Origin of the sequence: Butyrivibrio sp. FCS014, from assembly GCF_000526935.1 — a bacterium.
Classification (GTDB): Bacteria; Bacillota; Clostridia; order Lachnospirales; family Lachnospiraceae; genus Butyrivibrio.
Window position 1 is genome coordinate 173,015 of sequence record NZ_JAHA01000007.1, and the last position, 55,469, is coordinate 228,483.

Genomic DNA, 55,469 nt, shown 5'->3' on the forward strand with positions numbered 1-55,469 from the left:
TGCTGGTCCTTGGAATCTCTCGCCACGACAGCCTCCTTACATCTGATATATAGATTTTATCAGACTTACAAGGCAATTAATATCGGTAAAAGTGCCAAAGTGATCTGAAAACCGGCATCTAATTAATCCGATATAAGGCGATTTCAGAATTATGCACAAAAACTGATACACAGACCTTAAGAGGCTCTAATGGCCTTAGGTTGCTCTATATCGATACCTGAGAGAAGCCAGTCGAACTCGCGCCAGGTCAGGTTGCGTACTTCATCCTTGTTTCTTGGCCAGCGGTATCGTCCCTGTTCGGCGGATAGTCTTTTGTAGAACAGTATGAATCCGTCCGGCTCCCAAAGAAGCATCTTGAACCTGTCAGCCCTTCTCCCACAGAAGAGATACAGAGCCCTGCTTCTTGGATCCATGTGGAGCTTGTCTTCGATTATGGCACAGAGGCCATCGATAGACTTTCTCATGTCAGTGTAGCCGCAGACAATGTAGATCTCATCTGCAGCTGTTATATCGCCGATCATACGAAGCTCCTTAAGGCTGAGAGAGTCCTGGTTACAAGATCCGGATCAGCTCCGTTGAAGAGAGAAATATGTACATCTCCAAGACTTATCTCTATCATATGTGAATTGTCAATGTGCGGTGCCGCCTCAGGAATGATCTTCTGTGGCGGCTGGATATCAGGAACGATATCCACTTTGACCACATCCTGTTTTGGAATGGCCAGGTCATATATATCATCAGAGCTGCGAGGAGGAATTGCATAAGAACATTTCCGCAGCCTTTTGATAGCAGTGTTTAATGAATGACGGCTGATACCATTTAATGCGCACCATTGAGCGTCCGATAAACCGCTTTTACGGCACTCCTGGACGAGCTTGAACCACTCATCTTTAGTACGATAATGCTTGGGATCTGACATAAGCTATCCTTTCCATGTGACACCAAAATGAAGTTCATAAGTTCAAGTGTTCACACTAAAATGTAGTTTATAGTTCAAATCCATTATGAGTGATTGAGGGACGCATTCACATCCGCCGGATTATTTCGCGCTTACTCTGTATCCGCTATTCCAGGATAGCGTGGGAGGTAGAGCACCCGCTTCATACGCGGAAGGTTATGGGATCCCTCGCAGAGCTCGGAGTCGTAAGCATGGCATCCCACGGATGCCTGCTACCCGTTCCTGGGACTATTATTTAATCATTTTGATAGAGCGATTTTCTAATTTATCAACCACGGGTTTATATACAATGGAATTAATCTCCAATACAATATATATGAGAAAAGGCATAAGTTTATTGATTACATGGTATAAGAAGCGAAATGAATATTGAAAAAACAGGAAAAACATGCATTGTTTGGTACAGGTAGATCAGACGATGTTGATAATGCAGGTATGAAGAAATGGGATGACATCTTGTCGGAAATGATATTTCTTTTGAATGAATCGAATGAGGATACCTGCACTAAGAAAAACAAATATGAAGAGGATTATCATAAGGCATATCAGGAATTTAGAGAAAAATATGGGAAGCATGGACAAAAACTAAGAACAGAGGATGAAATTGCCAGGGAGAAACAAGAGGGCTTGTACAGGTTGTATCATCCAGGAGATGTGCCTGAATATAAAGAGATAGAAGACCGATATTTTGAAGAAAGTAGGAAACTTGACCAATATAGAGACGAATGCAAGGACAGAGCTATTGATATGTTTAAAGAATGGTTTTGGGACCTTTGGGATTGATGAAAAGATTACATTCATAGTAGGCATAGAGGGAAAATATTTATGGATGAAGGATATGAAAAAATAATGGAGATCATTGAAATGAATAGATTTCGGCAGAGACTGGGACTATTGGATTACACAGCATGCTGGGAAGAACCTGACAGGGTAAAAGGACTTGACATTGAAGCTACAAAGAATAGGGTGTGCGATCTGATTAAAGCAAAGGGATTAAAAGACAAGACTATTGCTGATAAATTGGGTATTACTCCACAGGCAGTTAATAAATGGCGCCATAAAGGATCATTTTTTGTGATTGAAAACCTTTATGTTCTCAGCGGCCTCTTGGGTGTAAGTGTTGATAATCTTTTAGTCCCTGTGGCTGTAAAGAAATGGGAAGTTTTGATTGAGAAAAGATGAGAGATAAGAATAGAATACGGCCATTTTTAAACAGAATAGCAGAAGAATGGGAGAATCATCCGGATCTTAGATTCGGTCAATTTGTGATGGATGTGATTCCTGACCAGGATAAACTGTGGAATTGTGAAGAAAGCGAATTTTTAAGGCGTCTTGATGTTTTTGCCAATAGAGCAAGCGGCAATAAAGCAGGCACAGCAGATAATAATCGTCCTGTGATGACGAAGGATCTTAACACATTTGACAATACACCAAGAAAGATCAGATGCATAGGAAGGAAGCATGATTTTCTTGGCGATGGTAATTATTTTACTGAGGAAGAACTGGAGATTGGCAAGGAATATACTATAGTACCTCATGGCGGACGACATGATGGGATGTTCATTCACATAAAGGAGCATCCCAGGCACACAGGATACCCATATTATCTATTTGAAGAGCTTGAGCCCTATGATGAGGAAATCGGGAAGACTGCCGCGCTGCTTGGTCTTATGAAATCTCTTGACGAGGCGGAAGAATCCATAAGAGAAGGGAAACTATATTCCGAAGAAGAGGTGTGGCAGGAATTTGAAAAAGTAATAGAAGGTAAAGATGAAGCAAGGGATCCTGCAAGAATAGAAGTATGCCTAAAAGTTATTTCAAACGTATGGAAAAAGCATCCGGATATGAGGCTTGGACAAATCCTGCAGTACGCGCTGGGGGATTCTGATCTGTGGGATGTAAAGGATCTTGATATTAGTGAAGCACTGAAACAGATGGAATAATTGGAGATTTTTTGAAATGAGCAGAGTACTTGTGATTCCTGATGTGCATCTAAAGCCATGGATTTTTGATGTGGCTGATAGAGTTGATGAGAACAGCTACGACGACATCGTAATACTCGGGGACCTGGTAGATGACTGGGGGAAAGGAAATGATTTAGACGCATATAAAGAGACGCTGGATCGTGCTGCTGAATTTGGCAAAGAGCATGATCAGTCATTGTGGTGCTATGGTAATCACGATGTATCTTATCTTTGGGATGCCATGGAATCTGGATATTCTGTCCAGGCAAGGATAACTGCTATTGAAGGCATTACCAGACTGGAACGTGTTCTTGAAGAACGTTATAGATTTGTCCATAAAATTGATGATGTGTTATTCAGTCATGCCGGTCTTACGGAGAGTTTTGTCTTTCAGACGTGTGGATATCATATGAAAGAAATTGAAGATATCCTTGCAAAGATCAATCGGATGGGAAAACAGGAACTATGGAGAGATAGTTCGCCTATATGGGCAAGGCCTCAGGCTGACTTTTACAGGATGTTTAGGGATGATCTCTTGTATCAGGTAGTGGGTCATACACCCGTAGAGGAACCGCTAGATGCTTGTGGAGTGCTGACATTGGATCTTTTCTCGACTTACTCAAATGGGGATCCTTTCGGGAATCAGAAACTTTACATCGTTGATACTCTGACGAGGAAATTCGAAGAGGCAAAGTAGGGACTGATACGATGATATATTTTACTGCAGATATGCATTTTGGACATAGGGCAATAATAACAATGCAGAACAGACCATTTGAATCTGTTGAGGAAATGGATAAAGTTCTTATGCAGAATTATAATGCTGTTGTCCAAAAAGATGACACTGTATATATCCTTGGAGATATCTGTCATCATATGAAAATCGAAGACGCTGATAATTTGATAAAGAAGCTGAATGGAAAGAAATATCTTATTCGTGGTAACCATGATAAGAATTATGATCCGCGGCTTTTTGCAGATATTCAGGATTTTATGAAAATCTCTGTAGATGGGAACGCTTTTTCTTTAATGCATTATCCAATGTTATCTTGGCCTAAAAAGGGTAGCGGAGGTTACCATCTCCATGGACATATCCATGCACGTATGGAGTACAACGAGACTAATAGGTATGATGGACAGAGAAGATATGATGTTGGTGTAGATGCCAATAACTTTTTCCCGGTATCAGCTAAGCAGATTGTGAGTTTTTTTGAAGAACATAGTACTGACGAATTTTCTATATCTAGTAACACGTTAAATGTGATGGATGCTGCAATTTCTAATGTAAATGAAGGCAAAGTTTCAGAACGGATAGAAATTTGATGTTTCGTGATTTTGTAAAAAAGAGCTTTACATTTCATATTACAGGTGCTAATGTAGGTACATAGGAAGTGCCTGTCCTATTTATTTTGATGCAAACATCAATGTAAATATGCGGTCGCTTCCTTTTTTGTTAAACAGATTTAGTGATGAGATAGAAAGGCAAGGTAAAAAACTTTCAATGAAACAGATGATGATTTCTAATTTGACATGCACAACCGCGACAAAGGCGTATGGCTTTACAGCTGATACGTTTGTTATTAGTGCGCTCATTTCAGAATCATCAGAACCAACATGGGGAATAGAAAAATATATCAGGACAGATTGTAAAGTCCGATGTTAGAGGTTAATAGTGGCATCGGAATAAACTGTAGATTTTTGGATCTGTCCGTGTTGGATGGATCCTTTTTTAATACAAAAATACGTGGATGTGGTGCAATTGGCAGCATATCGGTCTTCCAAACCGAAGGTGCCGGATCATAACCGGTTATCCACTCTCAGAAGGAGAAGGCAGGCACTTTCTTACTTCTGGACAAACAAATAAATATAGCAGAAGGCCACAGGCACGGTCTTCTGCGCCATGGGCCGGAAGTCGCAATGGGGTGACGCTGGTTTTGCATACCAGAGACGGCGGGTTCGATTCCCGTGCGGTCCACTGAAACATCACGCCGGATAAGCATAGATAGCGATGCAGGTGACCTGTAATCATCAGAGGAGGGCGCACATCCTTCATCCGGCCTTTGCGGGGGAGTGGAACGGAATGACCATACAGGGCTCATATCCCAAGTGATAGCAGGTTCCCTGCGCAGTGCTCGGAGTCGCAAGCGTGGCATCCCCCGGATGCCTGCGACCTGTCCCCGCGACTACCACATTTTATCAACCACGAGTCGACTGACAATCAGCGTTCAGGGGAATATCATTTATTCATGTGGATTGTGCACCGTCACATTAATCCGGAGGTGGTGTGAAAACCAGATGGGGCCCACCTATCGGGCCTCGCCGTAACAGTCGGATATACAAAATAACAAAGGAAGGTAAGAAAGGATGAGAAAACTAGCATCAATACAGAAAATCAAGGCAGTCATGCCTATACCGGATGCGGATAGACTGGAACTTGTTCAGGTACTTGGATGGAAGTGCGTCGGTGGAAAAGATGAATTTCATGTAGGAGATATGGTGGTCTATTTCGAGATAGACTCTTTTCTGCCTGTATGTGATGAGTTCGAGTTTTTAAGAAAGAGTTCCTATAAGAACAATGAGTTCATGGGAGAAGGATTCAGGCTTAAGACCATGAAGTTCAGAGGAGAGATATCCCAAGGGCTATGTCTAGGAATAGATAAACTGTCAAAGCTTCAGGGAATGGCACTGGAGGAAGGAATGGATGTTACAGAGATCCTTGGCGTTCGTGAATGGGAAATGCCTGAGCGTGCAGGATCCGGAGGAACTATGATTGGAGATCGTCCGGGATATATCCCTAAGACTGATGAGACCAGAATACAGTCTGCACCTGAACTGCTAAACGAGTTCAAGGGGCTTCCATATTACATAACTACAAAGATGGATGGATCAAGCCATTCAATAGGTGTAAGGGACGGAGAAATCTCTTTTACCGGGCATAACTTCACTTATAAGGATGATGGAAAGTCTGCATTTGTTGAGCATGTAAAGGCCGCAGGAATACCTGAGAAGATGAAAGAGTATGCAGATGAGCAAGGGCTTAGCACGTTGGTTCTTCAGGGAGAATGGTGCGGTGAAGGAATTCAGAAGAACAGGCTTAAGTTAAAGAAACCGGAGTGGTTTGTGTTTACAGCAAAAATGGATGACAAGAGAACTGATCTGGCAACGCTAAGGGAAATCTGTGAATACGTTCACTGCCATATGGTCCCGGTGGAAGAAGAAGGAGAAGACCTTCTTGCAAAGTATCCTGACGAAGCAGCTCTTTTAGCAAGGGCAGAAGGAATTGGTTATAACGGAACTACCAGAGAAGGAATAGTAATCCGTCCCATAGAGCCGGTTCATTCATATACACTTAGCGGACCGTTGTCGATGAAGGTAATAAACAACAAGTATCTTATGAAGAATGATGAGTAATCATAGATGGAGGGAGCATGATATCTACATTGTATGAACCATTCAGGCACTGGTCAGAAAATGGATCGGTATATATCCTGTCTGATACTCACTTTGATGATGATGACTGTAAAATAATGGATCCCAATTGGATAGATCCTAATGAACAGGTCAGAATATTAAATTCTGTGATCATGAAAAATGATACATTTGTATGCCTTGGAGATGTTGGAAAGCCTGAGTATGTAAAACAGCTCAGGGTCAGAAAAAAGATCCTGCTTCTTGGCAATCATGACAGAAGAGGTGAGTATACAGGGGTGTTTGACGAGATATATGCCGGACCTCTTTTTATAGCTGATAAGATTCTTTTGTCGCATGAACCGGTATATGGTCTGCCGTGGTGTCTTAACATTCATGGCCACGATCATAGCAATATGGAAATGTACAAAGAAGGATGTAAACATCTCAATCTTGCAGCTAATGTATGTGGATACACACCGGTCAATCTGGGAAAGCTGATAAAAGATGGTATTTTGTCTGATATCGACAGTATACACAGAATCACAATTGACCATGCTGTTGAGAAGAAGGAAAAGAAATGGATTAATAAAGAGACACAGACATGAAGTCAAAACTATTAGAAGTTATAAAAAACAACCCGGATACCTGGGAAGAGAAACTGAATTCAAAACTTATACGCACAAACCATGACGGAGATCTGGTGTGCTTCAAGTATGCGTCAGAGGCAGATTTCTCTGATCCACTGGTATGCGAGGCAAGGGGAATAATAATTGACGTTGCCCAGCTTGTAGTGGTCTGCTGGCCGTTTGATAAGTTTTTTAATGTGCAGGAAAAGTACGCTGCAGATATTGATTGGAACAGTGCCAGGGTATTGGAAAAAATAGATGGATCCATGATCAAGCTGTTCTGGTACAAGGATGCATGGAGATTTTCAACAAGTTCTACCTGCGATGCTAAGGATGCAGCTATTCCAGGGTATAAGGAACTGACTTATGCGGACATAATTGCCCGTGCGGAAAACGTAAATGAGATTCATTTTGAAGAACTGAATAAAGACTATACCTATATTTTTGAGCTTGTTTCTCCGCTTACTCAGATTGTTGTCAGATATGAAATGACTGAGCTGTTCTTCTTGACCGCAAGAAATAATCTTACAGGAGAAGAGTTGGATACAGAGCTTCTGCAATTTAGGAGACCCAGTAGCTTTGCACTAAAATCTATGAATGAGTGTCTTGATGCTGCTCTTGCGCTAAATAAGGGCGACGAGATAGAGGATGAGGGCTTTGTTGTGGTTGATGGGAAGCATAACAGGGTCAAGATAAAATCCCCGTCATACGTCGCTATGCATAGAATATCCACGAACAAAGTGTTCACAGCAAAGAGAATGTCAGAACTTTTCTGCAATGGAGAGGATCTTTCAAAATTGGCAAAAGACTTCCCGGCTAATGCGCATATCATAAAGTATTATGACTGGCAGTTTGCTGAGATGAAGCATAAAACAGAAGACATGATGCTATATTCCAGACGACTTTACGAAGAATACGATCATGACAGGAAAGCAGTAGCAATGACCATAAAGGATTCACCATATGCCTGGGCTGGATTCAGAGCAATCGGTAACGATAAGGATATCACTGATATCATGGCAGTGCTTGCACCGGCAAATGTTGAAAAACTGATTGTGGAGTATCCTGAGATAAGTAAATAAGAAAATGAGAGGAAGGTTTAAATGGGACGAGATGAAAATGTAGCAATATTCCAGGATACGGATAAGATGTGCAGAGAAAACGATAGACTCAGAGAATCTATCAGACTGGCATTTGAGAATCAGAAGCTTATTCTGGAGGGAGATGCTGTACCTTCAATTGAAAATTATAAGTATGCCGAAGCGGCAAAGATAGTGGTCTCAAAGAAAAGGACTGTTGAAGCCGCAAGTGCATATAAGGGGATGAGGGTTGCTGTTCACAATTTTGCTTCAGCAACAAATCCGGGCGGTGGAGTAGTTAAGGGATCTACAGCCCAGGAAGAATGTCTGTGCAGATGCTCGACTTTGTACAGCATGCTTAATACCAAGGAGATGTGGAATGGATTTTATGCACCGCACAGGAATGCAGCTGATCCAATTCACAATGATGACATTATATATACTCCGGGAGTTGTAGTGTTTAAAACAGACACAGCAGCTCCTGTTGCCATGCCAGAAACTCAGTGGTATGAGGTTGACGTTATTACATGTGCTGCTCCTAATCTTAGGGACAACCCCAGCAATCCATATAATAAGAGCGATGGAACGAAAAAAGTGAAAATATCAGATAAAGATCTACTTGAGCTTCATGAAAAGAGGCTAAGGAGAATATTGGATGTTGCCGTGGCTAATGCTGATGAAGTAGTTATATTGGGGGCATTTGGATGTGGAGCATTTCAGAATAAACCGGAGGTTGTTGCCAGAGCTGCAGCAAATGTGATTAATGACTATCTGTATATGTTCAAAAATATAGAATTTGCTGTTTATTGCAGTCTTAAGGACAGTCGGAATTACGATGCATTTAAGCGAGAACTGGCTAGAATTGCCAATCAGAGATAAGGGGAACAAATAATGCATTCTACAATTTTTGTTTTGAATGATAATCCGATTTCGGAAAACGATGTCATTGACGATGACTATTTTTCAGTGAGTCAGATAGAGCGCCGGGGATATGATTATTGTGGTGTAACGAATCTTGAGTATGAAGCAAGGGACTATTTTTCTGGATATTACTCCGAATTTTTTCAGACAGAGATCATGAAAATGGAGTATGAGGATTATCCTGAAGACAACTTTGTGCAGTACAAGATGACCATTAAAAATCGTGAAAAATTCATGAAAGGCGTTTATAAAAGATATCGCAAGGCTTTAAAAGAATTCAGCAATGCTCTTACATTGGAAAAACTTTTGGATAGTGAAGACAGAGATATCCATTATTTGCTATATAAGCTGCAGTGTGTAATGGATGATACATGTGCTTTGCAATTCTACAGTGATTATGGAGATTTTGAGAGCCCTGAGCAGTTAATGCGTCGTTGTAAGGATGGAGATGTTTATTATATAGTTGCTGCTTTTGACTATCATTTTTGACAAAAACAAGAGAAAAACTTATGGCAAGGAAAATGAGGGGTTCCTAACAAAAGTTGCGGCAATCAGAGACGTGTTGTTGTGTCCTGAAATGGCGATTAGAATAAGCAAGGCGACTAATACATTAGCAGAAAGCTGGATGAATATGCAGCAGAAACTGTCATTGTGGATTGCACAGCAACACGAACCATCAAATGTAATTCCTTTTTCTTAGAATGCAGTAGATGAGGGATAATATCTATAGCTCTGGAAATTCCGCTAGCGTAAAGTTTTTGTAGGATTAATTGAAAAAGGGGATTTCCTTCGTGATATAGTTATTTACGGTGTCCAAGCCAAAATAACCAAACGGAGGAGTCCCCTTGTGTTAAATAGTATACAGCATTTTATTGAGAATGGAGTACCAAATCTTCAGAAGGCATCAAAAGATTTTTCAGAGGATCCGAGAGACTTTGCAGGTTTCATATACAAGGTCAGGAATGAAGCGCTTCAGATGGCGTTGGATTACATTTCTGAAACCCTTACAACCTGCAACCAGATATTAAAAGACAGTCCTGTGAGAAAGGAAAGATGGGAAGTGGTAAGGACTGACGAGAAGTCTCTTATCACCTCAATTGGAAAGGTTATGTTTTCCAAGACACTGTTTAAGAACAAGGTGACTGGAGAACGCAGATATCTACTGGATGACATGCTTTCATTTGACCCTCATGAAAGGATGTCAGAAGATGCCATAGCACAGCTCTTATCAGAGAGCGTTCAGACCTCTTATCGTAAAGGTGGACAAGCAGCAAGCATCCTTGATGAGGTCAGCAAAGAGACTGTAAAGGATAAGATACATGCTCTCGAGTTCCCCAAGGAACAGAAAAGAAGAGGCAGAAAACGCAAGGTTGAGTATCTGTATATAGAGGCTGATGAAGATCATGTGTCGCTTCAGTTCCAGAAGGAAAAGGGGGATCTCCAGGTCAACCAGTATGGAAGAAAACTCAATGGAATGATAAACAAGCTTATCTATGTTCATGAGGGCATTGAAAAGGATGCTCCCAAGAGTACAAGACATCACCTTGTTAATGCCCATTTCTTCTGTGGTTCTTATGAAGGCAAAGCAAACAGTGAACTCTGGGATGAAGTCTACACATATATTGACAACAACTATGACATAAGCAGCATAAAGAGGATATACCTAGGAGCAGATGGTGGAGCCTGGATTAAGGCTGGGGGAAAAAGGATAAGTGGCATCACATATGTGATGGACGAGTTCCACCTCAAAAAATACCTGATAAAGATGACAAACCATTTGATGGATAGTGCTGATGATGCCAGAAAGCTTCTCTGTGAAATGATCAAGGATGGAAGTAAGGAAGATTTCCTGTCTGTGGTAGATATGCTTGAATATCATGCCTCAAACGACAAGGAAATGAAACGTGTGCAAGAAGGCGCTGATTATATACTTGATAACTGGTCTGCAGCCAAGACAAGGCTTAGATACAGGAGGATTCCTGGATGTAGTACTGAAGGTCATGTCAGTCATGTCCTGTCAAAAAGAATGAGCATGACTCCAATGGGCTGGAGTCGAAAAGGCGCTGATAAGATGGCAAGACTCAGTGCCTATACATGGAACAAAAGGGATATGCTGGAACTTGTGCGTTACCAGAAGACAGTAATGCCTAAGGCTGCTGGGGCAGAAGAAGTAGAGACTGTAGTAGCGCATGTAAGAGAAAAACAGTATTCCCATCCGGCGTGGGGAAAGTATGTCGATAGCATACAGGTAGAGCTTAGTTCAGAGCTGAAGAAGTGGATGAGCATCGGAATGCATAACTACATCTGGAAACTGTTCTAAAAGGAAGCCAGAGGCTGACGCCTCTGCCTTTGAATAAAGTGCGCCAGAGCGCACACCTATCCTTGATCTGCTTGACTACAGACCAAGGATTAGAATGACAGCCTTGAACTGTCCTCCAACCAGGCGCTATAATGAGTAAGGTTTGAACATCTGAACTGATCACAGGGGCAATCTACCCTTTCGAATCCTACAGTAAATTTACGCCGTCGGAAATTCCAGGGCTATTTTATTTTTGTCTGAAACAAGGTATGATTATTCATAAGTTGTCTGAAAAAGATGTTTGGACAAGGGGAGTAATAGAGTTCTTTTGCGAGCGATAATTAGGAGAGATCAGGACACATGCTTATAGGAATCCTTTCAGATACACATGGACTATTAAGGCAAGAAGTTATCGATGGCTTTGAAGGAGTTGATGTGGCGGGGATAATACAGCGGATAAGCTGAGGGGGGACAGATGGAACTTAAACGAATAGGAATTGAGCAAAAGGAAGCAATAAAAAAGCTGTTTGTAAGTGTTTTTACAATCGAACCCTGGAACGATGACTGGTCTGATGAAAATCAGCTGGATTGTTATATAGATGATCTGATTGGACAGGGATATTCGCTTGCATATGGGTTATATGATGGTGATGAGCTCATCGGTATGTCCTTGGGCTACATAAAACACTGGTATAAAGGGACTGAATACTATATTGATGAACTATGTATAAGAACTGACAGGCAAGGCGCAGGAGCCGGTAACTTTTTCCTGTCAGAAATAGAAAAGGCAATTAAAGAGCTAGGGCTGAAGCAGATCTTTTTACAGACAGAAGCTCATGTTCCTGCTTATGAGTTCTATAAAAAGAACGGCTATACCGAATTAGAAGGGCACGTATCATTCGCCAAAGAGCTGTGATCCACAGAGATGGCTTGAATGGAAGAATGGCATAGGCGCATATTTTTCGGGGACTATCATTAGACACGAGGAGAACTAAGTATGAAAATGGGTAGCAGTAATGACAAAGACGCAGTACAGGAACAGTACGCGTCATCTAAAAGCCTTGATATCAGGCTGAATTTCCACAATATGTATTCAACCAACAGGATGGGCTTTGGTCCCTGGCTTGTATCAAATTATGAGATAACAGAAGGTATGAAGGTTCTTGAAATTGGCACTGGAACAGGTAGCATGTGGGTTGGACACGACGATCTCATAACAAAGTGCGATAAGATTGTTCTTTCTGACTTTTCTGAAGGCATGCTTGAGACTGCCAAGAAGAATGTAGGAGAGCGAGAGAATGTAGAGTATAAGCAGATTGATGTTCAGAACATCCCTTATGAAGATAGCTCTTTTGACATTGTAATTGCTAACATGATGCTCTATCACGTACCTGACATAAATAAAGCAGTTAGTGAGATCAGAAGAGTTCTTAAGGACGAAGGCGTGTTCTATAGCGCTACTTACGGCGAGCACAATTTTAACGATATCATTGCGGAGTGGTTTGGCTTAATTGGCGAAAACTACGATCCTAACCATCTTTTCACTCTTCAGAATGGAGGCGCAATTCTGGGAAAAGAGTTTGCGGATGTCGAGGTGCACCGATACCAGGATTCACTCCATATCACAAAAGTAGATGATCTTGTAGAGTATCTTCAGAGTCTTAAGGCTCTTCACGGAATTGGTACTATGGAAAAGGATAAGATGTTGTGTATGTTGGAGCCACATATGGAAGATGGTGTCATTGACCTGCAGAAGGAGTATGGCACTTTCATTGCACGTGGGAGAAAGGGTATCTGAAAATACCATTCTTTTCTGGAAGAAAGAAGCTTGCGACGATAATAAAACTTTGAATTCCGGTAAAACTTACTATCGTAGGAGTAAAAATGGGGTATAGGATTAGAATAGCAATTCCTCAAGATGAACAGAGAATTCGTGAATTGTTTACAGAGATGCTGCAGACAATTTATCATACAGAAGATGTGAAGGGCTACGAATCAGGCTATTTGAATCGTTATTGGACAAATGGCGAAGAACGGATACTGGTAGCAGAGGATGAATCTGTTGTGGCTTTTTTGTCAATAGAAGTTCATCATGAGCAAGAAGCAGATTATGCATATCTTGATGATTTGTCTGTTACAGAAAGGTATCGCAATATTGGAATCGGAAGTGCTTTAATCCACGAAGCAGAGGCCTATGCACAAGAAATTGGTATACAGCACATTCTATTTCATGTTGAAAAATCTAATACTGAAGCATTTCGTTTATATGAAAGGCTTGGCTATAAGATTTTTCGTGATGACGGCAACAGATATATGATGAAAAAAGATTGGATTCATATTGCGGAAGAACGCATTACCGTTGAGGAATATGTTGATTTTTTAAAGAGGACGGATTTGGGGTCACAATATCCAAAAGAGCGTTTTGAAGAACGAATCAGGAAGCTTGTCAAGAATGTTTCCATCAGCCTGATTGCGCGTAATGATAAAGGCCTAATTGTTGGGGTTTTGTTTGGGCTTACAGATTTCTGCTATTGGTTGTATGTGACAGACCTTGGGGTGGACAGGAATTATGAGAGACAAGGTATCGCAAGCAAGCTCATGAAGACTGCACATGAAATTGCCGGTGGAGAAAAGGATATAGCCATATATCTGATTGCCAATGAAGATGCTGTAGGTTTTTATGAGAAAATTGGTATGAAAAGGGCTGACGATGTAATGAAATACAACCACATAGAATGGACTGAATGGACAATATGAGTGGCTGGCAGATTTATCCGGATGAAACGCAGAAATGATGAAAAGGATATAAAAGGATGATAGTAGAGATTAAGAATTCAAAAGAAAAGCAGGCTATTTCTAGAAAAGTTCTGGAAGCTCTCACAGACTGGTTTGGAATAGAAGAGAGCAGAGAAGAATACATTTCAGGTAGCGCTGATTGGACTTTTTTTGCCGCGAAAGAAGATGATGAGGCTGTCGGATTCCTCTGTTTAAAAGAAACGGGAAAGGCTACTGTTGAACTGGCTGTCATGGGAGTTTTGAAAGAACATCACAGAAATGGTGTTGGCCGGCAACTGGTAGAAAGGGCGAAAGAAACTGCCAGATTGCAAGGATATGAGTTCATGCAGGTCAAGACTGTGAAGATGGGCGTGTATGAGGATTATGACAGGACAAATTTATTTTACATAAGCTGTGGATTCAAGGAGTTCGAAGTTTTACCGCTCCTTTGGGATGAGGCAAATCCCTGTCAGATCTATGTGATGTCACTGAAATGATATCCCGGAAGATAAAGAGGTTAGCAGATGGCATCAAGTAAAGATTATTTCCTGCATGATGACTATACAAGACGGTTTCGCAAGATGCTTACCATTGAACAGTTTCATGATAAAAAACTTGCAGCTGCATATATGAAGCAGTATGTGGATGATCCGCTTTCATATCAGGGGATGCTTTTTGGCCTGATGGTTTCATCGGGTGTATTACAGACCGAGAATGTTGAGATCATGACGTTACATTTTTACGCGCCGATCTACATGCTTCTGACCATATGCGATCGGGATCCAGAGCGTGAGAAAGAGGCACTTAAGACAATGGAAGCGCATGTTCGGCAGTTTAATAAACTGTACGCGAGAGATGAAAAAAACATGCAGAATAATAAGAGGAGATCGCCGAGGAGACCAAAATGAAGATCACAGTGATAAACGGAACCGAAAAACACGGTGTTACATACAGAATGAAGGAAATATTTTTAGAGCAGTTCAGAGACGATTCAAAGATCACGGAATATTATCTTCCCAAGGATGGTCCGGGTTTCTGCATAGGATGTACTGCGTGCTTCAGGAATGATCAGAAGCGTTGTAAGGATGCCGAGAAGGTGCAGAAGATTGAGAAATCCTTGCTTGAAGCGGATCTGCTTGTTTTTACATCACCCGCGTATGTTTTCCATACAACCGGCGCAATGAAGGCTATGCTTGACCATTTCGGTTACAGGTGGATGCCTCACCGTCCGGCGAAGGAAATGTTCGGGAAGCGAGCGGTGATAATCACACAGTGCCTGGGGGCCGGTGGAAGATCCACAGCAAAAGATATTAAGGACAGCCTTTCCTGGTGGGGCATTTCGGACATCAAAGTAGTAAGCTTCAAGCTGATGTCCGAAATTGACTGGGACAAGATCGAGGACAAGAGAAAAGCATCATTTCAAAAGAAGCTGAGCAGTGTCGCTCGAAAAATGCATGCCATAAATTATGATAAACCGGCTCATACAAATGTTATGGTGAAAACAAAGTTCTACATGGTAAGAATGCTGCAGACAAGCCTTGGTAAAAAGAATCCTGAGTACACCGATTTTAAGTATTGGAATGAGAACGGCTGGATCGGCAAAGTAAGACCATGGAAACAGATTAAAGATTAAAAACCTATTGACTCTTACGTTCCGTCATAGACTACGATGGGTTCATCAAGAGACAGGAGGACTATCAAAATGAAAACAGTAAAGGAACAAAGATTCTTGTTGCACTTCTTAAAAATGAGATACTTAGTAAGGGAAGACTTCCTTACTACGGAACATCCATAGGGCATATAGCCTCTCAGAAGGTTGCTCTTGGCGCAGGTTTTGTTCCTGCATGGGCTGAACTTGTGACAGACAAAATCGAGTAACAATAAAAAACATTTTAGTGGAGTATGCTAATGAGGAAGATGGCAAAGAAATGAGCATGGGAAGAAAAGTTTATGAAAAACTGAACGATATACCTATGGGGCATGCAAGAGGGCAGCTTACAAAAGGCTGCCTCGTTGTTGAAGGTGGGGCTTTCAGGGGATTATACAACCAGGGGGTTATGGATTTTTTCATGGAAAACGGCCTCAATTTTGAGTGTGTTATTGGAGTAAGCGCTGGTGCAATGGCAGGACTTAATTATGCTTCCGGGCAAATCGGAAGGTCTGCCAGATGTAATCTGGAATTCAGGCATGATTCTGACTATATTGGTGCTCAGGCCATGCTTCATGCCCACAGTCCGCTTAACATCGACTTTGCAATCCAGCCAAACGTAAAGCTGGATGCACTGGATGAAAACACATTTTATGATCCAAGACGAAGGTTCATTGCCGTTGCAACAGACTGTGATACCGGTAAAACCATGTACTTTGAAAAGGGTAAGTGCAGGGATATCTTAAAGGCCATAAAGGCATCTGCATCAATGCCGTATGTTTCACCGATGGTTGATGTTGACGGCCATAAGTGCCTGGATGGCGGATGCAGCTGCCATATCCCATATAAATGGGCCATGGAACAAGGATATGAAAACATAGTGGTCATCAAGACAAGAGAAAGAGGATACAGAAAAAAAGAATCCTCAACTTCAAACACAATGGCGCTCAGGTTTTATAAAGACAACCCTGTATTTGCAGAAAAACTTATGACCATGAACGCAGACTATAACAACGAATGTAATGCTATTGACCAGCTGGAGAAAGATGGACGCATATTTGTAATCGCACCTTCTGAGCCCGTAACTGTAAAAAGAGTAGAGGGCGACATGGATAAGCTGGGAAATCTCTACTGGTTGGGCTATAACGATGCAAAGAGAAATCTTTTTGCACTGACTAAATATCTTAAATGACATAAGGCTGGTAGAAACATGGATCAAAAGAACAATCTTCGCTTTGGAATAATCGTAGCGAACAAGTAGATTCACACATTTTTTATTTTAAAAATGTTATAATGAAGTTGCATGGGGATATTTTCTGTCTCCATGCCTTTTTTATTTTCGATAAAAGTATTCTGGTTGAGGAATGGTGCACTATGAAAGTGAAGCGTATTATCGGACGATATTTAATCTTTATCATCTGCATATTTGCCATTTTACAATGTGGAACATCGGCTTCAGCCGTTTCAAAATCGGATGACGCGGATACTTTGATCATTGGCATACCCGCTGACAGATGCCCGTTGTTTTACTTGGATACTGACACGGGCGAACCTGTAGGCATAGGTGTTGATCTAATGCGTGTTGTAGCAGAAGAAGCTGGGTATAACGCTTCTTTTATGTTTATTACAGAAAAAACTAATAAGGAAGCGTTGGATAATCCGGATTATGACATTATTATGCCTTTTGGAAGTGCGATAACAAGTTTGTCTGGCAAGAAAACTGTTGTTACTGAGAACCTCATGCAGACACCTTTTACCATGGTCACAGATGGAAGTAAGAATCTTCCTGAACTGAATAAAATACATATTGGAATGCTGAGTTCTTTGGCAGGTGTAGCAGAAACGGTAAAAGAGCTCTATCCAGGGATACAGATTACTCTTTATGATACTATGACAGATAGTGTAAAGGCACTACGAGCCGGTAAAATAGATGCAATTTTGCATAATTCCTATGTATGGAGTTATGTGTTGCAGAAGCCGTCCTATTCCAATCTTAAAGTTCAACCGGCAAACATGTTTTCCATGGACTTTCGCGCAGGAACACTTGACACTCCAAAAGGCAGAGAGATCATAGAACGTTTAGACAAGGAAATCATCAAACTGGAAGATCCCCGAAGGCAGGCAATCATTTTGGATTACACATCGAGGCACCTATACCGTAATAATTTTGGGGATTTCATCTATGAAAACAGGTTTTTGCTTATTCTTGTTGCGGCTCTGGTTACTTTTCTAATCGGTTTTATCGTTCATAAACAACGTTATGTTTCGCAACAGCAGGAACAAACGCTACGTGATCTGATAGAGAAAGATTCGCTCACAGGAGTGTTAAGCCTTGAAGGATTTAAAAAGCGAGCAGAAGAACTCCTGCGTTTTTATCCTGATAACCAGTATCTCCTAGTATTTAACAATATAAAGAATTTCAAATTCATAAACGAAAGACTTGGCAGAGGGACGGGAGATGAGCTTTTGCGATTCTGGGCGGAGAGTTCTATGGCTGCCCTTTCTGATGAAGAAGCTATAGGACGTATTACTGGAGATCGTTTTGCCATTCTCCGCAAGATAAAAGACGATGAAGGCATGAAGGTCTATGAAAAAGAAGTTATTGAGCCGCTGTTGAATTTTTTTACAGACAGGGGTAAGGAAATCAAACTTCAGTTATGCACAGGAGTATATGTATTAACACCAGAGGATTATAAGAACATTGACGTTGACCGCATGCTTGACTTCGCAAGGATGGCGGAGAAAAAGATCAGAGACACCCACAAATCAGGATACGAGTTTTACAATCCTGAGCAGTGGGAAAAAGGTAAGCAGATAGTCGATATCAGCGGTCATTTACAGGCAGCTCTTGATACAGGCGAGATACAGGTATGGTATCAGCCACAAATTGATTACATGACAGGGACAATAAGTGGAGCGGAGGCACTCTGTCGCTGGAAGCATCCAACACGAGGCTGGATTTCACCCGGGCTGTTTATACCCATATTGGAAGAAACCGGACTTATCTTTGACCTTGATAAATACATATGGGAAAGAGTATGCCAGGATCTGAAGAGATGGAATGATCTGGGAGAGCGTCGTTCAGTTTCAGTAAATCTGTCGCGCTCAGATATCAGCGAAGACAGGAATATTCCAGGAGTCTTCTATGAGCTGGTTCAAAAATATGGTCTGGATTCCGACCAGCTCAGGATTGAAATAACAGAGACTGCATATGTAGAGCGACCTGATTTTCTGATAAAAACCACCTCGGAACTGCGCGAATATGGTTTCCAGGTTGAAATGGATGACTTTGGAAGCGGATACTCGTCTCTTCATATGCTCAAGGAGGTTCCGGTGGACAGGATAAAAATGGATCTTCACTTCCTGACTGGAACCGGGGACATGGAGAAAGGCCGGATAATCATTACGCAGGTGATAAAGCTTGTGGAGCTTCTCGGGATGAAGCTTATTGCAGAAGGTGTTGAGACTAAAGCTCAAGCTGATCTCCTGAATGACAGCGGCTGCCGTGAAATGCAGGGATATTTCTTCTTCAAACCAATGCCTGTGGAAGAGTTTGAAAGGGCGTATGATATAGGCGTTAGAAAATAGTTTTGGAGACATGGTTTTTATCTGATACAGGAAGCGATTCTCGTGGAGAAATACAGATATAGTGATGAGGAACTAAAGCTTTTAGAAAACAGCCGCATTCCTTTCGCAATTTATCAGTTTATAGATAATATTTCAGGATAATAGACTAAGACAAATCGAGATTTGAAGAGGTGAAGCCATGGCATGGAAATGTCCGAAATGCGGCAGAGAGTTCAGCAGACAAAACCAGGACCATTACTGTGTGAAACCGCAGAATATTGATGAATACATTGCTGCCCAGGATGAGAAATATAAGCCCAGATTAATGGAGATCCGGGAGATCCTTCGTGATGCACTGCCGGACGCGGAGGAACGGATCTCCTGGTCGATGCCCACTTATTGGAAAGGTCGTAATATCATTCATTTCGCAGCATCAAAGAAACATCTGGGCATTTATCCCGGTGATGAGGCTACAGCTGTATTTACGGAGGAACTCTCCGATTATGACGTAAGCAAGGGCACGATACGGATCCCCTATGATCAGCCTTTACCGGAAGCACTGATCATAAGGATCGCAAAATGGTGCTTTGAGAACTATTCCAAATAAGGTGTAAAGATGGTATGAAGAACGCAATAGAGATCCGTTGTATTCGGGAAAATGAACTCGGCCTTCTCAAAGACTTTTTATATGAAGCCATATTCATTCCGGAAGGTGTGGAGCCGCCTTCGAGAGATATTGTAGAGAAACCGGAGCTGCGCGTATACACTGATGGTTTCGGTACAAAGTCTGGAGACAACTGCCTCGTCGCAATCCACGACGGAAAAATAGTTGGGGCTGTCTGGACGAGGATCATGAATGAAAATGATGAGGAATTCATCATGGTATGTGAGCTTTAGAAATCGGTATTTGTAAGGCTCTTTTATAGGATAAAGAGCTCGACAAATTCGGAGTTTGTGGAGGTAATTTTATTGAGAGCGCCATTTCAGATATTAGCAATTCCATATAGATTAAAACCGAATTTGCAATATTGCGTGTTACATCGTTCAGACATCGACCAGTATCAGTTTGTGGCTGGCGGCGGTGAAGATGATGAAAAGCCTATTGAAGCCACAGCAAGAGAAATATATGAGGAGACATCTGTTAAAGCGGGACATATTTTGCCGCTGACATCGATGGCATATATCCCTGCTAATGTCATTTCAAAAAAGCACAGGGATTTGTGGTCGCACGATACTATTGTAATTCCAGAATATACATTTGGCTTTGAATGCGGTTCAAAAATAGTACTTTCGAGTGAACATAATGGCTTTGAGTGGTTGACTTACGATGAAGCTATAACAAGGCTGACGTGGGATTCCAATAAAACAGCATTGTATGAATTGAATTGTCGCTTGCTTGAAGCATGTCAAATCGGGGATTGGAGGGAAAACTATGTTAGAAATATTAAAAGCGAGGTTTCAGGATAATAAGAATCTTCATATGGAACTGAGTTGGCTTGACGTGGAGAAACGTTTGCTTGAGCATCAGGACTCCATGGATGTTTTGAGAAGGATGGAGGAGAGCGGCGGAGAACCGGATACCATCGGCTATGACGAAAAGACGGGAAAGCTAATTTTCTGCGACTGCGCAAAGGAGTCCCCTTCTGGTCGCAGAAGCCTGTGCTATGACGAAAAGGCATTACAGGGGCGTGCTAAAAACCCGCCGTCAGGCAGCGCCGAATGGAAAGCAAAAGAAATCGGCGTTTTGATCATGACGGAGGAACTCTATCGCCGACTGCAAAGTCTCGGGGAATTTGATTTGAAAACGTCAAGTTGGATCACTACGCCGGATGATATTCGCGACAAGGGCGGTGCATTGTTCTGCGAACGACGTTACGGAAGGGTTTTCACATTCCATAACGGGGCGGATTCGTACTATTCCGTGCGCGGGTTCAGAGGTTATACGCTTATATAAATTCCGATTTGACAAGATAATTTATATTGCACTTTATACTTGAAATAACTAACATTGTTAGTATAATATTAACTAACAATGTTAGTTATTTTTGATTAGGAGATGTTATGCCAAGAACAGGATTATCTAAAGAAGAAATAGTAGAAAAAGCTGCAGAACTGGCCAACGAAAAGGGGCTGTCTTACTTGTCGGTTACTACACTGTCAGAATATTTAGGAATCAAGAAGCCGTCATTGTACAACCACATGAAGACCATAGAAGATATGCACAGAGATCTTATGATATATGGTTGGCAAACTGTATCGGAAGATGTTGTCAGAGGAATTGATTCTTCAGATGAAAAAGCAAATCTATTTGAGTACGGAAATAAGTTCTATAAGTTTGCAATGGAGAATCCTGGCGTATTTGAAGCGATGCTCTGGTATAACAAATACTCAGATGACACGCTACTTTCTGCCACAGAAGGATTATATTCTTTTTTCTTCAAGCAGACAGATGGCTTAGGGATAGATCGTGAGATCGCTAATCACTTGCTTCGAACATACAGGGCTTTTCTTGAAGGTTTTATTATGCTTCAGATTCATAATTCCTTTGGAAATCCAATATCATTGAAAGAGAGCTTTGAGATATCACTGAATGTGATGATATCCGGGATGGATGGGTATAGAAATAAGAGGGGTAATAAAAAATGATTGAGTTCAGAAATGCTGAGGTGTCTGATGCAGAGTTGGTTGTAGATATATATAACGCTGCGTTTTTTGATGATTATGTAAAGTATGGTGAATGTCCGGCGTATGGTAGAACAAAAGAAGAGATGGAGCAGTCAATAATTGATTATCCTAAATTCATAATTCTTAATGAAAGTAAACCGGTTGGCGTCATTTCATGCAGGGAGCTGGAAGCGGGTAATTATGAAGTTGGATGTTTATGTGTAATTCCTGAATTTCAGGGAAGAGGAATAGGAACGACTGCAATGCGATTTGCAATAACACATTATTCTGATTGGAAGACATTTACATTAGTAACTCCTGTGGACAAAAGTCAAAACGTAAAATTCTATACAGAAAGATGCGGCTTTGATATCCAGTCTGAAGAAATGGATGGAAGTGTTAAAGTATACAGATTTATATTGAGGCGGATATGATGATAAAAGAAATATTTGGAAAAGTAAAAATATATAGGCTCCATTCGCGTGTTGATAACCGTGGATCTCTGGAATATGTTTTTGATGAAAACACTGCCTGTTTCAATGCCCGGGAGACAAGAATCTATAGCATGCCCAAAGAAGGAACTTTTTTTGGAATTCACTACAGAGAAGAGAGTAGCCCAATGACGAAGTTTGTGACAGTCATAAAAGGCAGAGGTATGGATTACGTTATTGATTTGAGAAAAGACTCCTCAACCTATCTTCAATGGGAGTCAATTGAACTCGCTTGATATAGTTTTCGATTTTGACGAAGGTGCCGGAGGTAAAGTTTCATGTGTGAAGAGCGTAAGTGGAAAAAGGATATACATATTCAACTTGCAGATATGAAATATCTTGATAGCTGCATAGACATTTTGCAAAATTCTGATTTAGGAAGAGCGTATTTTAGCAATCATGAAAAGGCAACTAATATGCTTACATATGCAGTGGAACAAAAAAACGTATATGTAGCACTGGATGAAAATGAGAAATGTTTAGGATTTATTTACTACATGACAAATGGTGTTTTTGGAAGCTACCCTTATCTTCATATTGTTGCTGTAAAGGAAGAATACAGGAGTTATGGTATCGGTAGACAGCTGATGAAGTATTTTGAAGATAATGCTTCTGATTCTCCTTCAGCAAAATATTTTTTGACTGTAGATGATTTTAACCCGAGGGCAAAGAAATTATATGAAAATCTGGGATATAAGTCTGTTGGAGAACTAACTGATTTTTATAAAAATGGGATTAACTGCTATCTGATGATGAAAAGAAGAGGGTAAAGATATGAGCTTACAATTTGTAAAAGCAAGCACTTCTGATGCTTTGACACTTAATGGAATATCTAAAAGAGCTTTTGATAGCGATGTTCAGGTTGGAGCACCGTCAGCTGGTGGGCCACCTGGATATATGTCTGTTTCTTATCACACAAAGATGGCCAGAACAAATCATTTGTATATGCTCACGGACAATGGACTAATTGTTGGCGGTGCGATTCTATTTTTGGAAAAAGACAAGTTGAACATTGGAAGGATCTTTGTAAGCCCAGAGCATTATCGCAAAGGCTATGGAGTCTACATGATGCAGGAAATTGAGACAATGTTTTCAAATGTAAAGGAATTTGTATTAGATACGCCCATTTGGAATGTCAGAACAAACGCCTTTTATACCAAGCTGGGATATGTGGAAGTGAGTCGGGATAATGAATTCATTTATTATATTAAGAAATGTGAGTGATGAAAGGGGAATTATCATTTGATACAAATCGAATTATTATCAGAGGCAAATTTTTGTTTAGAAGCATTAGATTCATATAACAGAAAACAGAATGTAAATAAAGTATATCGAAGAATAGACGGAGAATATTCATTAGTAGAATGCAAATATACCGAAGATTGGGACTTAAGCCAAAAGCGTTCTGTGGCAAAGCAAATAAGCAGTGATGATTATATTACATACATCGCATTAGAAAATGATACAGTTGTTGGCTTTATTGGGCTATTAAAGAAACTAAACGGTCCTTACATGATTCTTGATATGATGCAGGTATCTTCTGAATGCAGGGGCCAAGGTGTTGGCAGACGATTATTTGAATTGGGAAAAGCGGAAGCAATAAAAGCTGGTGCACAGGCTTTGTACATATCTGCCTGTCCTTCTGAGGAGACGATTGCATTTTACAGAGCAATGGGAAGTGGTCTGGCAAGCATTCCTATAAAAGAACTTGCTGAAAAGGAACCATATGACCTTCAGATGATCTGTCCTGTAATAGACTGCGACAGATACTCGTAGATGAAACTGACAGAGAATATGATTCGTTGGGCTGAATGCAAACATGGAAAAGGAAAGATAAACTCATGTCAGACAGAAAATACTTATATACGGAAAGGGCGCACTATATGTGTCCGAATATGCACTTTGGCATCGTGGCGGAGATTGGGGCAGAATTTGATGCGAACGGGATAATCGAGAGCATAGATGTTCTAAAATCAGCTCATCTGCTTATGAGAAGTCTGATTGCTGAGGAGCAGGGAAGTTCCAGGATATATTATGAGGAGCAATCGGAGCTTGAAATCCCGGTAACGATAAAAAAAGCAGACGATAACTGGCAGGCTGATTATGAGGCGGTATCTTTAGCAGGATGGAACGTTCAAAAGGAAGCACTGCTTAAGGTCTTTGCTTATCCTTCGGAGAGCGGGACGAGAGTTCTTTTTATAACTCATCATCTTCTTTGCGACGGAAGAGGACTTCTTCAGCTGGTGCAAGAATTTGCTGATCATTATGCAAACGGTGTTAAGCCGCATCTGGTTGACGAGAAGCTTATGGAAAGTCTTGATGACCTTCCGAGTGGCAGCGACCTTGGGTTTATCAGCAAGGTGTTGATCAAGGATGCCAATAAGAAGTGGCGTAAAGAAGGGCATAAGATCAGCTATGAAGAGTACCTTAAGTTTGAACGTGATCATGATTCGAAACAGGATATAAAGCGCGAAATAAAGAATATTGACGAAGAAGAACTTGATACGCTCCTTGCTATGTGCAAGGAAAACGGGGTATCGCTCAATGACTATCTTGTTGCCAAGATGATGATCGATGCAGGCACAGATAAGGTGGTCATAGCTTCCGACATAAGGAATGAGATCAAAAACTATAAGGAAGGTGCTCTTGGAAACTATGCTACTGCCTTCGGAGTGGTGGTTAAGAAGAAAAGTTCAAAGATCATGGAACTTGCCAAGGCTGTAGACCATGAAGTCAGGCGCATCATGAGTAAGCCTGATAAGGAAATGCTCGTTCTTTCGTGTTATTTCAATATGGATCCGGAACTTCTTGATGCCATAGCAATATCGACTCTTGGAGGTTTTGAGAGCAAGGCCGGCAAATTTGTCGGCAGCAAGATGTTCGGTTATGAAAAGCGCGACGGCCATTGCATCACGAACCTTGGCAGGATAGAGAGCAACGTCATAAGAGAAGGTATATTCATTCCTCCTGCATCTCCTGCAAATCGGAAGGCGTGGGGCGTTCTGACGATAAACAAGAAGATGAGGATCTGTTCGATACATTCAATGTAAATGTATTTCCTGAGAAAACTGTGAGTTCGCAACCAAATTTAACAAAATACAGCACTACATGTAAGCTTCGCTTGGTAGACAGGCGGAGCTTGCTTTTTTATGATTGAGAAAAATGTTAAAATGTTTAGCAAAGGTGGTAGAAAAATGAGAAAGGTATATTTGGATAATATTCGCTGGATAACAGTAGTGCTGGTTGTCATCTATCATGTAATCTACATATTCAACGGCGTTACACAGCATGGAATCATCGGTCCCTTCAGTGAGCATCAGCCTCAGGATACGTATCAGTACATTGTATATCCCTGGTTCATGTTACTTCTGTTTGTGGTATCCGGCATGTCAGCCCGCTATGAACTGGTTAAGCGAACAGAGAAGGAATTCATCAGAGTAAGGACGAGAAAGTATCTTGTGCCATCAACAATCGGCCTTCTGGTTTTCGGCTGGGTTCTTGGCTATTACAACATGCTGATGTCCGGTGCTTTTAATTCCATAAACAACGTACCGGGGCCAATCCTTTTCCTGATAATGGCAGTCAGCGGATCAGGTCCGCTGTGGTACATTCAGATGCTTTGGCTCTTCAGCCTGATACTGGTACTGATCAGAAGGATTGAAAAAGACAGATTCTATAATATATGCGGCAAAGCAAATCTTTTGACACTTATACTTCTTGTCATACCCGTATACGGAGCAGCGCAGATACTTAACACACCGATAATAGTGGTATACAGATTCGGTATTTACGGACTGGGCTTTTTGATTGGCTACTTTGTACTGTCCCATGACGAAGTGATGGATCGACTTGGCGAAAGCTGGCTGTTATTAAGCATTCTTGCCCTCGCATCCTGCGTAGCCTTCGTGATTTTATATATAGGTCAGCCTTATCCGGATCACGTGGTTCTGGATACAATCATGTGCAATGTATACGCATGGTTTGGAACACTCGGTGTACTTGCCTTCATGAAAAAATGGGGCAATTTTGAGAATGCCTTCTCAAGGTGGATGTGCCGAAAATCATGGGGCCTCTATGTGTTCCATTATCTGATGATCGCGGTCAGCGGATGGTATCTGCATACATTATGTCCGTCCCTTGCTCCTGTCATCGTATACCTGTTGGTTGCAATAGCAGCATTTGCAGGTTCCTACCTTCTGTATGAGATCGTAAGCCGCATACCTTTCATAAGGTGGTGTGTTCTGGGAATTAAAAAGGAGAAGAAAGAATGAGTTTTGCTGATAACCTTATTGAATTAAGAAAGCTTAACAATCTGTCGCAGGAAGACATCGCCGAGAAAATAGGCGTATCCAGGCAGACGCTTTCAAAATATGAGACCGGAGAGTCACTTCCGGATATAGAGAGGTGTAAGCAACTGGCGGACCTCTTTGGTGTAACCATGGACGATCTTATCTCGTATGAAAAGACTGATTCGGACAACCTGGGATATGGCATACCACCAAAAGGAAAACATATCTTTGGAATGGTCAAAGTAGGAGATAAGGGTCAGATCGTCATTCCTGCCAAAGCAAGAAAGATCTTCGATATAAGAACAGGCGACAATCTGATAGTTCTCGGAGATGAATTCCAGGGTATTGCCCTTATAAAAGAAAAAGGTCTCCTGGGACTTATCAACAGTGCAAAAGGAAGTATGGAGTGACTGTGAACAAGAGGAGAAGATGAAAAGGATTGATATAAGAATTGCTACAAAAGATGATATAGACTGTCTGATGAGTATTCGCCTTGAGATGCTTACGGTAGTGAACAACCTACCAGAAAAATATGAACATTCAGATGAAGTGATAAATGAAAGTCGTGATTACTTTTTAAATGGAGATCAGATGACTGTTCTGGCTAGCGACGGAGATAAAGTTATTGGTTGTGCATCCATGAGTTTTATCAGGATAATGCCAACCTTTGCGCACCCTACAGGAAAAAGAGCCCATCTTATGAATGTCTACACAAGAAGTGAATACCGTCGTCAGGGAATAGCGCGAAAAATGGTTGAAATGCTGATCGAGAAAACATGGGAAAAAGGTGCAACGGAGATCAGTCTTGATGCAACCGCAATGGGAAGAACACTCTATGAAAGTATGGGCTTTACTGATTCTACAGAATGTATGGTACTGACGAATCTGTAGGAGGAATAGTATGAGAGAAATAACACCGAACGAGGTAAGCAAACTGTACGATTGTATTCGTGAGTTATCAGACTATCACAATACAACTTCTGTGAATTTCAAAGGATTTTATCCTTTAAATCCATATGAAAAGACCCTGGAATCATTTGAGGCTGCATTACGAGAGAAAAAATCCTATATTGCAGTCACTGAAATTGAAGACCGGATTATCGGCTTCTGCAAAGTAGATATTATAGGAGGAATCGGTAAACTGGACTATTTGATGGTGAAGGAAGAATTCCGGGGAAAAGGGTTTGGTAAAGAACTCATGGACTGGGCTATGCTAATGTTTGACCAAAATAATGTCAGACATATCGAAGTAAAAGTGGTTGATGGTAACAAGACGATTCATTTGTATGAGAAGTATGGTTTCAAAATGAAATCTCACATATTAGGGATTGAGCGATAAATTTCAGATGATTATACAATTATCAAAGAACTTTTTTCTGAGTATTCTCAGATTAAAGGCGCAGAAGGCTGTTTTGTTTCCTTTGATAAGGAATTGGCAGATTTAGAAAGATTTTACAAAAACGGTGCAATTCTTGTTGGATATGAAGATAGTGAACCAATAGGGTGCATTGCTATTAAAAAAGTTGATCAAAAGAAATGCGAAGCAAAGCGGCTGTTTGTGCGACCTGAATATCGTGGCAAAGGATATTCAAGGATTATTCTTAATGCAATGCTAAAGCAAGGACGTGAACTTGGGTATGAGGAAGTGGTGTTTACAACAAAGCCAAGTGTAATGCAAACTGCGTATAAATTGTACAAACGCATGGGATTTGAAGAAATAGGATGTGATGACGGTATTGTGTCTATGAGAATAGACTTACTAAAATTGGAGGCGTAGTTTTGCCAATATTAATAGAATTATTTCTTACTTTTGCCAAGATAGGTATGTTTACCTTTGGTGGAGGTTATGCGATGATTTCTCTTATAGAGAATACATGCGTGGAAAACAAAAAATGGATAACACATGATGATATGATGACAGTCACAGTTATAGCTGAATCGACACCTGGACCGATAGCAATTAATTGCGCAACTTATGTAGGCTATAAGAAGGGAAAACTTTCAGGCGCAATTGCGGCAACACTTGGCATGGTTTTACCGTCATTTATAATCATTTTTTTGATATCAAAATTCTTAAATCATTTTTTGGAGATAACTTGGGTCGCGAACGCATTCAAAGGAATCAAGATAGCTGTTGGAATTCTCATTGTAGATGCTGCGATTAAGATGTTTAAGAAAATGAAAAAAGCTTCCATGCAAATTGCTATGTTAGGATTTGCTGTGGTTTCCATGGTACTAATTAATGTTTTTGCGTTAAATATATCATCCATGGTACTGATGCTTGTCGCTGCTCTAACAGGAATCATTGTATTTGTTGTTAAGAATAGCACAGGAAAGGAGCACGAAGAGAAATGATATATTTTGATTTATTTATCGGATTTCTTGAAGTAGGCTTATTTTCTTTTGGTGGAGCATATGCAGCTATACCGCTTATTCGAGATGTTGTTATGGCACATGGTTGGCTGGATGATGAGATGCTTTCTTATATGATTGCCATAAGTGAAAGTACACCTGGGCCAATTATGGTGAATATGGCTACCTATGTTGGAAGCGAAAAAGGCGGTTTACTTGGAGCTGCTATAGCTACATTTGCAGTTGTTTTACCGGCATTTATAATCATTTTGCTATTGATGGCTGTACTTAATCATTTTCTCCAGAATGGATATGTAAAAGCTGCGCTTAGCGGATTAAAGCCATGTATTATAGGGATTATCCTTGTAACGGGTATCTTTATGATAGTTAGGAATTGTGGATTGATGCCGAGGTACAGCATAGATGTATTAACAACGGCTCTTACGGGGCTCATTGCTTTAATCTATTTTGGCTCAAGAAAAGCTCTGAAAAAAGGATTAAATCCTATCGCACTGATTTGTTTATCAGCAATCGTAGGGGTTGCGGTTTATTCGCTATAGAATTATATAAATTCAAGTTTGTCGGGATGATGTGATAGCGTGTTATCTTTCAGAACAATTTACTTATAGATTTTTAACAATCTGTATATTTCATGTATTATGCTGCATAACGTGAATAGAAACAGAAAGGCATTGGCGTTTGTACCAATGCCTTTTAAAGGGCAAAGATTCACGCCTGTGCGAGCTGTCTTCCAAGATCCTCACATTGTGAAACGGCATCATCATCCGGAGCATTGTTCGTAATTACGCCATCACCACCAATGATGGATGCGCCTGCAGCAACCAGCCTGTCCTGCCAGTCTCTCATCCATTGGCCATCTCCCTAACCGTAGGAACCAAAAAGGGCAACTTTAACTTTATTCATACTTTTCTCATCCTTTCTAGGAATATAATATGATTCCTACAATGCTTACGAAAAAGAAGTTAGTATATGCTAACTTCTTTTTCGAGGTTTATCGTTGATAAGTTTTCTCACGTTTGATAAGGATAAATAACCGATACAGATATTTATCAATATCGAGTTGAATGGCGTATATATGATAAAGCAAGCCATGCACTTGCTGACGGGCTTGATGAAATGTCCGGTTATGCCAAATGTGCTCTGAATCATATGCTTCCGGCTGAGAAAAATATTCTAAAGAGTGCGAGGAGGCCAGACAGGACAGCTTTAAGCTAATATTAAAGTTCCTTGATGAGTGGGGCAATAGATCTTGCTGAATAAGGATAGGAGATGAGACAGAAAAATACTGCAGTACTATTGAAAATGGAGTTAGCGTATGCTAACATTTAAGATAACTGATAATGATTTTCATGATATTAAATATCTATTAAAACACCCGGTTAGTGCGGGATTTTCTTTTGAGAATGGGTTAGTTGAAGCTAACGAAATAATGTTTGGCTGGAAGTGATGGCATGATGAATAATGAGCAGATTGTTGAGGCTTTAAAAGAGAGCGGTATGAGAATAACCAGACAGAGAATGATAGTTGCAGATGTCATTGCGGATAATGACGGAGCCAGCTGCAAGGATATCTGCTGTATTGTACGAAGCAAAGATTCTTCTGTGGGAGTAGCTACGGTATACCGCATGATAAATGTGCTGGAAGATATCGGAGTAATTGAGAGGATAGATATGATCAAACATAGGAGGAATGGCGATGAAGGCTGATTACAAGAATTGGATGCCTAAAGGGATGGTACTTGGGACGATTGGAATTACTGCAGCAATATGCTTTGTTACAGTAATCGTAGGTATGGCTTCAATAGTGGGAAAGGTATTGCTGATTTTAACTGTGCTGTTTGCCTTGATATCTTTGTGGATGTACCTGATGTACAGGGCATTTTCCTATAACGGAACACGTCAGATGTCTAAGCAGATAATAGAAGGTGTTTCATCCTATGTAAAAATCCCGGATGGCGGTAAATGCCTCGATGTTGGATGTGGAAGCGGGGCTCTAAGTATTGCCTGTGCAAAGAAAAATCCAGGCGCTCATATAATTGGTATAGACAGATGGGGTAAAGAGTATGCTTCATTCAGCAAGAGTCTCTGCGAAAGTAATTCTGTTGCTGAAGGTGTAAATAACACATCTTTTCAGCAGGGCGATGCCTGTAAGCTTGATTTTGCAGATGAGACTTTTGATGCAGTAACAAGCAACTATGTATATCACAACATACCAAGTAAGGACAGACAGGCGATTCTTCTTGAAACACTAAGGACCCTTAAGAAGGGCGGAACATTTGCTATTCACGATATTATGTCCAAGGCAAAATATGGAGATATGGAAAGCTTTGTAGAAAAGCTTAAAAATATGGGCTACGAAGAAGTAAAACTTGTTGATACTACTAACGGTATGTTCATGAGCAAGTGGGAGTCCACCTGGATGGCTCTTACAGGTTCTGCGATTCTTATGGGGAGGAAATGATTTATGGGACTTTTTAAAAACTTTGTAAGTCAGACAAGAAAGCCGGAAGGTTTCCTGGGACAGATGATGGTCAATGGCATGAACAGTGGGCACGCGAAGATGGCCGACTGGGGAATGGCACATTTAAAAACTATTGCACCGGAAGAAATTCTTGAAGTTGGATGCGGTGGTGGAAGAAATGCATATGAGCTGTTACAGAAGTATCCATCTTCAAAGGTTACGGCGATTGATTATTCAGATGTTTCGGTTGCAAAAGCAGCAGCTTACAACACAGACATGATACAGAAGGGACGCTGCAAGGTTCAGCAGGGCGACGTTTCTAATCTGAACATGAATGGACAGTATGATCTTGCAACAGCTTTTGAGACCATTTATTTCTGGCCGGGACTTGAGAAATGCTTTTCAGAGGTAAACAAGGCACTTAAGCCTGGTGGAGTCTTCATGATTGTAAATGAGTCTGATGGAACTGATAAGGCGAGTCTCCAGTTTGAGAGCATCATTGATGGCATGAAGTGTCATACAGTAGAAGAAATCGAAGGGGCTCTGAAAGAAGCGGGTTTTTCAAAGGTTAAGTCAGATCATCATGAGAGTAAACCGTGGATTACAGTCATTGCAAAGAAATAAGGAGTAGATGGTGCGGTTATGATGAAGTATAAAGGAACTTATCTGTGATTACTGGATTGTGCCTGATAAGATAGCGAATCCTCAGTAAAGTTGGAGGATAAGGAATGGACAGAAAGATAAAAGCCTATAAAAAGATATATCGAAAGGCCATTGAAAAAACTGGACTTAATAATGTCGATGACAGAGTTGAAGCATACGCTGTCCGACTTTCTAAGATGTATGCCTCTGATGATTTCAGGAAACACAATGTTTATCCATCAACAAGTACGCTTCATGTATATGCGGTAATTGCAATGTGTCTGGAACTAAAGCAATTTGGCTTTTCTGACACAGATATCATGGATTATATAAACGCTGGTTTTGAAGCAAGAAGGACATTTTTCAATGTGATAATTGCAATAATCAACGCACTTCCGAACAGTTTTGATATTGCCAGAAAGTGGAATATCGGCGACCATGAAAAACGAATGACTGATGGCAGCATAACCTATGATTATTTCAATGTCACCAGAGACAAGGTAGAATATAGAATTTCAAAGTGTATGTATGTCGAAATGTTTGAAACCTATGGGATAAGACAGCTTTGTAAAATATTCTGCAATACAGATACAAGAGCCTATTCGGGACTTACACGGCATGTAGAGTTTATCAGACATTCGGATTTATCAGATGGGCCTGCATGTCATGATGAGGTGATCAGAAAATGTTAAAGAACTACATGAAGGAAGGGCAGAAACTCCCTCTCTTTGGAGTCGGGCCATATATTGTTTATGGAATTGCTATGGTCAATGTAATAGGAATTATCTTGTTTGGCTATGTGCTTAAGATAGGAATTCTGTATGATTCATGGATACTTATTTTCCGAGTGGTTGGTACATTACTCATCATAATGGGAATCGGTGTCTGGTATATAGGAGCTGTCCGGTCAGATATGGATGATTCTATAACAGAGAACAGGCTTCAGACCAATGGCATTTATTCATGGGTACGGAACCCGATGTACAGCGGCTGGTGGATTGCGCTATCTGGGATTACCCTTATGTGGCATAATGCATGGCTGCTGCTTTTTCCGATTGTTGACTGGATTATTATGACAGTTGCACTTATAAAAACGGAAGAGAAGTGGCTTTTGGATTTATATGGTGAGGAGTACGCTGAGTATAAGAAAAACGTAAACAGATGCATCCCGTGGAAACCTGGCATTGGGATATATAGAACGGAGATATCCACAGCTAAGTGGATGATATATGATTTGCCGGGGAATGCAGGCTGGATAATATGGATCGTTTGTACAGTGAAATGTTTGAGGCAAGAGGCGAATATGTATGTCGTACTTTCTGTCATAGTAGCAATTTTCATGATGATTGGCGTGTTGGAACTAATTAGTGAGAGGGCGGCAGGGCTTAATCGCATCCTTACAGCGACAAGGCTGCACAGGGGCTTTGGAGCATTGTCGCTGGGCGGACTAGTTGGAATCCCTATTTCAATATATGGAATCCTTTCAAATACTGATTATGGATTATCCCTATGGATGCTGACAGGAGCAGTATTATGTGCTCTGTTTGCAGGGCTCATCTTTGTGACCTTTAAAAGAGAGGAATGATAGGAAAAATGACGATACATGAATTTGGAAAAGATAATGATAAGGTCATAGTGTTGCTACATCCGTCCGTGGTTATGTGGGATTACTTCGAGTATGTGATTCCGCTTTTGGAAAAGAAATACCATCTGATAATTCCTGCACTTCCGGGGTATGACCCTGACAACAAGAGTGATTTCACAAGTGTTGAAGAGATCTCAGCAGAACTGGAAGAATGGCTGAACCTGAACGGACTGAGCAATGTGACGTGTCTTTACAGCTGCTCCATTTAAGCCGGAAAAGTTTGTGAGGGGGATTGAGAAGGTCATAAGGCAGGGGGATAAGAGATGATTCTAACTATATTTCTGACAATAATATTTTGCGTGGCGATAACACTGATGATGTTTTCTGCCGTAGCATTTATTCAGGATAAGAAGTTCTTTTCTTCAGCACCGAAAGAAGCGCAGGAGGCTATTTTGCCAAGGGAAAAAGAATTGTTCTACGGCGCCAGGACAATCGGATGGACTTTAATGATATTTAGTTTTCTGATGATACTGGGGGTAGGCTTTATCTCAATCTGGGACGGTTTCAGGAGTGGTTACACGTTTGGACAGTTCTTTTTCAGATTTGTCTTTATATTCACTGTTTACAAGCTTTATGACATGATCTGCTTTGACTACTTCCTGCTCATGAAGTTCCATTTTTTCCAGTATTACTATCCTGAGGTGGAAAGTGTGTATGCGAATAGAAAGTATGGATATAACATCAAGAGTCAGTTATTAAAGCTATTGATCATATTCCCGGCAGCATCAGCACTTGCAGCCTGGATATGTACATTGTTTTGAAAAATAAGATCTTTTATTTGGAAGTATGAAAAATGCAATATGGGGGTGACTATGGTTCTAATATTAGAGTGCATTGTGGTTTGCTTTATACTATTTCTTCCCTGCGTTGTTGTTATAGCAAATGGAACAGAACAGGGAGCTTTTTTATATGAAAAAGATGTACAGGATCGCGTCGTAGAGATGGGACTTATAACAAAGGCACAGATCGATAAGAACTGTAAATTATTCAAGATAGGCACACTTACAGTGATGATTGCTTTTGTGCTGTGGTCAGTTTATGGCATCAATGGAGCAAGAGGATTTATAGTGCCATTTCTCCAAATATATGCTATGACAATGGCAGAAGGACTATTCGACAGATTCTTTATTGATTGGTATTGGGTGGAGCATACAAAAGCCTGGACGATTCCGGGAACCGAAGATCTAAGGCCTTACATCCCCAAAAAGACGAAGATTGTGAAGTGGCTGATTACGATTGTAGGCAATCCTATTATTGCAGCTGTACTGGCAGGGATTATGATGGTCGTATTATGAGGGAGGGAAGCAGGTAACATGGTTTGGTATGTATTGGTAATTGAAGCGATAGTATTTGCAGTATTATTTACAACAATTCTTTTTGTGTCTTTTCACGGGGAAAAAATGTACAGTCCGGCATGTATCCATAATTACCCGCCTGATATTCAAGAAGAATACTTCAAAACACATGAAAGAGTGGATGTTTCATATAAATCAAAAAAGGTAGTACTGGCGAAGTCCTGTGGAATAATCATGTTTACAGTAATTCTTACCATATGCGCGAAGCTTGCCGGGGCAGTTACATTTTGGCAGGGATTCGCGATCGCTTTTGGGCTCATGGTTTGGATTGGAGCCTATGACACACTTTTTCTGGACTGGGTATTATTTGCAAATATGAAAATGTTCAGGCTGGAAGGAACAGAGCACATGGACAAGGCTTACCATCAGAAGTGGTTCCATTTAAAAGGGGCTATATTCCCGGGGCTGGTGTTTGCACTGATTCCTGCAGCTCTTGTAGGGCTGTTCATAAGTTTGATGGGTTGAATAAGAAAAGAGCTTTGAGTAAGTATTACGACATTGAAAGAAGAACGGCTATTAAAGATGAGGCAAGGTTGTTCCGCAGGAAGTTCATCACAGTTCCCATGGGAATTGAATATTACGGATTTAGCGAGAGACCACTTATAAGGATATGCTACTATGACCTTCATACATACTACTTGAAAGCCCTTTTTATCTGCTCCAGAAACTTATCAGCAATAGGAGTAAAGGTCTGATACTTATTCCAAATGAGATATAGCTCTGATTTCAGTTCCGGTGAAAGAGGTATGAATACCATGTCAGTTCCTTCGGTATTTATCAGATCTTTAAATGTAAGAAGTATTCCAAGGTTTTCCCTTGCAAATACAGAGCCGTTATAGGACAGTCTGAAAGAGCCTTCAAGCTTAAGTTCCTGATATCTGTCTTTCGCCCACGCTTTGATCTCATTGTTCCAGCTCTGCTCTGAAACAAATAGAGGCTCTCCTATCAGCTCAGAGACACGGATGGATTTTTTGTCTGAAAGGGGATGAGATGAAGGCATGATAGCTCCCCACACATCAGCTTCCGGAAATTTTACATATTCATATTTATTACTGTCAGGTGTTTCACATAGTACAGCAAAGTCTAAAATGCCCTTATCAAGCTTTTCAGTAACCTGCTCAGTATCTCCGCTGGTTATATGATAAGTGAAGTTGGGGTATTTTTCTTTTAACTTATAGATCTCTCTGGCAAGATATCTTATCTGATAGCTCTCGGCCAGTCCAAAATAAATATCCCCACCTGTTATATCATCCAGGGAATTAAATTCCTGTTCTATCTTATCTGACATAGCCACAAGATCCTGAGCACGGTCACGTAGAAGCATCCCTTCGTCCGTAAGCGAAATGCTGAAACTGTGCCTTACAAACAGTTTCTTCCCAAGTTCTTCCTCTAATGATTTTAATGTCTTTGAAAGAGTAGGCTGTGATACATGAAGCTGCTCAGCAGCCTTTGACATATTTTCTTCCCTTGCAACTGCAAGAAAATATCTGAGATTTTTTATTTCCATGAAAACCTCCATAAAGTTGACGATTAAGGTGTTATTCCAAAAACGAATATCATGATATTTATTTTATTCATTAGCGAAAACCCGGTCAAGGATTTACTATGAAATCAGAAGGAGCAAAAAAGATGGATACCAAAAAGATTCTTGAAAGCCTTACTGACATGGGCTGTGATGAGAAAGAAATAAGCTTTATGAAAAAGATGTATGAAGAAGGAGATACAGATACACTTCTTAGAGATCTTAGAAAATGCCGGTGCCATCTGATGGATGAGCTTCATGACAGCCAGAAAAAAGTAGATAACATGGATTTTTTGATAAGACAGATCCAAAAAGAAAAGTAATAAAAACGGAGGAATGTAAAAATGATCAGAAAAGAAGAATTAAACCTTGTAACTGAGTGGGATAAGACATTTAAGAAAAGTGATAAGGTAGACCATAGTAAAGTTACATTTGTAAACAGATATGGGATCACCCTTGCGGCAGATATGTATGTTCCCCAAAATGCGGAAGGAAAGCTGCCTGCAATTGCTGTAAGTGGACCTTTTGGTGCAGTAAAGGAGCAGTGTTCAGGTCTCTATGCTCAGACAATGGCAGAGAGAGGATTTTTAACAATAGCATTTGACCCATCATTTACAGGAGAGTCCGGTGGGAACGTAAGATATATGGCATCTCCTGATATCAACACAGAAGATTTCATGGCTGCAGTTGATTTTCTTTCACTTAATGAAAAAGTAGATCCTGACAGGATTGGAATCATCGGTATCTGTGGCTGGGGAGGAATGGCTGTAAACACAGCAGCTCTTGATACAAGGATCAAAGCGACTGCAGCTATGACAATGTATGACATGACAAGAGTAAATGCCAAGGGATATTTTGACTCCGAGGACAGCGAGGAAGCAAGGTATCAGAAGAGGACTGCCATGTGCGCTCAGAGACTTGAAGACCTCAAGGCAGGTGAGTATAAGCTTGGCGGCGGAGTTGTAGATCCACTTCCTGAGGATGCCCCTTTCTTTGTGAAAGATTACTATGACTACTACAAGACCGACAGAGGTTATCACAAGAGAAGTCTTAATTCCAATGGTGGCTGGAATGTAATCGGCTGTGAGTCCTTTGTTAATCAGCCAATACTTAAATACAGCAATGAGATCAGAAGTGCAGTATTACTTGTCCATGGAGAAAAGGCTCATTCATGTTATTTCTCAAAGGATGCTTATGCAGATATGATCAAAGACAGCAAGTATACTGATAACAAGGAACTAATGATAATCCCTGATGCGGTGCATACAGATCTATATGATGGCGGAGATAAGGATTATATTCCTTATGACAAGTTGGAGAGCTTCTTTAAGGAGAATCTGAAATAAAGGATGGGATGATATGAGTAAAGTGTTAGTGATTTCTACAAGTCTTCGAGCAAAGAGTAATTCCGATATACTTACGGAAAAGCTTATAGAGGGAGCAAAAGCTTCAGGTCATGATGTGGAACATATAAGCCTGAAAGGGAAAAATATCAGTTTCTGTATAGGATGTCTGGCCTGCCAGAACACCCAGAGATGCATCATTAAAGATGATGCTGTTGAAATTGCAGAAAAAGTAAAGAATGCAGATACCCTGGTTTTTGCAACACCAATCTATTACTACGAGATGAGCGGACAGATGAAGACTCTTTTGGATAGGCTCAATCCGTTGTATCCTTCAGACTATAAGTTCAGGAATGTATATATGCTATCTGTTGCAGCTGAGGATGAAGAGTTCGTACCTGAAAAGGCAATTAGTGGACTCCAAGGGTGGGTTGACTGTTTTGGAAAGGCAGAATTCTCAGGGTCCTTATTCTGTGGAGGAATAGGTGATATGGGCGAAGCTTCAGGTAAAAAAGAGGAATTAAGTGAAGCCTATGAGTTTGGAAAAACATTAAAATAAAGGAAGTTTGCGATGAAAACGAAATTGATTATGATGACACTCTGTGTGTTCATGATGCTTTGTACCAGCGCATGCTCAGGTGATACTAAGACACCATATGAAAACTATGATTTGAGCGCTGCCATTTCTGAATCAGAAGATATAGAAGCAGAAAGTACAGAGGAAATCGTTTTATCAGAAGACGTAGAAACATATCACACAGAAGAAACTGATAATCAAGCTGTTGAGAGTGACACTTCTTCTGATGATACGGGTATTGGAGAAAAAACTATGATAATGAAAATTGGTGATATTAAAGTAAATGTAGATTGGGAAAATAATCAGGCAGTAGACGCGCTGCGAAATATGGCTGAAAAAGGCGATGTCATAATTCAGATGTCAATGTATGGCGGATTTGAGCAGGTGGGATCTATAGGTCAGAGTCTTCCAAGAAATGACAAACAGACGACAACATCATCAGGGGATATAGTTCTTTATTCAGGGAATCAAATGGTTGTGTTCTATGGGTCTAATAGCTGGTCATACACACGGTTAGGTCACATATCTGATAAAGATGAGGCTGGCATGACTGAGTTGCTTTCAAATGGCGATGTTACAATAACTATTAGCATGGAATAGGGATAAAGATTTCATAAGAAAATAAGAAAGGGTGCCTGATGAGGACTTAAATTATAATGACGATGGTAGTCGTGCCACGAAAGAGCAAAATAATAAGGATGTAAGACCTGAATAGAAGGAGTGAGGAATATGAGCGAAAAGATTGTACAGACAGCTGGAAGAGAACAGCTTGGAGAATTTGCACCGGATTTTGCGCATTATAATGATGATGTTTTATTTGGAGAGAACTGGAATAATCAGGACATTGATGTAAAGACAAGGAGTATCATTACAGTTGTGGCACTAATGGCGCAAGGAATAACTGACAGTAGCTTAAAGTATCATATCATGAATGCTAAAAATCATGGCGTTACTCAAAAGGAAATGGCTGCTGTTATTACACATGTTGCTTTTTATGCCGGATGGCCGAAGGCATGGGCTGTGTTTAACCTTGCAAAGGAAGTATATAAAAAGCATGACAACCTATAATAGGTCTTGTCAACGAGATACAAGAAGCTTGAAATGACTTTTCCTATACTCTATAAGCCCTTCATCTTGCATGCGTGAGAGTTCTTTTGACATATTGGTGCGCTCAAGGTTCAGATAATCAGCAAGCTGTTGTCTGTTGAATGGAATATCAAATTCTCTGGAGTCAGACTGCAGTGCAATGGCATTGAGATATGACAGGAGGCGTCCGCGGCAGCTCTTGGAAGAAGTATAAAAGCTTCGTCCGGAGAGGATAAGGTTCTTTTGTGATGAGATGATAAGTATATTTTTAAGGAGCTTTTCCTTCCAGGGAGAGCTCTTTTTGCTATCTTCAAGAAGGTTCTTTATATTGCAAAAGAGAATGCGGCTTTCCTCATTTGCTCTGACATCCACCAAAAGGACTTCGCCAAGAAGAGCGTAGGTCTCGGCAAAGTACTGGTTCTTTCCCACATGGCTTAATACAGTACGGTTGCCCCAGATGTCATTGCTTTCAACAGTAACACTACCAGAAAGCACCATGCCTATTTTGGAAGTCTGTTCTCCGGCGTGGAGGATCACATCATCTTTTCGGAATCTCTTTTCCTTTGCACACAGGAAGTCAAGGCACGAGGATAGCTCTTTTGCTGTCATTCCCTGGAACAGTCTGCTTTTTTCTATACCTTCAAGATTCATAAAATATTTCTCCCAAAATGTGGTTTAAACAACATACATGTTATGAATAGTATATTATACTGACACCATCAGAACAAGGTTAAAGCTAAGAACAGAGAGGTTTAAAGATGGTAAGAAAGATAATAAAGATCGACGAAGAAAAGTGCAATGGATGTGGTATTTGTGCCAGTGCATGCCACGAAGGGGCTATTGATATTGTGAACGGAAAAGCAAAGCTGGTAAGAGAGAACTTTTGCGATGGATTTGGTGACTGTTTACCGGGATGTCCTATGGGAGCGATCTCTTTTGAAGAAAGGGAAGCGCCTGCTTATGATGAAGCAGCTGTAAAGGCAGCGCAGGAAAAGAAAGGAATTGTAAAAGATATACATCAGTGCGAGAACAAGATGATGAATGAAATGGAACAACATGCCGCCGGGCATGGATGCCCGGGATCAAGGTTTATGCAGCTTCAGAGTGCTTCTCAGGGCAACGACGATCTCAGTCAGGACATGATTTCAAGAATGAGCACTCATCCATCAAGATTAATGCAATGGCCATGCCAGATAAAACTTCTTCCAACACAGGCTGGTTTCTATAATGGGGCTAAACTCCTCATTGCAGCTGACTGCACAGCATACGCCTATGCAAACATGCATGAGGAATTTATGAAGGGCAAAGTTACAATGATAGGATGCCCAAAGCTGGATGATGGCGACTACACAGAAAAACTGACAGAAATCATATCAAATAACGATATCGCCAGCGTGACCATAGTAAGGATGGAAGTTCCATGCTGCGGAGGACTCCAGAGGGCCGCAGAGAATGCTATTAAGAACAGTGGAAAGTTCCTTCCCTGGCAGGTTGTAACCATCTCTCGTAACGGAGAGGTACTTGATTAAATTTCCCAATAAACATTTTTTTGCGTAAGATTCAGATAAATGAGTTTATACTTAATATAATGGAAGATAAGGAGGCACACTATGGCAACATTAAACGAAAGAAAAGTAGCAGTAGTAGGTTGTGGATTTGTTGGCTCGGCATCAGCATTTGCCCTTATGGAAAGCGGGCTTTTTTCCGAGATGGTGCTGATAGATGTGAATAAAGAGAAGGCTGAGGGGGAAGCTCTTGATATAAGTCACGGACTTCCTTTTGCAAAGCCAATGCAGATATATGCCGGTGATTATAAAGATGCAGGGGATGCTGCTGTTGTAGTTGTTACGGCAGGTGCGGGACAGAAACCCGGTGAGACCAGGCTTGATCTCGTTAAAAAGAATGTAGGCATCTTTAAGTCTATTATTCCTGAGATTGCAAAGTACAACAAAGATGGAATACTTCTTATCGTGGCGAATCCGGTTGATATTCTTACATATGCCGCAGTCAGGTTCAGTGGATTTCCTGAAAACAGGGTGTTTGGTTCGGGAACAGTTCTTGATACAGCCAGATTCAAATATCTTCTGGGTGAACATTTGAATGTGGACAGCCGTTCAGTGCACGCATTTATTATAGGTGAGCATGGGGACAGTGAGATAGCAGCATGGAGCAGTGCAAATGTCTCAGGGATTCCAATTCATGATTTCTGTGAGATGAGGGGGCATTTCGAACATGAAAAAGCCATGAAAGAGATTGCTGAAAATGTTAAGAACAGCGCCTATGGGATCATTGAGAAAAAAGGTGCTACCTATTACGGAATTGCCATGAGTGTAAGACGTATCTGTGAAGCTATAATACGTGATGAAAAATCAGTTTTGCCTATATCGAGCATGCAGCATGGTGAAAACGGCATTGATGGAGTTGCACTCAGCATGCCTGCAATTGTCGGAAGAGGTGGAGTTGAAGGTTCTGTGCCGATCAGACTTAGTGAGCAGGAAAAAGAGGCATTGATGAAGTCATCGGAGACTCTGAAAGCAGTAATTAACGAATCGCTTTGAAGTTCATGTGTGGAGTGATGAGAGTTTATCTTCCAGGCAATTAAGATCCATTGCGGAAGTTGATCACAACAAAACACGATTTTGAAGTCATCTGGCGTATAAAACTGTCAGATGACTTTTTTATAAATTACGTGCGAGAAAACCCTTTCCGATGAAGTCGGTTGCGGGATGAATCGCACTAGCTTTTCTTTTTGTACTTCCCGGTCTTAATGTATTTGCGTTTGTGTTCTTCCGTTCGCTGATCTTCAATGTATTTCTTAACAGTATCAAGTGAAACGCTCCCGGTGGTAGCGCAAAAGTAACTTGCGCTCCAGAAGGGAGAATCTCCCCACAGATACTTTTCTACATGTGTTCTATATGTGCTTCTTACTTCCTTGGATAATTGCGATTTTAATGAGTTGATGAGTTTTACAGGTGCCACATCAGGTGGCATGGAGATCAAAAGATGCATGTGATCTACGTCTGTCTCTGCTGAAATGAGCTCACTGTTCATGCGTCCACAGAGGTAAGCTGCGTAATCCTTCATGAAATCACCGATCTCATCTGTGATCACTTTCTTTCTGTACTTAGTCACAAAGATCACATGGTAAGTAAGCTTGTATACGGAATGTGAACCTCGTCTATAGTCGTCAAGGTTTTCTGATCTTGATACTGATTTCTCCATAAAACTTCCCTTCATCTAAATAGAACAGATGTTTGCCTGTTTCTGAAATATATGCTATAATACTTACTATAGAATACTACTAAGGAATTTACAACCGTGTACAGAACAAGGCAATACAGGATAAGCAAAAACCACATACTCTATGACTACTGCAGGGATATCTGCAGATCATCTGCCGTTCTGTACAACAGGGCAAATTTCATCTTAAGGCAGTATTCGTCATCGGTTGATTCAATGGCCGAGTTTAAGCCTCTTTTTCCGAATCAGATGATAGTGTACAGACTTGTAAGGGAGAATCTTTCCGGGACCAAATATCTCGGGGACAGCAAATGGCTCTCATATAATGCCCTTGATCATCTGCTAAAGGTAACAAGAGATAAGTCATACTATGCCCTGCCGTCTCAGGCTAATCAGCAGATATTAAAGCTCCTTCTGCGGGACTATAAGTCTTTCTTTGAAGCTGTAAAGGCATATGGCAGGGATCCCGAGGCTTTCACCGGTCGTCCCAGGATGCCGGGATATATGTCACAGGGCTCGTTCAAAACAGCCATCCTGACTAATCAGATCTGCAGGATCAAGGATGGCTGCCTTAAGTTTCCGGGTACAAAGGATAAGCTGTCTCTTGGCAAGCTACCTGGAGAAATAACTCTTAAGGAAGTACGTATAAAGCCTGGCGGAAACAGCTTTGTTCTGGATGTGGTTCTTTCCGTAGCTGATAAAGGGATAATTCCTTTGGCTGATAAGGATATCCTCTCTGAGCTCTCCAAGGTAGAAGATATTAAAGGCCTGAGGGTAATGTCGATAGATCCCGGGACAGACAACATGGTGGCTGTAGCCAACACTTTTGGTGCAAGACCATTTGTGATAAAGGGAGGGGTGATCAAGTCGATCAACCAGTTTTACAACAAAGAGATGAAAAGGCTCTCTTCTTGTGCCATGACCTGTAACAACAGGTACAGGACAAGGAAGATGAATGCTCTTACTGAAAAGAGGAACAGGAGGATAAAGGATCAGTTCCATAAGGTGAGCAGACAGCTTGCAGACTATGCAAGGGATAACAACGTAGACATAGTTGTGATGGGGCATAATACATACCAGAAGCAGGAAATAGGTATTGGACATGTCAATAACCAGAACTTTGTGCAGATACCAATGCTGATATTTGCAGACATGCTCAGATACAAACTTGCTGAATATGGTATAAGGTTTGTCCTTACGGAAGAAAGCTACACATCAAAGGCAGACTACCTTGCAAAAGACTATATCCCTGTGTATAAAAGGAATGCGAAAGAGAACTTCGCTTTTTCAGGAAAGCGGATACACAGAGGACTTTACAGGCACTACGATGGTACAATAACAAATGCAGACATAAATGGAGCTGCAAATATCTTAAGGAAAGTATTCCCAAAGGTAAACCAATGGGATAGGGGCATAGTGGACATGCCCTGTTCTGCAGGCTGCGTAGAGCATCCTGCAGGTTCATGCCGCCCTGCGGCATAACAGAAACCCTTTCCGACGTGGAGCCGGTGAGGGTAGTTCATTGGGACTTTGATCTTTGGAACAGGGATGTGCTTTGGACTTAGCGTCTTTGGAACAGGAGTAATTTTCATGGTAATTGGGGTGCTTCTTGGAATAGTAGGTGCTGCTGTCTGTATCATCAACTATCCTTTATACAAAATGCTCCTTAAAAAGGGCAAGGAAAAATATGCCTTTGAAATTCTGGAACTTGCCAAAGAGATAACAGGCGAAGCACAATGAAGCATACCAGTGCTACTTTCGGATGGAGAACATTAAAAGAGTATTTGGCGGAGTAAAAACGCGTATATTGACATATGTCAGAAAAGGAACTATATTAAATACTGACATATGTCAATTTTGATTAATGGAGAGCAGGTATGCCAAGAACGCCCAAGAGCAGAAGAATATTACGCTTCCCGGATTATTACAGCTTTATTCCCGAGGAAACAGAGGCAGAAAACTTAGAAACAATACTGCTGTCTCTTGATGAATATGAGACCATAAGGCTTTTGGATTATGAGAAGCTTAATCAGGAAGAATGCGCTTCGAGGATGGGGGTTGCCAGAACCACGGTGACTGCCATGTATGAGAATGCCAGGAAGAAGCTCATCACTGCTATTGTTGAAGGCAGGAGACTTGCCATTACCGGAGGAAATGTCGAAATTGACAGGGAGAGAAATCTCTTAAAAGTTAGGATGAATGAAAAAGGAGATAATTCAATGAGAGTAGCAGCTACTTATGACAATGGTAATGTTTTCGGACATTTCGGAAGAACAGAGCAGTTCAAGGTTTATGATATTGAGGATGGCAAAGTCGTAAATTCACAGATCCTCGGAACAAACGGAGAGGGCTGCGGCGCACTTGCAGGAATTTTAAATATCGCAAAGGTTGATGCCCTTATTTGCGGAGGAATCGGCGGAGGAGCCCAGAGAGCACTTCAGGAAGCCGGAATTAAGCTTTATGCAGGTGTAAGCGGAAGTACAGATGATGCTGTAGATGCTTTGATCGCAGGAACTCTTGATGCAAGCGGTGAAGCTAACTGCGATCATCACGGACATGAGCATGGCGAGGGACATTCATGCGGACATGGCGGATGCCACCACTGATGAACTCTATTGAGTTCCAGCAACTGGATAGTATAGCTTTCACGAGCAGTTATCAAAATGGAGGCTCAATGAAAAGGATATTTCAAATTTTAGGCCTTGTTTTATGCGGAATAATCATTGTGGCATTCATAGCTTTGTTTGTCTGCCGCGTTAGGACAGTGCTGACTCAGGATGATTACGCATCAGTATTTACAGACCCTAAGTATGAGAAGGCCTTAAAAATCGATAATGTAGAAGTTATTAAACAGCATGTCTCATGTGGCTATGCTGTCATTGAGATGTTCTCCGCATGGAATGGAGGAACTGTAACAGAAGACAGTCTGTATGATGAATATGGAACCGTAGTTACATCCACGGGAAACAAGTTCTGTAAGGAGATGAACAAGCAGTTTCCCGAATACAAAACAGAAATTCACAAGTACATGAAGAACACTGAGTTCATTGATATCATGTATGACACTTTGGCTTCGGGAAAACCTGTTCCTTTCGAGTGGGCGGCTTTGTATGGGGATGAGTGGACACTGCACTATTCCTTGATCATCGGAGCAGATATTCCCCATGATAAAATCACTGTGGCAAACCCTTATGGCTACTATGAGGAACTTACATTAGACGAATTGTTGAATAGAACCAGCTTCCGTAGTTATGAGAAGATGCCTCTTTTCATGAAAATGGCTTTTGCAATTGGCTTGTTTGAAAAGAATACGATTTTTTCAATTCGATGATGGCATATTGGAGGGAGACGTAAAAAAGGACCCGGAGAACATGGCGACAATATCAGATATTTCCCTGTTAAACAAGCTTCGGCTTTATATCAGCCCCAAGACCATCTACAGATCGGAAGACGGTCTTATTTCCATCAAAGATGCCATGGAAAACAGGCGGCCTGTCAGAGTCCTTTACGTTGATGACATCCGGGAATCCGGAATTTACCTGGATCAGGGCATGGACAGTGATCCGCTGTTTTTCTATATGCAGACCTTAAAAGAGCTGGCTCTTTTCCATGAGGGAATCAGGAATGCGCTGCTTATCGGTGGTGGCGGTATGTCTTTTCCCAGGTATTATCTAAACTGTATCCCGGAAGGACATATAGATGTGGTCGAGAAGGACAGCAGGTTTATCGATCTTGCTAAGAAGTATTTCTTTTTTGAAGAGGATGAGAGAGTAAAGATTCGCATCGCTGACGGCGCGGAATTCATATCCAAGACAGCAACAGCAAACGCAACGATATTAAACGGAAAAGGGCTGAAACAGTACGACTTCATTGTCTTCGATGCATTCAACGGAAACAGGCCGCCGCGAGAGCTCTTTTCCGAGGGAGTATTAAAGCTGACTAAGCAGATATTGAGCGGCGAAGGCATACTTGCACTAAACATGATCAATGAAAAACCTGACGTCATATCAATGCAGACCCACCTGACTCAGGCGGTGCTGAAGAATATCTTTAAAAATACCAGAATAATTAACTGCCCTATGGGGTGGAACTGTATTCTGCTGGCGTCAGACAGAAACCTTTGAGCAATTTATATAGACGGTTAAGTGGTATAATCTATTTGATATGACAATTAACTTTGGAGGAGGTACAAAATGGGAGACATTGCTGAAATCATCAAAAAAATCAATGGAAACAAAGAGCTTATGGCGCAGATCGCAAAGGCTGATCCTAAGCAGGGAGTGGAGCTTCTCAAGAAAGCCAACATTGACGTTTCCGAAGACGATATCAAGAAAGTTCAGGCAGCAGTAGCCGATGGAAAACTTGATCTTGGCGATCTCAAGAACCTGGCAGGCAGTTTGTTCAAAAAGTAATAGGCAGAAGAAGGACCGGGACAATGAGCGACATTTGGGAAATACTGCACAAACCTGACACGGTCGTGTTCTTCGATATCGATGGGACACTTACCAGCTACAATTACGGCAAACACCACGCGCACCATGAGCTGGATGGCACACCGGAGTTTCGGGATGTAAATATCTATGCTGACTGTAAGAGGCTTAAGCCGCTTTACGACTATATCAGTGGCCATGATGTTAACAGACTCTTTTGCATATCCAGAGAGCCGCACGGCCATGAAGCCTGGAAGTCAGAGATGGTGGAGAAGCTTTATGGCATTCCTGCATCGCACTGCTTTTATGCTCTTGAAGCCAAAGAGAAGCCGCAGATTGTCATGAACAAGGTAAAAGAGCTGTTTCCGGATATTCCACCGGAATCAGTGGTTCTCATGGATGACAATGACGACACTCTTGGGATGTATATGGCCGAAACTCCGTTCTGCACTGCGCATCCAATGATTTTCATGGAGCATCTTTAAGAGGAGGTGAACCCAGTGAGTCGGTTAAAAGAACTGAGAGTTTACGTAGACAAGAAACTTAACAAGATTGAAGATGAAGATAAGCGCATCAGCGCAGCGGCTCATTTGTATGGTGTGTCACTGGCTGCGCAGATTCTGGCCAAAAAGAGAGGGCTTGATAGCGAGCTTGCCGCTATGGCCGGAATGCTTCATGACATGCATGCTTATAAGACCGGTTCGTATGACGATCATGCGCATCTTGGGGCGGAGCTTGCCCGAAAGATACTCGGAAAGCTGGAGCTCACTACTCAGGAGGAGACTGATATCATCTGCTCGGCAATCTACCACCACGATGATAAGGCTGCGATAGACGGCCCTATGGATGAACTGCTCAAGGACGCCGACGTTATCGATCATTGTTTCAAGGATGCATCAAAGCCTGTAAAAGAAAAAGAGCAGAAGCGATACGACGCCCTATGTAAGGAACTTGGTCTGTAAATTTGATGCATGTTGCGATGGATGCTTAATGATAAAATTTACGATTTCTTATGTGATTGCTATAATTTAAGCAGTAGCATCCGTATGGAAAAAGACTTTGTGTTGTAGTAAAGCTTGTACTTTTTATGATTTATCTTAAGGAAGACCTATATGCAGATATATGATGTTTTTCTGAGTTATCGAAGAGATGACAAACAATATGCATCAGGTATATATGAAGAGCTTACACGTTGTGGGATAAAGGTTTTTTGGGATTATAACAGTCTGGAAAATGGAGATTATAGTGAGGATATACGAGTTGCTATAGAGAACTGTAATAATTTCATCCTTCTTGTAAGAGAAAATACTTTTGACAGGTGCGTTAATGAAGATGATTGGATTTTGCGAGAAGTAAAAGACGCCCTTACACATAAGAAAAATATAGTCCCCTTATTTCTGGGCGAATTAATGGCATTTCCTGATAATATTCCGGAAGCTATAATTGATATAACGAAGTTTAATGGACTACCAAGGTTTGATTATAAGAACAGTGATCATCTAAAAAAACTGATAACCCGTTTTCTTAGTAAGGATGCGGTATATAGCAAGGATGATGATTTTGAAATTGAAGGAAATGTTCTTGTCAAATGTCTAAAACAGTCATTGCATATCACGATACCTGATGGGGTTACTACTATTGCTGAAAATGCTTTTAGTAATTGTACCTTGATTAAATCGGTAGCATTTTGTGACACATTAGAGGTGATTGAAAAAAGTGCATTTCAACGCTGTAATCAATTAGACTATATTGAACTTCCACCAAAAATCAAGGTTCTGAAGAAGAGGGTATTTTATAGATGTCAGCACTTAAAAAGTATAAAGCTGCCCGACGAATTGGAACAAATAGAAGAACAGGCCTTTGCGTTCTGTAATTCAATAAAGCAAATTAGTTTTTCATCGAAAATCGCTAATGTAGACGTAACAGCATTCGAGGAGTGTACATCTCTCGAAAACATAAGTGTTGCCTCTGATAATGCTTCATTTATGTCTATAGATGGTGTTTTATTTGACAAAGCATGTGAAAGACTTATAAAATGTCCGGCTTCTAAACGCGGGTATTACGTAATTCCCGGTACGGTTCGTGTGATTGGGAGATACTCATTTTCAAACTCTCAATTAAAGTGCATAAGTTTTAGTGGAACAGTTGATAAAATTGAGAACTATGCTTTTTCCTATTCACTGATTAAAAAAATAGAATATCCCTATGATACATTGCCTGATGAAGTTGAAAGATTGGCTTTTCTTGGAAGCGAGAGCATTAAAGATAATCCATTTCCCAGTGAACAAAAGGAAGCAATCAACGCAGGACGTATAAAAGAAAGATTGGTTTTATATGAGTATGTGATGATTAAAACCTCTTTTGAATCAGAAGAAGAAGCTTATAACATGGTAAAGATGCTATTGGCAAACGGATTAATAGTTTCCGGACAAATCAAAGAGCATAGGGCAGTTTATAGATGGGAGGGTGAAATATGCGATGAAAATGAATTCGAACTGTTATGTTTTACCAGAGGTTTGCTTTATGAAGAGGTGGAAAGATACATATTAGAACATCATTCGTATGATTGCCCTGAGATATTGTGCTTTCCAATCATAAATACGAGTGTATCATTTGGACAATGGATTTTGGAGGGGACAAATAGAAATGAAGAATGAGGAAACTTTTTGCATAGTACTAACAACATTTGAATCAGAAGAACAGGCTGATAAGATTTCTGAAGAGATCATAAAGAATAAACTTGCAGCATGTATACAGTACATTCCCATCAAAAGCAGATACTTCTGGGATGGCAAGGTATGCAAGGATTCAGAAGTTCTGGTGTTATTTAAGACAAGAGACGACTTGTATGAGAATCTAAAGGAGAAAATTGTTCAGTTACACCCGTATGATGTTCCGGAAGTGATTAAAGTCGATATAAGCGATGGGACAGAAGATTATTTGGGGTGGATAAAAGAGGTAACTCAACATGGATAATAATTTATTTGAAATGTTTGAAAACTACAAAATCGTCGTTTATATTCCGAAAAGCGACTCCAATCAAATTATCGAAAGATTACTTGATCAAAACCTTAATAAAATAGGCAATTACTATAATTGTGTGTCATGGTCAAATGTCAGATCAACATGGATGCCTATAGGGGAGGCAAATCCATACATTGGAGAAAAGAATAAAAGAAGTTTCGAGGATGAAGTAAGATTAGAATTAGTATGTAAGAGAGAGGATGTCAAACGGATAGTAGAACAGATTAAAAAGATACATCCTTATGATGAAGCTGAAATTGACATTATACCCATTTTTACCAAGGATGATTTTTTGCGCTGAAATATAGCTTCCTTCAGTGAATTTAGAAAGCCCGGCCGTGAAGGTCGGGCTCTCTTTTTCACCATTTTTCTTCTTCCACCTTTGTGTGGACTTCCTTAATAGCCTTGGCGGCATCTTTGAGCTCCCACCAGCAGGTGCCCAGGAACCCCTGTTTCAGATCCCGGGAAAGATTTCGAATCTTAAAATGCTGAGTGAGCGTAGATCCGAGGGCATATTCGGACTTTTCTATCTGTCCGTTTACGGTCTTATATTCTTCCCTGAAAACATTGAATGGATCCCTTATAAGAACAAACCACTTCCCGTTGTGCAGTTTCGTATCGAGGGCACTCATGCAGTGGCCATCGTTTTCAATGGCCAAAGCCCGGCCTTTCCCGGTCTCTTCTCTCACAAGCCGAAGGATGGCCAGTTCGTCCTGAGTATAGATGTTGCCGGGATTGAGCATCATATAGTTCTTGACTGAATTCTGCAAAGCCTTGTTCTGATCTTCATCGTTGGGTCCAAGATCATTGATCAGTTTAGTCTTCATATTGATTATGTTATCGACTTTCTTCTTAAGGGATTCCTGTTCCCCTTTAGCCTGTTCCCCGGCGTTTTTGGGCTTCAAAAGCTTATCGAGCTCTTTGTTAATGGTTTTAAGAGACATATAGCCTTGAGGGACCTTGCTCACCTTTTCGCCGGGAGTTTTTATGTTCCTGATAATGGTGTTGGTAAGAGCTTTTATTCTTTCTTCACTCTTGTCATAACGCTTTTTTATGGTACTGATGAATGCATTTACATCTTTGTCTGTCAGTCCTCCTGTGGCCTTTAGCTTAGCCATCTTGTCCTCAAAGTCTTCCATTTCCTTATTGGTAGTAAATTCGGTTAAAGTTTTGCGTACTGCTTCACGTATTATTTTCTCTTCAAAGTTGACATCAAGTTCTCCGCTTTCTATCGCCTGCTTTTTGAGAGCCTGTAAATGGAAGTAAATCATGCTGCCGACTTTTGCGTCAATTCCTCTGGTCAAAAGAGCTATCTGCATAGTCTTGCGCTTTGTATTGCGTTCGATTTCCGATTGCTCCATGGTTATTGTGGCCATCTTGCTGGTGTAGGTCGTTTGATATTTTTCACCGGTCAGCTGGGCAAGAGCAGCTCTTGTTTTACCATCCGTAAGCTCTTTATTCATGTTAAGAAGCTCACCGTCTTCAGCAATCTCAGCGACCCCGGCGTTAAATCCTGCTGCAGCATAGGCTTTTTCCAGAAGCTGCACCCACATTGAGTCAGTATTCTGTGCATCGCCCGTGGCATATTGCTTTCTGACTTTTACATAAACAGGCCGCAGGTTGTAATTATTTATTTTCTCCGAGTCATCTATCCTTCTAAATGCCTCAATGCCATTAGAATCAGTCACTTTACCAAATGGCGCATAAAACCTTACAACGACATTCCCGTCTCCAAGATCATGAAACATATCCCTGATTGCCTGCGGGTTGTCAAACACAACCTTCTGTACAGCTGACAGCAGATAACAATCCCCGGTAATTCCCTGCTTAATATCATTAAGATTGGGCTCATGCGGGAAAAGAGGCAGAAACTGCATGTTACTTTCCTTCATGTCGCTGCCTGTGTAAGTATCTTTGGTGTAAATGGATTTGGACTCCCTTACGAGCCGAAGTTCCTCATCCTTCATGAAACTGGAGAGATTACCATTACCCAGTTTGCCCAGATCCTTGTAGGCTTTCATGATGGTGTTGCATAGATCCGGATATTTTGCCATGGTTTTGATATCTGACATCATCTGTTCGGTTCCGGATCTGAAGGTGTCAAGAAATGCATGTTCCATTTCAAAGGTATCGCTGTTGACAATACCACGGACCTTCGTATAGTGAGAAAGAGCTTCTACCGCCTCCTTAAGGTACGGGGGATAATCTTCATTATCGGCCATGTGCTGGCGGATGCCGGCATAATGATCAGCCAATGCCGTCTTCATTGGATCTTTGAAATACTTATTCAGTTCTACAACAGGAGCTACGGTTCCGTCTCCGTGGGTTATGGTATGTGAAACGCCCTGATTTCCGAAGGCTTCAATACCGTCAGGAAGCTGACTTAGCTTGTTTTTGGACTCCTGATACCTGACTTTGCCATGGTCATTGGTTTTGGGCTTACTGAAGATCCAGCCGAAGAACCTTGTGATTCCGGAATAGAAACTTCTTACGAATTGTTTCTTCCAGCTATCCTGCTTTCTGTTGGAATTTCTGGCCCATTCCTCCTGGAAAAGATAATGTGATGCCGTGGCCTTCAGATCATCCAGGTTACGATTGTCCTTTTCAACGCCTAAGCGCATTCTCTGCAGCCTATCCTGTGCATTTAATACTGTAGCCTGAAGTTCCCCCTTCTTTTCGATAAGGGGAACAAGTTCCTTCACTTCAGTTTGCAGATCATTTATCTCTTTATCAGTAAGCTCTTTTTGCGTGAGAGCTTCTTCAACATCTTTTCGCCTTCTGCTTATCCATAAATACTCAGCCTGAAAAGCAACGCTTTTGAAATTGAAAAACTCATCTGCATCGCCAAGGATAGTCTGCCGCTCAACATTGAGCTGCATGATTTTTTGGGCATTATCATAGATCGAATAATCAGAGAACTTATCGCCTGACAGAGTCAGCATCATGTCCTTGATCTTCTCACGAACAGCTTCTTTTTCCTTCTCAGTTACCTTGTCTTTTAACTTAAGATCGCTGCGGCCTGCCTTATTTGATTCTTTTACAAGCGCTGTCATAGCAGAGGCGTTTTCCGGCATTAGTTTACCGTTGCGGAGTTTATCCACCATACGCATACCGGATTTATAGGCTGAAAGGGCAGATTCATACTTAAGCTGTGCTTCCTTGCGCTTTGCTGCAGTAATTTTGGAGGTCTTCATAAAGCCGTCTGCAGTGATATTGCAAACAGACAGAACTGCCTTCTTCAATTCGATAAGAGGCGCACTTAAACTTACCACCTGATCCACGACTGCAATATCCCTGTAATTGTGCTCCAGATAGTAGAAGTTTTTGTGATCGATCTTATCTGCGGTAAAACTTTCTATAAACTGCAGCTGATCAAGAATCGATGTAACAGAGCTTCCGGCCTGTTCCACTTTGTCCGGAAGTTCAAGAGGTCTGATACCTTTCCTTGCCCGATGGAAAAGAGTTTTCTCGTTCTTCCCGAGCTGTTCCCCGATTGGCTTGTTTTTATCAACCTTATCTAAATGCTTTGAAAGGCCATATTGCCGGATTTCCTCGTCACGCTCTATGAGTTTGTCCTGCACTTTGAGCTGCTCATCGGTAACTATACTTGTCTGCAGATTGCCGCATAGTTTTTCGAGATTTTTATTCAGCTCATTAACACCGTATTCGGTCAGGGCCTTCAAGCCGCCTTTGGCGAGCCAAAGCTGGCTTTTCAGTCTGCGCTTTTCTGCAGAGTCGCCCGGCCCTGCATTAACTGAAAGCTCTCTGTTTTCGTGGGTCAGATAATAAGGGTTGGTCAGAACAACCTTCATGAGACGATAGTAATTTACAAGGCCGCCTGCTTCGCCTATCTTTTTCTCGACCATCGCCTTTGATTCATCATTCAGTTGATTATAAATATCCCTGTAATCCGTAAGGATCCCTATGATCGAATCGTATTGAATGCAAAGAGATTCCAGGAACGGAGCATTCTTTGAAAGTTTTTTATCTGTGGAAAGGTCAAGATTATCAAAAGAAATACCCAGAAATGCATTTAACACTTCCTTAAGCATTTGCTTTGGATCTGCTGTTCTGTTCAGCCATGCGTTGGTCAGGGAAGTGTTTTTGGTCTTACTTTTACCGTAAAGAAGTGCAATGGGCTTAAGATCGTTCTTTGAGACGCGGCGCTTTTTGGCCATTGAAGCGCAGAGCTTATCTGCCTGAATCGGAATACCTTCCTGTGCATCCAGAATTCTCTGGGCGTTTTCATTCTTTTTGTATATCTCGGACTGCGGATTATTAAAACTATGCAGCCTTTGTTCAGGAGTCAGTTTGTCCTTATAGGTCTTGCCTGCAACAAACTCCATTTCCAGTTTTTGAGGAAGAATGGCATTTGTTTTGGCACGGATTCCATGAAAATAGTCCAGACTGGCTAAATTCTTATCTTCCTGTGTCTGAGCCGCAGCATAGTTTCCGTCATGGAGCTGACGGTATTCCTGCTGGGTGAGTTTTTTGGTTTCCTTGTTGTTTTCGTCAAAATAGAAATAATTAGTGTCCATAATTAAAAAACCTTGCTATCAGATTCTCCGGATGCGGCATGTCCTTTTGCTTACCGGAAATTCAAGGCGCTTCCATCTATCTTTTTACTCTCATATACACCGCTGTCCGCCAGTTTGTAGAGCTCTTCAAAGGAGCGCTTCTCACTGCCTATAAAGAACACGGCACCGGCGCTGACACATATTTTTTTGCCCTCAAGTTCCGGAATATCCATCTTGGCAATTTCTTTAAAGAGCCGGTCCATTACAACTCTGCCGGACTCTTCGTCATTAAGATTCATAACATATACGGCATACTCATCACCGCCCAGACGGAAGATGATATCTTCATCCCTGAAGGTGATCTTAAGCACATCTGCAATTTTGCGAAGTACCTTATCGCCCACGCTGTGCCCTAATTCGTCGTTGATCTCCTTAAACTTGTCGACATCCAGAAGGCAGAGCATTCCCGCTTTATTGTTTGCCATGGCATCGATAACTTTCCGTTCGCCGCTGCCACGGTTCAGAATACCGGTCATCATATCGGTGCTGGCAAGGATCTCAAG

General features: G+C 41.2%; 73 protein-coding genes, 2 tRNA genes and 2 pseudogenes (2 of these 77 running past the window's edge). 66 read left to right on the plus strand and 11 right to left on the minus strand.

From position 1 onward, the window contains the following. The 4 genes and pseudogenes from tnpC to tnpA (T456_RS24295) all read right to left on the minus strand — a co-directional run. A protein-coding gene (gene tnpC, locus T456_RS0107110) for an IS66 family transposase (protein ID WP_024865528.1) crosses the window boundary here: on the minus strand, nt 1-26 show its start. It extends 1,642 nt beyond the left edge of the window; the window shows 26 of its 1,668 coding nt (coding positions 1-26); it begins with the start codon at nt 24-26; the stop codon falls past the left edge of the window. A gap of 150 nt (nt 27-176) precedes the next feature. Beyond that, complete coding sequence (gene tnpB, locus T456_RS0107115; RefSeq protein WP_024864678.1) at nt 177-521, minus strand: IS66 family insertion sequence element accessory protein TnpB; 345 nt, start codon at nt 519-521, stop codon at nt 177-179. Continuing rightward, on the minus strand, nt 518-694 hold the full coding sequence (locus T456_RS22380; RefSeq protein WP_155838035.1) for a hypothetical protein: 177 nt from the start codon (nt 692-694) through the stop codon (nt 518-520). Before T456_RS22380 ends, tnpB begins: the two co-directional genes overlap by 4 nt. 75 nt (nt 695-769) lie before the next feature. Next, nucleotides 770-919: pseudogene (gene tnpA, locus T456_RS24295) on the minus strand (IS66 family insertion sequence element accessory protein TnpA); the annotation flags it as partial. A gap of 408 nt (nt 920-1,327) precedes the next feature. Between tnpA (T456_RS24295) and T456_RS0107125 the strand changes: the two are divergent. From T456_RS0107125 to T456_RS0107225, 19 genes are all read left to right on the plus strand, one after another. Continuing rightward, complete coding sequence (locus T456_RS0107125) at nt 1,328-1,741, plus strand: hypothetical protein (protein WP_024865530.1); 414 nt, start codon at nt 1,328-1,330, stop codon at nt 1,739-1,741. Nucleotides 1,742-1,783: 42 nt separating this feature from the next. Continuing rightward, nucleotides 1,784-2,140: a helix-turn-helix domain-containing protein gene (locus T456_RS21130; RefSeq protein WP_024865531.1), complete on the plus strand. Its 357-nt coding sequence runs from the start codon at nt 1,784-1,786 to the stop codon at nt 2,138-2,140. Then, the gene (locus tag T456_RS0107135; protein ID WP_155838036.1) at nt 2,137-2,901 is read left to right on the plus strand and encodes a hypothetical protein; all 765 of its coding nucleotides are present in this window, start codon (nt 2,137-2,139) and stop codon (nt 2,899-2,901) included. The genes T456_RS21130 and T456_RS0107135 overlap by 4 nt, the downstream gene beginning before the upstream one ends. A 16-nt stretch (nt 2,902-2,917) precedes the next feature. Further along, nucleotides 2,918-3,619: a metallophosphoesterase gene (locus tag T456_RS0107140; protein ID WP_024865533.1), complete on the plus strand. Its 702-nt coding sequence runs from the start codon at nt 2,918-2,920 to the stop codon at nt 3,617-3,619. An 11-nt stretch (nt 3,620-3,630) separates the two neighbouring features. Next, nucleotides 3,631-4,245: a metallophosphoesterase gene (locus T456_RS0107145; protein WP_024865534.1), complete on the plus strand. Its 615-nt coding sequence runs from the start codon at nt 3,631-3,633 to the stop codon at nt 4,243-4,245. 421 nt (nt 4,246-4,666) lie between these two features. Then, nucleotides 4,667-4,738 (plus strand) — tRNA-Gly (locus T456_RS0107150). Nucleotides 4,739-4,824: 86 nt separating this feature from the next. Beyond that, nucleotides 4,825-4,897, plus strand: a tRNA-Ala gene (locus tag T456_RS0107155). 389 nt (nt 4,898-5,286) lie between these two features. After that, nucleotides 5,287-6,333 carry an RNA ligase (ATP) gene (locus T456_RS0107160; protein ID WP_024865535.1) on the plus strand — a complete coding sequence of 349 codons (1,047 nt, stop codon included), beginning with the start codon at nt 5,287-5,289 and terminating at the stop codon, nt 6,331-6,333. A 17-nt stretch (nt 6,334-6,350) separates the two neighbouring features. Beyond that, complete coding sequence (locus T456_RS21135) at nt 6,351-6,938, plus strand: metallophosphoesterase (protein WP_024865536.1); 588 nt, start codon at nt 6,351-6,353, stop codon at nt 6,936-6,938. 95 nt (nt 6,939-7,033) lie between these two features. Beyond that, nucleotides 7,034-8,041: an RNA ligase gene (locus T456_RS0107170; protein WP_197026865.1), complete on the plus strand. Its 1,008-nt coding sequence runs from the start codon at nt 7,034-7,036 to the stop codon at nt 8,039-8,041. Between the two features lie 21 nt (nt 8,042-8,062). After that, a complete protein-coding gene (locus T456_RS0107175; protein ID WP_024865538.1) occupies nt 8,063-8,917 on the plus strand; it encodes a TIGR02452 family protein in 855 nt (284 codons plus the stop codon). Nucleotides 8,918-8,929: 12 nt separating this feature from the next. Next, nucleotides 8,930-9,448 (plus strand): hypothetical protein, encoded by a 519-nt coding sequence (locus T456_RS0107180; RefSeq protein WP_024865539.1) that lies wholly within the window; start codon nt 8,930-8,932, stop codon nt 9,446-9,448. A gap of 358 nt (nt 9,449-9,806) precedes the next feature. Further along, the gene (locus tag T456_RS0107190) at nt 9,807-11,279 is read left to right on the plus strand and encodes an ISLre2 family transposase (RefSeq protein ID WP_024864352.1); all 1,473 of its coding nucleotides are present in this window, start codon (nt 9,807-9,809) and stop codon (nt 11,277-11,279) included. Nucleotides 11,280-11,733: 454 nt separating this feature from the next. After that, nucleotides 11,734-12,174, plus strand: a complete 441-nt coding sequence (locus T456_RS0107200; RefSeq protein ID WP_024865540.1) for a GNAT family N-acetyltransferase — start codon at nt 11,734-11,736, stop codon at nt 12,172-12,174. Between the two features lie 81 nt (nt 12,175-12,255). Next, nucleotides 12,256-13,056 (plus strand): class I SAM-dependent methyltransferase, encoded by an 801-nt coding sequence (locus tag T456_RS0107205; protein ID WP_024865541.1) that lies wholly within the window; start codon nt 12,256-12,258, stop codon nt 13,054-13,056. An 86-nt stretch (nt 13,057-13,142) separates the two neighbouring features. Continuing rightward, nucleotides 13,143-14,015: a GNAT family N-acetyltransferase gene (locus tag T456_RS21920; protein ID WP_024865542.1), complete on the plus strand. Its 873-nt coding sequence runs from the start codon at nt 13,143-13,145 to the stop codon at nt 14,013-14,015. 56 nt (nt 14,016-14,071) lie between these two features. Next, nucleotides 14,072-14,530: a GNAT family N-acetyltransferase gene (locus T456_RS0107215; protein WP_024865543.1), complete on the plus strand. Its 459-nt coding sequence runs from the start codon at nt 14,072-14,074 to the stop codon at nt 14,528-14,530. 27 nt (nt 14,531-14,557) lie between these two features. Next, entirely contained in the window at nt 14,558-14,941 is a 384-nt protein-coding gene (locus tag T456_RS0107220) for a hypothetical protein (protein ID WP_024865544.1), read from the plus strand. Then, nucleotides 14,938-15,666: a flavodoxin family protein gene (locus T456_RS0107225; protein WP_024865545.1), complete on the plus strand. Its 729-nt coding sequence runs from the start codon at nt 14,938-14,940 to the stop codon at nt 15,664-15,666. Before T456_RS0107220 ends, T456_RS0107225 begins: the two co-directional genes overlap by 4 nt. 14 nt (nt 15,667-15,680) lie before the next feature. On the opposite strand, the gene T456_RS22385 is transcribed toward T456_RS0107225, so the two are convergent. Continuing rightward, a complete protein-coding gene (locus T456_RS22385; protein ID WP_155838037.1) occupies nt 15,681-15,833 on the minus strand; it encodes a hypothetical protein in 153 nt (50 codons plus the stop codon). Nucleotides 15,834-15,967: 134 nt separating this feature from the next. Here T456_RS22385 and T456_RS0107235 point away from each other — a divergent pair, with 134 nt between their 5' ends. From T456_RS0107235 to T456_RS0107330, 20 genes are all read left to right on the plus strand, one after another. Then, nucleotides 15,968-16,873, plus strand: a complete 906-nt coding sequence (locus T456_RS0107235; RefSeq protein ID WP_024865546.1) for a patatin-like phospholipase family protein — start codon at nt 15,968-15,970, stop codon at nt 16,871-16,873. A 182-nt stretch (nt 16,874-17,055) separates the two neighbouring features. Beyond that, complete coding sequence (locus tag T456_RS0107240; protein WP_024865547.1) at nt 17,056-19,269, plus strand: EAL domain-containing protein; 2,214 nt, start codon at nt 17,056-17,058, stop codon at nt 19,267-19,269. 178 nt (nt 19,270-19,447) lie between these two features. Continuing rightward, nucleotides 19,448-19,855, plus strand: coding sequence for an iron chaperone (locus tag T456_RS0107245; protein WP_022762558.1), 408 nt, complete (start codon nt 19,448-19,450; stop codon nt 19,853-19,855). A gap of 14 nt (nt 19,856-19,869) precedes the next feature. Continuing rightward, nucleotides 19,870-20,145, plus strand: coding sequence for a hypothetical protein (locus T456_RS19405; protein WP_051464987.1), 276 nt, complete (start codon nt 19,870-19,872; stop codon nt 20,143-20,145). A 72-nt stretch (nt 20,146-20,217) separates the two neighbouring features. Further along, nucleotides 20,218-20,715, plus strand: a complete 498-nt coding sequence (locus T456_RS19410; protein WP_051464988.1) for an NUDIX hydrolase — start codon at nt 20,218-20,220, stop codon at nt 20,713-20,715. After that, nucleotides 20,681-21,202, plus strand: coding sequence for a DUF4256 domain-containing protein (locus tag T456_RS0107260; RefSeq protein WP_024865548.1), 522 nt, complete (start codon nt 20,681-20,683; stop codon nt 21,200-21,202). Before T456_RS19410 ends, T456_RS0107260 begins: the two co-directional genes overlap by 35 nt. A 107-nt stretch (nt 21,203-21,309) precedes the next feature. Then, the gene (locus T456_RS0107265) at nt 21,310-21,894 is read left to right on the plus strand and encodes a TetR/AcrR family transcriptional regulator (RefSeq protein ID WP_024865549.1); all 585 of its coding nucleotides are present in this window, start codon (nt 21,310-21,312) and stop codon (nt 21,892-21,894) included. Next, nucleotides 21,891-22,346 (plus strand): GNAT family N-acetyltransferase, encoded by a 456-nt coding sequence (locus tag T456_RS0107270; RefSeq protein WP_024865550.1) that lies wholly within the window; start codon nt 21,891-21,893, stop codon nt 22,344-22,346. The genes T456_RS0107265 and T456_RS0107270 overlap by 4 nt, the downstream gene beginning before the upstream one ends. Then, entirely contained in the window at nt 22,343-22,639 is a 297-nt protein-coding gene (locus T456_RS21140) for a dTDP-4-dehydrorhamnose 3,5-epimerase family protein (RefSeq protein WP_081749014.1), read from the plus strand. The genes T456_RS0107270 and T456_RS21140 overlap by 4 nt, the downstream gene beginning before the upstream one ends. Before the next feature lie 42 nt (nt 22,640-22,681). After that, the gene (locus tag T456_RS0107280; RefSeq protein WP_024865552.1) at nt 22,682-23,173 is read left to right on the plus strand and encodes a GNAT family N-acetyltransferase; all 492 of its coding nucleotides are present in this window, start codon (nt 22,682-22,684) and stop codon (nt 23,171-23,173) included. Nucleotides 23,174-23,177: 4 nt separating this feature from the next. After that, entirely contained in the window at nt 23,178-23,627 is a 450-nt protein-coding gene (locus T456_RS0107285) for a GNAT family N-acetyltransferase (RefSeq protein WP_024865553.1), read from the plus strand. Between the two features lie 18 nt (nt 23,628-23,645). After that, nucleotides 23,646-24,179, plus strand: a complete 534-nt coding sequence (locus T456_RS0107290) for a GNAT family N-acetyltransferase (RefSeq protein ID WP_024865554.1) — start codon at nt 23,646-23,648, stop codon at nt 24,177-24,179. 107 nt (nt 24,180-24,286) lie between these two features. Next, complete coding sequence (locus T456_RS0107295) at nt 24,287-25,453, plus strand: condensation domain-containing protein (protein ID WP_197026866.1); 1,167 nt, start codon at nt 24,287-24,289, stop codon at nt 25,451-25,453. Nucleotides 25,454-25,597: 144 nt separating this feature from the next. Further along, on the plus strand, nt 25,598-26,674 hold the full coding sequence (locus tag T456_RS0107300) for an acyltransferase family protein (protein ID WP_024865556.1): 1,077 nt from the start codon (nt 25,598-25,600) through the stop codon (nt 26,672-26,674). Then, on the plus strand, nt 26,671-27,102 hold the full coding sequence (locus tag T456_RS0107305) for a helix-turn-helix domain-containing protein (RefSeq protein WP_024865557.1): 432 nt from the start codon (nt 26,671-26,673) through the stop codon (nt 27,100-27,102). Before T456_RS0107300 ends, T456_RS0107305 begins: the two co-directional genes overlap by 4 nt. A 19-nt stretch (nt 27,103-27,121) precedes the next feature. Next, complete coding sequence (locus tag T456_RS0107310; RefSeq protein ID WP_035801471.1) at nt 27,122-27,583, plus strand: GNAT family N-acetyltransferase; 462 nt, start codon at nt 27,122-27,124, stop codon at nt 27,581-27,583. Nucleotides 27,584-27,593: 10 nt separating this feature from the next. Further along, nucleotides 27,594-28,031 carry a GNAT family N-acetyltransferase gene (locus tag T456_RS21145; RefSeq protein WP_024865559.1) on the plus strand — a complete coding sequence of 146 codons (438 nt, stop codon included), beginning with the start codon at nt 27,594-27,596 and terminating at the stop codon, nt 28,029-28,031. A gap of 51 nt (nt 28,032-28,082) precedes the next feature. Continuing rightward, nucleotides 28,083-28,469 carry a GNAT family N-acetyltransferase gene (locus tag T456_RS19425; RefSeq protein ID WP_278246917.1) on the plus strand — a complete coding sequence of 129 codons (387 nt, stop codon included), beginning with the start codon at nt 28,083-28,085 and terminating at the stop codon, nt 28,467-28,469. A 2-nt stretch (nt 28,470-28,471) separates the two neighbouring features. Next, on the plus strand, nt 28,472-29,047 hold the full coding sequence (locus tag T456_RS0107325) for a chromate transporter (RefSeq protein ID WP_024865561.1): 576 nt from the start codon (nt 28,472-28,474) through the stop codon (nt 29,045-29,047). Beyond that, nucleotides 29,044-29,604, plus strand: a complete 561-nt coding sequence (locus T456_RS0107330) for a chromate transporter (RefSeq protein WP_024865562.1) — start codon at nt 29,044-29,046, stop codon at nt 29,602-29,604. The genes T456_RS0107325 and T456_RS0107330 overlap by 4 nt, the downstream gene beginning before the upstream one ends. 169 nt (nt 29,605-29,773) lie before the next feature. Here the strand turns inward: T456_RS0107330 and T456_RS22390 are convergent, their stop codons facing one another. Further along, nucleotides 29,774-29,911, minus strand: a complete 138-nt coding sequence (locus T456_RS22390; protein WP_155838039.1) for a hypothetical protein — start codon at nt 29,909-29,911, stop codon at nt 29,774-29,776. Nucleotides 29,912-30,516: 605 nt separating this feature from the next. Here T456_RS22390 and T456_RS0107345 point away from each other — a divergent pair. The 9 genes from T456_RS0107345 (at nt 30,517) to T456_RS0107385 (ending at nt 35,632) form a co-directional block, all read left to right on the plus strand. After that, entirely contained in the window at nt 30,517-30,771 is a 255-nt protein-coding gene (locus T456_RS0107345) for a Fur family transcriptional regulator (RefSeq protein WP_024865563.1), read from the plus strand. Beyond that, on the plus strand, nt 30,761-31,525 hold the full coding sequence (locus T456_RS0107350; RefSeq protein ID WP_024865564.1) for a class I SAM-dependent methyltransferase: 765 nt from the start codon (nt 30,761-30,763) through the stop codon (nt 31,523-31,525). Before T456_RS0107345 ends, T456_RS0107350 begins: the two co-directional genes overlap by 11 nt. 3 nt (nt 31,526-31,528) lie before the next feature. Beyond that, nucleotides 31,529-32,149, plus strand: coding sequence for a class I SAM-dependent methyltransferase (locus T456_RS0107355; RefSeq protein WP_024865565.1), 621 nt, complete (start codon nt 31,529-31,531; stop codon nt 32,147-32,149). 104 nt (nt 32,150-32,253) lie between these two features. After that, nucleotides 32,254-32,859: an L-2-amino-thiazoline-4-carboxylic acid hydrolase gene (locus tag T456_RS0107360; RefSeq protein ID WP_024865566.1), complete on the plus strand. Its 606-nt coding sequence runs from the start codon at nt 32,254-32,256 to the stop codon at nt 32,857-32,859. Beyond that, a complete protein-coding gene (locus T456_RS21925; protein WP_081749016.1) occupies nt 32,853-33,752 on the plus strand; it encodes a methyltransferase family protein in 900 nt (299 codons plus the stop codon). The genes T456_RS0107360 and T456_RS21925 overlap by 7 nt, the downstream gene beginning before the upstream one ends. 8 nt (nt 33,753-33,760) lie before the next feature. Next, on the plus strand, nt 33,761-34,021 hold the full coding sequence (locus T456_RS0107370; RefSeq protein WP_330369706.1) for an alpha/beta fold hydrolase: 261 nt from the start codon (nt 33,761-33,763) through the stop codon (nt 34,019-34,021). 54 nt (nt 34,022-34,075) lie between these two features. Then, a complete protein-coding gene (locus T456_RS0107375) occupies nt 34,076-34,573 on the plus strand; it encodes a hypothetical protein (RefSeq protein WP_024865569.1) in 498 nt (165 codons plus the stop codon). A gap of 51 nt (nt 34,574-34,624) precedes the next feature. Next, nucleotides 34,625-35,107: a hypothetical protein gene (locus T456_RS0107380; RefSeq protein ID WP_236845951.1), complete on the plus strand. Its 483-nt coding sequence runs from the start codon at nt 34,625-34,627 to the stop codon at nt 35,105-35,107. Nucleotides 35,108-35,125: 18 nt separating this feature from the next. Next, entirely contained in the window at nt 35,126-35,632 is a 507-nt protein-coding gene (locus T456_RS0107385) for a hypothetical protein (protein ID WP_022779107.1), read from the plus strand. A gap of 169 nt (nt 35,633-35,801) precedes the next feature. On the opposite strand, the gene T456_RS0107390 is transcribed toward T456_RS0107385, so the two are convergent. Continuing rightward, nucleotides 35,802-36,674: a LysR family transcriptional regulator gene (locus tag T456_RS0107390; protein ID WP_024865571.1), complete on the minus strand. Its 873-nt coding sequence runs from the start codon at nt 36,672-36,674 to the stop codon at nt 35,802-35,804. 122 nt (nt 36,675-36,796) lie between these two features. Between T456_RS0107390 and T456_RS0107395 the strand changes: the two genes are divergently transcribed. The 5 genes and pseudogenes from T456_RS0107395 to T456_RS0107415 form a co-directional block, all read left to right on the plus strand. Next, nucleotides 36,797-37,012, plus strand: coding sequence for a hypothetical protein (locus T456_RS0107395; RefSeq protein WP_024865572.1), 216 nt, complete (start codon nt 36,797-36,799; stop codon nt 37,010-37,012). Between the two features lie 21 nt (nt 37,013-37,033). After that, nucleotides 37,034-38,035 (plus strand): alpha/beta hydrolase, encoded by a 1,002-nt coding sequence (locus T456_RS0107400; protein WP_035801473.1) that lies wholly within the window; start codon nt 37,034-37,036, stop codon nt 38,033-38,035. Nucleotides 38,036-38,048: 13 nt separating this feature from the next. Next, on the plus strand, nt 38,049-38,591 hold the full coding sequence (locus T456_RS0107405) for a flavodoxin family protein (RefSeq protein WP_024865574.1): 543 nt from the start codon (nt 38,049-38,051) through the stop codon (nt 38,589-38,591). A gap of 12 nt (nt 38,592-38,603) precedes the next feature. Beyond that, nucleotides 38,604-39,209, plus strand: coding sequence for a cyclophilin-like fold protein (locus T456_RS23035; protein ID WP_024865575.1), 606 nt, complete (start codon nt 38,604-38,606; stop codon nt 39,207-39,209). 129 nt (nt 39,210-39,338) lie between these two features. Further along, nucleotides 39,339-39,659: pseudogene (locus tag T456_RS0107415) on the plus strand (carboxymuconolactone decarboxylase family protein); the annotation flags it as partial. Between the two features lie 27 nt (nt 39,660-39,686). Here T456_RS0107415 and T456_RS0107420 read toward each other — a convergent pair. Next, nucleotides 39,687-40,346 carry a Crp/Fnr family transcriptional regulator gene (locus T456_RS0107420; RefSeq protein WP_024865577.1) on the minus strand — a complete coding sequence of 220 codons (660 nt, stop codon included), beginning with the start codon at nt 40,344-40,346 and terminating at the stop codon, nt 39,687-39,689. Between the two features lie 107 nt (nt 40,347-40,453). Between T456_RS0107420 and T456_RS0107425 the strand changes: the two genes are divergently transcribed. Both T456_RS0107425 and T456_RS0107430 read left to right on the plus strand, forming a co-directional pair. Then, complete coding sequence (locus T456_RS0107425) at nt 40,454-41,224, plus strand: ATP-binding protein (RefSeq protein ID WP_024865578.1); 771 nt, start codon at nt 40,454-40,456, stop codon at nt 41,222-41,224. A gap of 81 nt (nt 41,225-41,305) precedes the next feature. Beyond that, a complete protein-coding gene (locus tag T456_RS0107430; RefSeq protein WP_024865579.1) occupies nt 41,306-42,253 on the plus strand; it encodes an L-lactate dehydrogenase in 948 nt (315 codons plus the stop codon). A gap of 178 nt (nt 42,254-42,431) precedes the next feature. On the opposite strand, the gene tnpA (T456_RS0107435) is transcribed toward T456_RS0107430, so the two are convergent. Next, nucleotides 42,432-42,917, minus strand: coding sequence for an IS200/IS605 family transposase (tnpA, locus tag T456_RS0107435; protein WP_024865580.1), 486 nt, complete (start codon nt 42,915-42,917; stop codon nt 42,432-42,434). Nucleotides 42,918-43,013: 96 nt separating this feature from the next. Between tnpA (T456_RS0107435) and T456_RS0107440 the strand changes: the two genes are divergently transcribed. From T456_RS0107440 to T456_RS0107490, 11 genes are all read left to right on the plus strand, one after another. Further along, nucleotides 43,014-44,417 (plus strand): RNA-guided endonuclease InsQ/TnpB family protein, encoded by a 1,404-nt coding sequence (locus T456_RS0107440; RefSeq protein WP_024865581.1) that lies wholly within the window; start codon nt 43,014-43,016, stop codon nt 44,415-44,417. Between the two features lie 108 nt (nt 44,418-44,525). Next, a complete protein-coding gene (locus tag T456_RS0107445) occupies nt 44,526-44,675 on the plus strand; it encodes a hypothetical protein (RefSeq protein WP_242835889.1) in 150 nt (49 codons plus the stop codon). 137 nt (nt 44,676-44,812) lie between these two features. Continuing rightward, nucleotides 44,813-45,541 (plus strand): DUF134 domain-containing protein, encoded by a 729-nt coding sequence (locus T456_RS0107450; protein ID WP_024865583.1) that lies wholly within the window; start codon nt 44,813-44,815, stop codon nt 45,539-45,541. Nucleotides 45,542-45,609: 68 nt separating this feature from the next. Further along, complete coding sequence (locus T456_RS0107455) at nt 45,610-46,266, plus strand: C39 family peptidase (RefSeq protein ID WP_024865584.1); 657 nt, start codon at nt 45,610-45,612, stop codon at nt 46,264-46,266. Between the two features lie 40 nt (nt 46,267-46,306). Then, nucleotides 46,307-47,059, plus strand: a complete 753-nt coding sequence (locus tag T456_RS0107460; protein ID WP_155838040.1) for a spermidine synthase — start codon at nt 46,307-46,309, stop codon at nt 47,057-47,059. Nucleotides 47,060-47,128: 69 nt separating this feature from the next. Beyond that, nucleotides 47,129-47,347 (plus strand): hypothetical protein, encoded by a 219-nt coding sequence (locus T456_RS0107465; protein WP_024865586.1) that lies wholly within the window; start codon nt 47,129-47,131, stop codon nt 47,345-47,347. Nucleotides 47,348-47,370: 23 nt separating this feature from the next. Then, nucleotides 47,371-47,850, plus strand: a complete 480-nt coding sequence (locus tag T456_RS0107470; protein ID WP_024865587.1) for a hypothetical protein — start codon at nt 47,371-47,373, stop codon at nt 47,848-47,850. A gap of 15 nt (nt 47,851-47,865) precedes the next feature. Next, nucleotides 47,866-48,327 carry an HD domain-containing protein gene (locus T456_RS0107475; protein ID WP_024865588.1) on the plus strand — a complete coding sequence of 154 codons (462 nt, stop codon included), beginning with the start codon at nt 47,866-47,868 and terminating at the stop codon, nt 48,325-48,327. Nucleotides 48,328-48,477: 150 nt separating this feature from the next. Then, complete coding sequence (gene cutA, locus T456_RS0107480; RefSeq protein ID WP_024865589.1) at nt 48,478-50,022, plus strand: divalent cation tolerance protein CutA; 1,545 nt, start codon at nt 48,478-48,480, stop codon at nt 50,020-50,022. Continuing rightward, nucleotides 50,012-50,341, plus strand: a complete 330-nt coding sequence (gene cutA, locus T456_RS0107485) for a divalent-cation tolerance protein CutA (RefSeq protein ID WP_024865590.1) — start codon at nt 50,012-50,014, stop codon at nt 50,339-50,341. Before cutA (T456_RS0107480) ends, cutA (T456_RS0107485) begins: the two co-directional genes overlap by 11 nt. Continuing rightward, entirely contained in the window at nt 50,334-50,690 is a 357-nt protein-coding gene (locus tag T456_RS0107490; protein ID WP_024865591.1) for a divalent cation tolerance protein CutA, read from the plus strand. The genes cutA (T456_RS0107485) and T456_RS0107490 overlap by 8 nt, the downstream gene beginning before the upstream one ends. 58 nt (nt 50,691-50,748) lie before the next feature. On the opposite strand, the gene T456_RS0107495 is transcribed toward T456_RS0107490, so the two are convergent. Beyond that, entirely contained in the window at nt 50,749-54,927 is a 4,179-nt protein-coding gene (locus T456_RS0107495; protein WP_024865592.1) for a C2 family cysteine protease, read from the minus strand. A gap of 50 nt (nt 54,928-54,977) precedes the next feature. After that, nucleotides 54,978-55,469 carry the 3' portion of a GGDEF domain-containing protein gene (locus T456_RS21150; protein WP_024865593.1) on the minus strand. Its footprint extends 942 nt past the window's final position, so only the last 492 of its 1,434 coding nucleotides appear in the window; its start codon lies beyond the right edge, outside the window; it ends in the stop codon at nt 54,978-54,980.

Bases quoted from the DNA above. Each gene is read 5' to 3' on its own strand.
- tnpB (WP_024864678.1), bottom strand. From the start codon at position 521: ATGATCGGCGATATAACAGCTGCAGATGAGATCTACATTGTCTGCGGC.
- T456_RS21130 (WP_024865531.1), top strand. From the start codon at position 1,784: ATGGATGAAGGATATGAAAAAATAATGGAGATCATTGAAATGAATAGA.
- T456_RS0107135 (WP_155838036.1), top strand. From the start codon at position 2,137: ATGAGAGATAAGAATAGAATACGGCCATTTTTAAACAGAATAGCAGAA.
- T456_RS0107140 (WP_024865533.1), top strand. From the start codon at position 2,918: ATGAGCAGAGTACTTGTGATTCCTGATGTGCATCTAAAGCCATGGATT.
- T456_RS0107145 (WP_024865534.1), top strand. From the start codon at position 3,631: ATGATATATTTTACTGCAGATATGCATTTTGGACATAGGGCAATAATA.
- T456_RS0107160 (WP_024865535.1), top strand. From the start codon at position 5,287: ATGAGAAAACTAGCATCAATACAGAAAATCAAGGCAGTCATGCCTATA.
- T456_RS21135 (WP_024865536.1), top strand. From the start codon at position 6,351: ATGATATCTACATTGTATGAACCATTCAGGCACTGGTCAGAAAATGGA.
- T456_RS0107175 (WP_024865538.1), top strand. From the start codon at position 8,063: ATGGGACGAGATGAAAATGTAGCAATATTCCAGGATACGGATAAGATG.
- T456_RS0107180 (WP_024865539.1), top strand. From the start codon at position 8,930: ATGCATTCTACAATTTTTGTTTTGAATGATAATCCGATTTCGGAAAAC.
- T456_RS0107200 (WP_024865540.1), top strand. From the start codon at position 11,734: ATGGAACTTAAACGAATAGGAATTGAGCAAAAGGAAGCAATAAAAAAG.
- T456_RS0107205 (WP_024865541.1), top strand. From the start codon at position 12,256: ATGAAAATGGGTAGCAGTAATGACAAAGACGCAGTACAGGAACAGTAC.
- T456_RS21920 (WP_024865542.1), top strand. From the start codon at position 13,143: ATGGGGTATAGGATTAGAATAGCAATTCCTCAAGATGAACAGAGAATT.
- T456_RS0107215 (WP_024865543.1), top strand. From the start codon at position 14,072: ATGATAGTAGAGATTAAGAATTCAAAAGAAAAGCAGGCTATTTCTAGA.
- T456_RS0107220 (WP_024865544.1), top strand. From the start codon at position 14,558: ATGGCATCAAGTAAAGATTATTTCCTGCATGATGACTATACAAGACGG.
- T456_RS0107225 (WP_024865545.1), top strand. From the start codon at position 14,938: ATGAAGATCACAGTGATAAACGGAACCGAAAAACACGGTGTTACATAC.
- T456_RS22385 (WP_155838037.1), bottom strand. From the start codon at position 15,833: ATGCCCTATGGATGTTCCGTAGTAAGGAAGTCTTCCCTTACTAAGTAT.
- T456_RS0107235 (WP_024865546.1), top strand. From the start codon at position 15,968: ATGGGAAGAAAAGTTTATGAAAAACTGAACGATATACCTATGGGGCAT.
- T456_RS0107240 (WP_024865547.1), top strand. From the start codon at position 17,056: ATGAAAGTGAAGCGTATTATCGGACGATATTTAATCTTTATCATCTGC.
- T456_RS0107245 (WP_022762558.1), top strand. From the start codon at position 19,448: ATGGCATGGAAATGTCCGAAATGCGGCAGAGAGTTCAGCAGACAAAAC.
- T456_RS19405 (WP_051464987.1), top strand. From the start codon at position 19,870: ATGAAGAACGCAATAGAGATCCGTTGTATTCGGGAAAATGAACTCGGC.
- T456_RS0107260 (WP_024865548.1), top strand. From the start codon at position 20,681: ATGTTAGAAATATTAAAAGCGAGGTTTCAGGATAATAAGAATCTTCAT.
- T456_RS0107265 (WP_024865549.1), top strand. From the start codon at position 21,310: ATGCCAAGAACAGGATTATCTAAAGAAGAAATAGTAGAAAAAGCTGCA.
- T456_RS0107270 (WP_024865550.1), top strand. From the start codon at position 21,891: ATGATTGAGTTCAGAAATGCTGAGGTGTCTGATGCAGAGTTGGTTGTA.
- T456_RS21140 (WP_081749014.1), top strand. From the start codon at position 22,343: ATGATGATAAAAGAAATATTTGGAAAAGTAAAAATATATAGGCTCCAT.
- T456_RS0107280 (WP_024865552.1), top strand. From the start codon at position 22,682: ATGTGTGAAGAGCGTAAGTGGAAAAAGGATATACATATTCAACTTGCA.
- T456_RS0107285 (WP_024865553.1), top strand. From the start codon at position 23,178: ATGAGCTTACAATTTGTAAAAGCAAGCACTTCTGATGCTTTGACACTT.
- T456_RS0107295 (WP_197026866.1), top strand. From the start codon at position 24,287: ATGTGTCCGAATATGCACTTTGGCATCGTGGCGGAGATTGGGGCAGAA.
- T456_RS0107300 (WP_024865556.1), top strand. From the start codon at position 25,598: ATGAGAAAGGTATATTTGGATAATATTCGCTGGATAACAGTAGTGCTG.
- T456_RS0107305 (WP_024865557.1), top strand. From the start codon at position 26,671: ATGAGTTTTGCTGATAACCTTATTGAATTAAGAAAGCTTAACAATCTG.
- T456_RS0107310 (WP_035801471.1), top strand. From the start codon at position 27,122: ATGAAAAGGATTGATATAAGAATTGCTACAAAAGATGATATAGACTGT.
- T456_RS21145 (WP_024865559.1), top strand. From the start codon at position 27,594: ATGAGAGAAATAACACCGAACGAGGTAAGCAAACTGTACGATTGTATT.
- T456_RS0107330 (WP_024865562.1), top strand. From the start codon at position 29,044: ATGATATATTTTGATTTATTTATCGGATTTCTTGAAGTAGGCTTATTT.
- T456_RS22390 (WP_155838039.1), bottom strand. From the start codon at position 29,911: ATGAGAGACTGGCAGGACAGGCTGGTTGCTGCAGGCGCATCCATCATT.
- T456_RS0107345 (WP_024865563.1), top strand. From the start codon at position 30,517: ATGATGAATAATGAGCAGATTGTTGAGGCTTTAAAAGAGAGCGGTATG.
- T456_RS0107350 (WP_024865564.1), top strand. From the start codon at position 30,761: ATGAAGGCTGATTACAAGAATTGGATGCCTAAAGGGATGGTACTTGGG.
- T456_RS0107355 (WP_024865565.1), top strand. From the start codon at position 31,529: ATGGGACTTTTTAAAAACTTTGTAAGTCAGACAAGAAAGCCGGAAGGT.
- T456_RS0107360 (WP_024865566.1), top strand. From the start codon at position 32,254: ATGGACAGAAAGATAAAAGCCTATAAAAAGATATATCGAAAGGCCATT.
- T456_RS21925 (WP_081749016.1), top strand. From the start codon at position 32,853: ATGTTAAAGAACTACATGAAGGAAGGGCAGAAACTCCCTCTCTTTGGA.
- T456_RS0107370 (WP_330369706.1), top strand. From the start codon at position 33,761: ATGACGATACATGAATTTGGAAAAGATAATGATAAGGTCATAGTGTTG.
- T456_RS0107375 (WP_024865569.1), top strand. From the start codon at position 34,076: ATGATTCTAACTATATTTCTGACAATAATATTTTGCGTGGCGATAACA.
- T456_RS0107380 (WP_236845951.1), top strand. From the start codon at position 34,625: ATGGTTCTAATATTAGAGTGCATTGTGGTTTGCTTTATACTATTTCTT.
- T456_RS0107385 (WP_022779107.1), top strand. From the start codon at position 35,126: ATGGTTTGGTATGTATTGGTAATTGAAGCGATAGTATTTGCAGTATTA.
- T456_RS0107390 (WP_024865571.1), bottom strand. From the start codon at position 36,674: ATGGAAATAAAAAATCTCAGATATTTTCTTGCAGTTGCAAGGGAAGAA.
- T456_RS0107395 (WP_024865572.1), top strand. From the start codon at position 36,797: ATGGATACCAAAAAGATTCTTGAAAGCCTTACTGACATGGGCTGTGAT.
- T456_RS0107400 (WP_035801473.1), top strand. From the start codon at position 37,034: ATGATCAGAAAAGAAGAATTAAACCTTGTAACTGAGTGGGATAAGACA.
- T456_RS0107405 (WP_024865574.1), top strand. From the start codon at position 38,049: ATGAGTAAAGTGTTAGTGATTTCTACAAGTCTTCGAGCAAAGAGTAAT.
- T456_RS23035 (WP_024865575.1), top strand. From the start codon at position 38,604: ATGAAAACGAAATTGATTATGATGACACTCTGTGTGTTCATGATGCTT.
- T456_RS0107420 (WP_024865577.1), bottom strand. From the start codon at position 40,346: ATGAATCTTGAAGGTATAGAAAAAAGCAGACTGTTCCAGGGAATGACA.
- T456_RS0107425 (WP_024865578.1), top strand. From the start codon at position 40,454: ATGGTAAGAAAGATAATAAAGATCGACGAAGAAAAGTGCAATGGATGT.
- T456_RS0107430 (WP_024865579.1), top strand. From the start codon at position 41,306: ATGGCAACATTAAACGAAAGAAAAGTAGCAGTAGTAGGTTGTGGATTT.
- tnpA (WP_024865580.1), bottom strand. From the start codon at position 42,917: ATGGAGAAATCAGTATCAAGATCAGAAAACCTTGACGACTATAGACGA.
- T456_RS0107445 (WP_242835889.1), top strand. From the start codon at position 44,526: ATGGTAATTGGGGTGCTTCTTGGAATAGTAGGTGCTGCTGTCTGTATC.
- T456_RS0107450 (WP_024865583.1), top strand. From the start codon at position 44,813: ATGCCAAGAACGCCCAAGAGCAGAAGAATATTACGCTTCCCGGATTAT.
- T456_RS0107455 (WP_024865584.1), top strand. From the start codon at position 45,610: ATGAAAAGGATATTTCAAATTTTAGGCCTTGTTTTATGCGGAATAATC.
- T456_RS0107460 (WP_155838040.1), top strand. From the start codon at position 46,307: ATGGCGACAATATCAGATATTTCCCTGTTAAACAAGCTTCGGCTTTAT.
- T456_RS0107465 (WP_024865586.1), top strand. From the start codon at position 47,129: ATGGGAGACATTGCTGAAATCATCAAAAAAATCAATGGAAACAAAGAG.
- T456_RS0107470 (WP_024865587.1), top strand. From the start codon at position 47,371: ATGAGCGACATTTGGGAAATACTGCACAAACCTGACACGGTCGTGTTC.
- cutA (WP_024865589.1), top strand. From the start codon at position 48,478: ATGCAGATATATGATGTTTTTCTGAGTTATCGAAGAGATGACAAACAA.
- cutA (WP_024865590.1), top strand. From the start codon at position 50,012: ATGAAGAATGAGGAAACTTTTTGCATAGTACTAACAACATTTGAATCA.
- T456_RS0107490 (WP_024865591.1), top strand. From the start codon at position 50,334: ATGGATAATAATTTATTTGAAATGTTTGAAAACTACAAAATCGTCGTT.
- T456_RS0107495 (WP_024865592.1), bottom strand. From the start codon at position 54,927: ATGGACACTAATTATTTCTATTTTGACGAAAACAACAAGGAAACCAAA.